The sequence below is a fragment of the Paenibacillus sp. NMA1017 genome (genome assembly GCF_058895805.1).
This window is the reverse complement of sequence record NZ_JBZXYR010000010.1, coordinates 57,672-115,342: the sequence shown is the minus strand read 5'-3', so window position 1 is coordinate 115,342 and position 57,671 is coordinate 57,672. Positions and strand designations below refer to the sequence as shown.

56 protein-coding genes (2 of these 56 cut by a window edge) are annotated in these 57,671 nt (G+C 45.6%); 16 read left to right on the top strand and 40 right to left on the bottom strand.

Features of this window, described 5'->3' with window-relative positions:
* The 3 genes from rnhA to AC5ELV_RS21025 all read right to left on the bottom strand — a co-directional run.
* Positions 1 to 175, bottom strand: partial view of a ribonuclease HI gene (gene rnhA / locus AC5ELV_RS21035; RefSeq protein WP_023986996.1) — the 5' end (the start) only. Its footprint begins 263 nt before the window's first position; the window shows 175 of its 438 coding nt (coding positions 1-175); it begins with the start codon at positions 173 to 175; the stop codon falls past the left edge of the window.
* A gap of 93 nt (positions 176 to 268) precedes the next feature.
* Positions 269 to 853, bottom strand: coding sequence for a signal peptidase I (lepB, locus tag AC5ELV_RS21030; protein WP_165178993.1), 585 nt, complete (start codon positions 851 to 853; stop codon positions 269 to 271).
* A 319-nt stretch (positions 854 to 1,172) separates the two neighbouring features.
* Complete coding sequence (locus AC5ELV_RS21025) at positions 1,173 to 1,598, bottom strand: GNAT family N-acetyltransferase (protein WP_493431723.1); 426 nt, start codon at positions 1,596 to 1,598, stop codon at positions 1,173 to 1,175.
* 521 nt (positions 1,599 to 2,119) lie between these two features.
* On the opposite strand from AC5ELV_RS21025, the gene AC5ELV_RS21020 reads away from it, so the two are divergent.
* Both AC5ELV_RS21020 and AC5ELV_RS21015 read left to right on the top strand, forming a co-directional pair.
* The gene (locus AC5ELV_RS21020) at positions 2,120 to 2,734 is read left to right on the top strand and encodes a superoxide dismutase (RefSeq protein ID WP_493431722.1); all 615 of its coding nucleotides are present in this window, start codon (positions 2,120 to 2,122) and stop codon (positions 2,732 to 2,734) included.
* Positions 2,735 to 2,868: 134 nt separating this feature from the next.
* Positions 2,869 to 3,360, top strand: coding sequence for a DinB family protein (locus AC5ELV_RS21015; protein WP_493431721.1), 492 nt, complete (start codon positions 2,869 to 2,871; stop codon positions 3,358 to 3,360).
* Between the two features lie 162 nt (positions 3,361 to 3,522).
* Here AC5ELV_RS21015 and AC5ELV_RS21010 read toward each other — a convergent pair whose 3' ends face one another.
* Together AC5ELV_RS21010 and AC5ELV_RS21005 are read right to left on the bottom strand one after the other, a co-directional pair.
* Positions 3,523 to 4,956 carry a PTS transporter subunit EIIC gene (locus AC5ELV_RS21010; RefSeq protein WP_493431720.1) on the bottom strand — a complete coding sequence of 478 codons (1,434 nt, stop codon included), beginning with the start codon at positions 4,954 to 4,956 and terminating at the stop codon, positions 3,523 to 3,525.
* 24 nt (positions 4,957 to 4,980) lie between these two features.
* Positions 4,981 to 7,173: an alpha-galactosidase gene (locus AC5ELV_RS21005; protein WP_493431719.1), complete on the bottom strand. Its 2,193-nt coding sequence runs from the start codon at positions 7,171 to 7,173 to the stop codon at positions 4,981 to 4,983.
* A gap of 174 nt (positions 7,174 to 7,347) precedes the next feature.
* Here AC5ELV_RS21005 and AC5ELV_RS21000 point away from each other — a divergent pair, with 174 nt between their 5' ends.
* The 3 genes from AC5ELV_RS21000 (at position 7,348) to AC5ELV_RS20990 (ending at position 9,855) form a co-directional block, all read left to right on the top strand.
* A complete protein-coding gene (locus tag AC5ELV_RS21000) occupies positions 7,348 to 8,169 on the top strand; it encodes an AraC family transcriptional regulator (protein ID WP_493431718.1) in 822 nt (273 codons plus the stop codon).
* 390 nt (positions 8,170 to 8,559) lie between these two features.
* Complete coding sequence (locus AC5ELV_RS20995) at positions 8,560 to 9,582, top strand: serine hydrolase domain-containing protein (protein WP_493431717.1); 1,023 nt, start codon at positions 8,560 to 8,562, stop codon at positions 9,580 to 9,582.
* Between the two features lie 24 nt (positions 9,583 to 9,606).
* Entirely contained in the window at positions 9,607 to 9,855 is a 249-nt protein-coding gene (locus tag AC5ELV_RS20990; RefSeq protein ID WP_493431716.1) for a CPCC family cysteine-rich protein, read from the top strand.
* 146 nt (positions 9,856 to 10,001) lie between these two features.
* Here AC5ELV_RS20990 and mutY read toward each other — a convergent pair whose 3' ends face one another.
* A complete protein-coding gene (gene mutY / locus AC5ELV_RS20985) occupies positions 10,002 to 11,234 on the bottom strand; it encodes an A/G-specific adenine glycosylase (protein ID WP_493431715.1) in 1,233 nt (410 codons plus the stop codon).
* Between the two features lie 4 nt (positions 11,235 to 11,238).
* A complete protein-coding gene (gene acpS / locus AC5ELV_RS20980; protein ID WP_493431714.1) occupies positions 11,239 to 11,643 on the bottom strand; it encodes a holo-ACP synthase in 405 nt (134 codons plus the stop codon).
* 184 nt (positions 11,644 to 11,827) lie between these two features.
* Between acpS and AC5ELV_RS20975 the strand changes: the two genes are divergently transcribed.
* Positions 11,828 to 12,655 carry an alpha/beta hydrolase family protein gene (locus AC5ELV_RS20975; RefSeq protein ID WP_493431713.1) on the top strand — a complete coding sequence of 276 codons (828 nt, stop codon included), beginning with the start codon at positions 11,828 to 11,830 and terminating at the stop codon, positions 12,653 to 12,655.
* A 211-nt stretch (positions 12,656 to 12,866) separates the two neighbouring features.
* Here AC5ELV_RS20975 and nadE read toward each other — a convergent pair whose 3' ends face one another.
* The 3 genes from nadE to AC5ELV_RS20960 form a co-directional block, all read right to left on the bottom strand.
* Positions 12,867 to 13,676 carry an NAD(+) synthase gene (gene nadE / locus AC5ELV_RS20970; protein ID WP_250243158.1) on the bottom strand — a complete coding sequence of 270 codons (810 nt, stop codon included), beginning with the start codon at positions 13,674 to 13,676 and terminating at the stop codon, positions 12,867 to 12,869.
* Positions 13,677 to 13,777: 101 nt separating this feature from the next.
* Positions 13,778 to 14,212 carry a BrxA/BrxB family bacilliredoxin gene (locus AC5ELV_RS20965; RefSeq protein WP_023986978.1) on the bottom strand — a complete coding sequence of 145 codons (435 nt, stop codon included), beginning with the start codon at positions 14,210 to 14,212 and terminating at the stop codon, positions 13,778 to 13,780.
* A 141-nt stretch (positions 14,213 to 14,353) separates the two neighbouring features.
* The gene (locus AC5ELV_RS20960) at positions 14,354 to 16,093 is read right to left on the bottom strand and encodes a two-component system sensor histidine kinase NtrB (RefSeq protein WP_493431712.1); all 1,740 of its coding nucleotides are present in this window, start codon (positions 16,091 to 16,093) and stop codon (positions 14,354 to 14,356) included.
* A 291-nt stretch (positions 16,094 to 16,384) separates the two neighbouring features.
* On the opposite strand from AC5ELV_RS20960, the gene AC5ELV_RS20955 reads away from it, so the two are divergent.
* Entirely contained in the window at positions 16,385 to 17,650 is a 1,266-nt protein-coding gene (locus AC5ELV_RS20955) for a BaiN/RdsA family NAD(P)/FAD-dependent oxidoreductase (RefSeq protein ID WP_493431711.1), read from the top strand.
* A 221-nt stretch (positions 17,651 to 17,871) separates the two neighbouring features.
* Here AC5ELV_RS20955 and AC5ELV_RS20950 read toward each other — a convergent pair whose 3' ends face one another.
* Positions 17,872 to 19,542 (bottom strand): ribonuclease J, encoded by a 1,671-nt coding sequence (locus tag AC5ELV_RS20950; protein ID WP_493431759.1) that lies wholly within the window; start codon positions 19,540 to 19,542, stop codon positions 17,872 to 17,874.
* 193 nt (positions 19,543 to 19,735) lie between these two features.
* Here AC5ELV_RS20950 and AC5ELV_RS20945 point away from each other — a divergent pair, with 193 nt between their 5' ends.
* Positions 19,736 to 20,368, top strand: coding sequence for a LysE family transporter (locus AC5ELV_RS20945; RefSeq protein ID WP_493431758.1), 633 nt, complete (start codon positions 19,736 to 19,738; stop codon positions 20,366 to 20,368).
* A gap of 20 nt (positions 20,369 to 20,388) precedes the next feature.
* Here the strand turns inward: AC5ELV_RS20945 and AC5ELV_RS20940 are convergent, their stop codons facing one another.
* The 4 genes from AC5ELV_RS20940 to AC5ELV_RS20925 form a co-directional block, all read right to left on the bottom strand.
* Positions 20,389 to 21,729 carry an amino acid permease gene (locus AC5ELV_RS20940; protein WP_493431710.1) on the bottom strand — a complete coding sequence of 447 codons (1,341 nt, stop codon included), beginning with the start codon at positions 21,727 to 21,729 and terminating at the stop codon, positions 20,389 to 20,391.
* A 239-nt stretch (positions 21,730 to 21,968) separates the two neighbouring features.
* Positions 21,969 to 22,268, bottom strand: a complete 300-nt coding sequence (locus AC5ELV_RS20935) for a spore coat protein (RefSeq protein ID WP_493431709.1) — start codon at positions 22,266 to 22,268, stop codon at positions 21,969 to 21,971.
* Positions 22,269 to 22,286: 18 nt separating this feature from the next.
* Positions 22,287 to 22,472: a hypothetical protein gene (locus AC5ELV_RS20930; RefSeq protein ID WP_029515813.1), complete on the bottom strand. Its 186-nt coding sequence runs from the start codon at positions 22,470 to 22,472 to the stop codon at positions 22,287 to 22,289.
* Between the two features lie 216 nt (positions 22,473 to 22,688).
* Positions 22,689 to 23,123, bottom strand: a complete 435-nt coding sequence (locus AC5ELV_RS20925) for a hypothetical protein (RefSeq protein ID WP_493431708.1) — start codon at positions 23,121 to 23,123, stop codon at positions 22,689 to 22,691.
* A 291-nt stretch (positions 23,124 to 23,414) separates the two neighbouring features.
* On the opposite strand from AC5ELV_RS20925, the gene AC5ELV_RS20920 reads away from it, so the two are divergent.
* Complete coding sequence (locus tag AC5ELV_RS20920; protein WP_013369372.1) at positions 23,415 to 23,879, top strand: MarR family winged helix-turn-helix transcriptional regulator; 465 nt, start codon at positions 23,415 to 23,417, stop codon at positions 23,877 to 23,879.
* Between the two features lie 175 nt (positions 23,880 to 24,054).
* Here AC5ELV_RS20920 and AC5ELV_RS20915 read toward each other — a convergent pair whose 3' ends face one another.
* From AC5ELV_RS20915 to AC5ELV_RS20880, 8 genes are all read right to left on the bottom strand, one after another.
* On the bottom strand, positions 24,055 to 25,611 hold the full coding sequence (locus tag AC5ELV_RS20915) for a glycoside hydrolase family 32 protein (protein ID WP_493431707.1): 1,557 nt from the start codon (positions 25,609 to 25,611) through the stop codon (positions 24,055 to 24,057).
* Between the two features lie 202 nt (positions 25,612 to 25,813).
* Complete coding sequence (locus AC5ELV_RS20910; RefSeq protein WP_493431706.1) at positions 25,814 to 27,313, bottom strand: glycoside hydrolase family 68 protein; 1,500 nt, start codon at positions 27,311 to 27,313, stop codon at positions 25,814 to 25,816.
* Between the two features lie 641 nt (positions 27,314 to 27,954).
* A complete protein-coding gene (locus AC5ELV_RS20905; RefSeq protein WP_493431705.1) occupies positions 27,955 to 29,469 on the bottom strand; it encodes an MDR family MFS transporter in 1,515 nt (504 codons plus the stop codon).
* A gap of 172 nt (positions 29,470 to 29,641) precedes the next feature.
* The gene (locus AC5ELV_RS20900) at positions 29,642 to 31,201 is read right to left on the bottom strand and encodes an ABC transporter ATP-binding protein (RefSeq protein ID WP_493431704.1); all 1,560 of its coding nucleotides are present in this window, start codon (positions 31,199 to 31,201) and stop codon (positions 29,642 to 29,644) included.
* A 60-nt stretch (positions 31,202 to 31,261) separates the two neighbouring features.
* Entirely contained in the window at positions 31,262 to 31,849 is a 588-nt protein-coding gene (locus tag AC5ELV_RS20895; protein ID WP_342427979.1) for an ECF transporter S component, read from the bottom strand.
* A gap of 156 nt (positions 31,850 to 32,005) precedes the next feature.
* A complete protein-coding gene (locus tag AC5ELV_RS20890; protein ID WP_342427978.1) occupies positions 32,006 to 32,764 on the bottom strand; it encodes an energy-coupling factor transporter transmembrane component T family protein in 759 nt (252 codons plus the stop codon).
* On the bottom strand, positions 32,748 to 33,344 hold the full coding sequence (locus AC5ELV_RS20885; protein WP_493431703.1) for a GNAT family N-acetyltransferase: 597 nt from the start codon (positions 33,342 to 33,344) through the stop codon (positions 32,748 to 32,750). The genes AC5ELV_RS20890 and AC5ELV_RS20885 overlap by 17 nt, the downstream gene beginning before the upstream one ends.
* 219 nt (positions 33,345 to 33,563) lie before the next feature.
* Positions 33,564 to 33,869: a hypothetical protein gene (locus AC5ELV_RS20880; RefSeq protein ID WP_493431702.1), complete on the bottom strand. Its 306-nt coding sequence runs from the start codon at positions 33,867 to 33,869 to the stop codon at positions 33,564 to 33,566.
* Between the two features lie 242 nt (positions 33,870 to 34,111).
* On the opposite strand from AC5ELV_RS20880, the gene AC5ELV_RS20875 reads away from it, so the two are divergent.
* Together AC5ELV_RS20875 and AC5ELV_RS20870 are read left to right on the top strand one after the other, a co-directional pair.
* Positions 34,112 to 34,591: a GAF domain-containing protein gene (locus tag AC5ELV_RS20875; RefSeq protein ID WP_103046971.1), complete on the top strand. Its 480-nt coding sequence runs from the start codon at positions 34,112 to 34,114 to the stop codon at positions 34,589 to 34,591.
* Positions 34,592 to 34,681: 90 nt separating this feature from the next.
* Positions 34,682 to 35,158, top strand: a complete 477-nt coding sequence (locus AC5ELV_RS20870; protein ID WP_307352408.1) for a hypothetical protein — start codon at positions 34,682 to 34,684, stop codon at positions 35,156 to 35,158.
* A 95-nt stretch (positions 35,159 to 35,253) separates the two neighbouring features.
* Here the strand turns inward: AC5ELV_RS20870 and AC5ELV_RS20865 are convergent, their stop codons facing one another.
* Together AC5ELV_RS20865 and AC5ELV_RS20860 are read right to left on the bottom strand one after the other, a co-directional pair.
* Positions 35,254 to 36,018, bottom strand: coding sequence for a MerR family transcriptional regulator (locus AC5ELV_RS20865; RefSeq protein WP_493431701.1), 765 nt, complete (start codon positions 36,016 to 36,018; stop codon positions 35,254 to 35,256).
* 261 nt (positions 36,019 to 36,279) lie between these two features.
* A complete protein-coding gene (locus AC5ELV_RS20860) occupies positions 36,280 to 36,651 on the bottom strand; it encodes a MerR family transcriptional regulator (protein WP_493431700.1) in 372 nt (123 codons plus the stop codon).
* 465 nt (positions 36,652 to 37,116) lie between these two features.
* Between AC5ELV_RS20860 and AC5ELV_RS20855 the strand changes: the two genes are divergently transcribed.
* Both AC5ELV_RS20855 and AC5ELV_RS20850 read left to right on the top strand, forming a co-directional pair.
* On the top strand, positions 37,117 to 37,581 hold the full coding sequence (locus AC5ELV_RS20855) for an AbrB/MazE/SpoVT family DNA-binding domain-containing protein (protein WP_493431699.1): 465 nt from the start codon (positions 37,117 to 37,119) through the stop codon (positions 37,579 to 37,581).
* A gap of 318 nt (positions 37,582 to 37,899) precedes the next feature.
* Positions 37,900 to 38,400 (top strand): hypothetical protein, encoded by a 501-nt coding sequence (locus AC5ELV_RS20850; protein ID WP_493431698.1) that lies wholly within the window; start codon positions 37,900 to 37,902, stop codon positions 38,398 to 38,400.
* A 71-nt stretch (positions 38,401 to 38,471) separates the two neighbouring features.
* Here the strand turns inward: AC5ELV_RS20850 and AC5ELV_RS20845 are convergent, their stop codons facing one another.
* From AC5ELV_RS20845 to AC5ELV_RS20810, 8 genes are all read right to left on the bottom strand, one after another.
* A complete protein-coding gene (locus AC5ELV_RS20845) occupies positions 38,472 to 39,038 on the bottom strand; it encodes an NAD(P)H-dependent oxidoreductase (RefSeq protein ID WP_493431697.1) in 567 nt (188 codons plus the stop codon).
* A gap of 384 nt (positions 39,039 to 39,422) precedes the next feature.
* Positions 39,423 to 40,841, bottom strand: coding sequence for an aldehyde dehydrogenase family protein (locus tag AC5ELV_RS20840; protein ID WP_493431696.1), 1,419 nt, complete (start codon positions 40,839 to 40,841; stop codon positions 39,423 to 39,425).
* Positions 40,842 to 40,883: 42 nt separating this feature from the next.
* Positions 40,884 to 41,312 (bottom strand): universal stress protein, encoded by a 429-nt coding sequence (locus AC5ELV_RS20835; protein ID WP_493431695.1) that lies wholly within the window; start codon positions 41,310 to 41,312, stop codon positions 40,884 to 40,886.
* Between the two features lie 27 nt (positions 41,313 to 41,339).
* On the bottom strand, positions 41,340 to 42,551 hold the full coding sequence (locus AC5ELV_RS20830) for an MFS transporter (RefSeq protein ID WP_493431694.1): 1,212 nt from the start codon (positions 42,549 to 42,551) through the stop codon (positions 41,340 to 41,342).
* 40 nt (positions 42,552 to 42,591) lie between these two features.
* Positions 42,592 to 43,047: a MerR family transcriptional regulator gene (locus AC5ELV_RS20825; RefSeq protein ID WP_493431693.1), complete on the bottom strand. Its 456-nt coding sequence runs from the start codon at positions 43,045 to 43,047 to the stop codon at positions 42,592 to 42,594.
* Between the two features lie 351 nt (positions 43,048 to 43,398).
* Positions 43,399 to 43,500: a hypothetical protein gene (locus tag AC5ELV_RS20820; protein WP_014599460.1), complete on the bottom strand. Its 102-nt coding sequence runs from the start codon at positions 43,498 to 43,500 to the stop codon at positions 43,399 to 43,401.
* A 113-nt stretch (positions 43,501 to 43,613) separates the two neighbouring features.
* Positions 43,614 to 44,198, bottom strand: a complete 585-nt coding sequence (locus tag AC5ELV_RS20815) for a TetR/AcrR family transcriptional regulator (RefSeq protein ID WP_493431757.1) — start codon at positions 44,196 to 44,198, stop codon at positions 43,614 to 43,616.
* A 193-nt stretch (positions 44,199 to 44,391) separates the two neighbouring features.
* Entirely contained in the window at positions 44,392 to 45,009 is a 618-nt protein-coding gene (locus tag AC5ELV_RS20810) for a pyridoxamine 5'-phosphate oxidase family protein (RefSeq protein WP_493431692.1), read from the bottom strand.
* A gap of 115 nt (positions 45,010 to 45,124) precedes the next feature.
* On the opposite strand from AC5ELV_RS20810, the gene pdxR reads away from it, so the two are divergent.
* The gene (gene pdxR, locus AC5ELV_RS20805; protein ID WP_493431691.1) at positions 45,125 to 46,639 is read left to right on the top strand and encodes a MocR-like pyridoxine biosynthesis transcription factor PdxR; all 1,515 of its coding nucleotides are present in this window, start codon (positions 45,125 to 45,127) and stop codon (positions 46,637 to 46,639) included.
* 15 nt (positions 46,640 to 46,654) lie between these two features.
* Here the strand turns inward: pdxR and AC5ELV_RS20800 are convergent, their stop codons facing one another.
* Complete coding sequence (locus AC5ELV_RS20800) at positions 46,655 to 47,293, bottom strand: pentapeptide repeat-containing protein (protein ID WP_493431690.1); 639 nt, start codon at positions 47,291 to 47,293, stop codon at positions 46,655 to 46,657.
* Between the two features lie 151 nt (positions 47,294 to 47,444).
* On the opposite strand from AC5ELV_RS20800, the gene AC5ELV_RS20795 reads away from it, so the two are divergent.
* Positions 47,445 to 50,744, top strand: coding sequence for a DUF5695 domain-containing protein (locus AC5ELV_RS20795; RefSeq protein WP_493431689.1), 3,300 nt, complete (start codon positions 47,445 to 47,447; stop codon positions 50,742 to 50,744).
* Positions 50,745 to 51,021: 277 nt separating this feature from the next.
* On the opposite strand, the gene AC5ELV_RS20790 is transcribed toward AC5ELV_RS20795, so the two are convergent.
* The gene (locus tag AC5ELV_RS20790) at positions 51,022 to 52,068 is read right to left on the bottom strand and encodes a hypothetical protein (protein WP_493431688.1); all 1,047 of its coding nucleotides are present in this window, start codon (positions 52,066 to 52,068) and stop codon (positions 51,022 to 51,024) included.
* Between the two features lie 173 nt (positions 52,069 to 52,241).
* Here AC5ELV_RS20790 and AC5ELV_RS20785 point away from each other — a divergent pair, with 173 nt between their 5' ends.
* Entirely contained in the window at positions 52,242 to 52,640 is a 399-nt protein-coding gene (locus AC5ELV_RS20785; RefSeq protein WP_493431687.1) for a hypothetical protein, read from the top strand.
* Positions 52,641 to 52,931: 291 nt separating this feature from the next.
* Here AC5ELV_RS20785 and AC5ELV_RS20780 read toward each other — a convergent pair whose 3' ends face one another.
* The 5 genes from AC5ELV_RS20780 to AC5ELV_RS20760 all read right to left on the bottom strand — a co-directional run.
* On the bottom strand, positions 52,932 to 53,759 hold the full coding sequence (locus AC5ELV_RS20780; protein WP_493431686.1) for a carbohydrate ABC transporter permease: 828 nt from the start codon (positions 53,757 to 53,759) through the stop codon (positions 52,932 to 52,934).
* Positions 53,756 to 54,640, bottom strand: coding sequence for a carbohydrate ABC transporter permease (locus AC5ELV_RS20775; RefSeq protein WP_023986930.1), 885 nt, complete (start codon positions 54,638 to 54,640; stop codon positions 53,756 to 53,758). Before AC5ELV_RS20775 ends, AC5ELV_RS20780 begins: the two co-directional genes overlap by 4 nt.
* Positions 54,641 to 54,678: 38 nt before the next feature.
* Complete coding sequence (locus AC5ELV_RS20770) at positions 54,679 to 55,959, bottom strand: ABC transporter substrate-binding protein (protein ID WP_493431685.1); 1,281 nt, start codon at positions 55,957 to 55,959, stop codon at positions 54,679 to 54,681.
* Between the two features lie 219 nt (positions 55,960 to 56,178).
* Positions 56,179 to 57,246, bottom strand: a complete 1,068-nt coding sequence (locus AC5ELV_RS20765) for a response regulator transcription factor (RefSeq protein WP_493431684.1) — start codon at positions 57,244 to 57,246, stop codon at positions 56,179 to 56,181.
* A protein-coding gene (locus tag AC5ELV_RS20760) for a sensor histidine kinase (protein ID WP_493431683.1) crosses the window boundary here: on the bottom strand, positions 57,243 to 57,671 show its 3' portion. It continues 1,371 nt past the right edge of the window; only the last 429 of its 1,800 coding nucleotides appear in the window; the start codon falls outside the window, past its right edge — the gene reads right to left on this strand; the stop codon is at positions 57,243 to 57,245. The genes AC5ELV_RS20765 and AC5ELV_RS20760 overlap by 4 nt, the downstream gene beginning before the upstream one ends.

The following is a 57,671-nucleotide window of genomic DNA, read 5'->3' as shown; positions in this document are numbered from 1 at the left end:
TGAGCAGCTTCAGCGCTTCAATCACGGACTTGATCTCCATACGATTGTTTGTCGTCATTTTCTCGGCACCTGACAGCTCCTTACGATGCTCCCCATACAGCAAAACAATCCCCCAGCCCCCAGGACCCGGATTTCCCGAACAAGCACCGTCGGTATATACCATCACTTCTTTCATCATCCTCTTCCTTTCCTCATCGGTAACCGCCTGCTCCGTCATGGTCCTGATCGGTTCGGACGTGTTCCGCATTAATTTCAGACTTTAGTTGCTCTATAGCCATTTCCACTCAGATATCGGCCAAAATATAAATTCTGCACGTCCCAGTAAATCTTGAGATTTAATGCTGCCAAAATAGCGGCTATCCTTGCTTGCTGCAGTATGGCGATTATCTCCCATGACAAAAAAGTGCTCCGGCTCCACTGTAAAAGGACCATAATCACCATCCTCCACGTCAGAGTTGGTGTAAGGTTCATTTAATAGTTCACCGTTCACATACAATTGATTATGTTCAACTCGGATGACATCTCCGGGAATACCTATGACTCTCTTCACTAAAAATCTTGGGCTCGACAGCTTGGAATCGGGATCTTTTAAAATCACAATGTCCCCCCTGCCCGGATCATGAAAATTATAAACCAGTTTGTTAACGAACAAATGCTGACTTTCCATTAGCGTCGGCTGCATCGAATGTCCTCTGACCGTGGACAAGTTAAATACGAACAGGTTCAGAAGCAGCAAGACGACCATGGCGATCAGCAGAGTGACTAACCAATCGCGTATGTAACCAGAGCGGCCTGCTTGTTTGGACGTTTCCGGCGAGGGAAGCGGGCCTGACGAAGGAGCCAAAGCGTCCATAATTAAACCTCCTCAACCCTGTTATATATGCTGAATCGATAAAATGTTAACGGAGCAGACGGAATGGTGCTGGACAAGCCTAAGCGTTCGCCTTTGCCCCCAAATTTCTACCACTATACTTTTTAATTCAAGAAATCTGGGGGCAACAGCGATGGGAAGCACCATCCATCTGCGTAGTGGCGCAACATGTACTTTTCAGCACAGCATATATATAAATAGAAAAGCATATCCCGTACCCGATTGCAACGGTTACTCAGATATGCTCTAAATGTAAATATTATACTTAATGTTATTCAATTCTCTTTATTTCGATTCCCGATTAATGAGGCGCCAAAATACTCAGCTTCTGAAAAGCCTGTAAAATCTGGCTTGCTCCATAGCCCATCGCTTCGTACAAAGGCATGGCCACACTGTTATGCTTGTCCCCTGCTACCCAAATGCGGCTAACCTTACGTTGCTGAAAACGCTGCTCCATGGACTCCACAAGCGCTTTGCCGATTCCCATCCGACGACGATCCGGGTGAATAGCGATACGATAGTAACAGCCATCATTCTGATCAATTGTGCCGATCAAAGCACCAACGATCTCACCCTCTTCTTCTGCAACGATGATCAAACCGGAATCCCACGAAAGCTGACGGGCAAAAGCACCCACCGTCTCTTTGTAGCATTCCTCTGACAAGGCAATTTGCATGAGTTCCGTTACTGAGTTCACATCACTTAATTGAAAGGAACGAACGTGCATAAGTAATATCTCCCTTTTCGTAAGCATAATAAAAAAATTGAGACAGCACCGTCATTTTTACATAAATCCTTAAATTTCTTATCATGGTGTTAATCACAAGGCATTATGATAAAAATGCATACGATCTGCTATATATGAAATGAAGAACAGGAAAAGGGTGTATGCCCTCAAGTTCGTCATGTCATAGACATGACAGATTATAGCAGACGACAAAAAAGCCGAAATTTCTGCTTCCTTGACCATTAAACCATACTTTTTGATGGAATACATCCCTTTTTCTCATGTAAGCGCTGTATATGAAGCGTTTACATTTTAAAGTTCACAATTTACCTCTTATTACCTATGTATTGTGTATTCCAATCGGGTTTTTGGACATGCTAGCTACCAGGCCGTATTGCCCAGTTTGCTATTTTACAAACAAAAATGTTGATAAAATAGACTGAATGCGGTTTAATATAACTATCGAGGGTATTATTACATAGGAACACTTACCCAACCATATAACCAGGAGGGATTTTACTATGGCATTTCAATTACCAGAACTTCCTTACGCAAAAGACGCATTGGAACCACACTTTGATGTACTGACAATGGAAATTCACCATGATCGTCACCATAACACATATGTAACGAACTTAAACGCAGCTCTGGAGAGCGCTCCTGAACTGCAAAGCAAAAGCCTGGAGGATCTGATCTCCAATCTGGACAGCGTTCCTGAAAGCATCCGCACTGCGGTTCGCAATAACGGTGGTGGACACCACAACCACAGCCTGTTCTGGGAAGTTATCGGTCCTAACGGCGGCGGACAACCGACAGGTGCTATTGCTGAAGCAATCAGCAACGAGCTGGGCGGCTACGACAAATTTAAAGAAGACTTCACTAAAGCAGCTACAACACGTTTTGGTAGCGGCTGGGCTTGGTTGGTTGTCGGCAAAGACGGCAAACTGGCGATCACCAGCACTCCAAACCAAGATAGCCCGCTGTTCGAAGGTCTGACTCCGGTACTTGGACTGGACGTTTGGGAGCACGCTTACTACCTGAAATATCAAAACAAACGCCCAGACTACATTGCAGCATTCTACAATGTAATCAACTGGGATGAAGTAAACAAACGTTACGCGGCTGCAAAGAAATAAGCCAGTAACAACATGTCTATCCTATAATAAAGGGCTGTCTCAAAAGTAGATTTTCTACGTATGAGACAGCCCTTTTGACATTCCATGGTAAACTGGTGGAGATGATTCTCAAATACAGCTCTGGAGGTTGATGGATGCAGACTTTTTTTCGTTACAACTGGATGATTCGGGAACAATGGTACCGCTGGTGTGAAGAGGTGTCGCAGGAGGAATTGCTAAAACAACGCGTCGGCGGAGTCGGCGGCATTCTAAAGACACTCTTTCATATCGTTGATGTAGAGTGGAGCTGGATTCAAATAATTCAAGGCAAACCTGATTTTCAGGAAGACTTCTCTCAGTATAATACGCTGGATAAAGTCCGTGAGCTGGATGCAAAGTTTCGACTCGATGTCGAGCCGTTCGTGCTCGCCTGGCATGATGGTCTGGAACGGAAAAGGTTTGAAGATCACCTCCCGGACGGCAGGATTGTAATTGATGCATGGGGCGAGGTGATGCGCCATGTCATTGCCCACCAAATCCACCATATTGGACAGTTGTCCATATGGTCTCGGGAGCTCGGCAAGCCTCCGGTTTCGGCCAATGTAATCGGCAAAGGGCTGATTGAGAGTGATGGTATACCCATGTGAACTCAGGGCCGTCCTCGGTCGTTTTTATCGACTGAGGACGGCCCTTTTACTTTTTCATCTATACTCTCTTGTCTATTCACGAATATTCTCTTTTTTAACCGTTTTCATAAAAGCTTGATTATAACTGATTAAGTTTTTTCAACCTATCAATATTCTCTTGGTTCAGACTGTTGACCTCTTGCTCTTGAAAGCACCGTAAGCCAATGTAAATAATGCTCCACATAACAGGGCAATAAGATGAGCGATAAGATAATTTATATGACCATGGTTCTCTGACGCGGCAATTGCAAAGCCTGGAAGAGCCGTGGTTCCGAATCCTATGGCTGTCAGCTTGCTTAAATATACATATGCTCCCGCAATCATTCCTCCGAGGCATCCAGCAACCAAGGGGAACTTATACTTTAAAGTGACCCCGAAGATCGCGGGTTCCGAGATTCCAAAAAGTACAGACCCGAATGCAGAGTAACCCATTTCTTTAACTTTGGTGTCTTTGCGATTCAAAAGAATATACCCCAAAACGGCGCCCCCTTGAGCCATCAAAGCTACTGATGCCAATGGGTTGATAAAATTTCTGCCTGTATCGGTTAACAGCTGCGCTTCTACCGCACCCATAACATGATGTAAGCCTGTAATAACAATGATCTGCTGAGTGCCTGCAAAAAACATAAAACCGAATATCCCAAGGTTTTGCGTCATCCAAAGCAGCGAAACGGTAACCAGACTAGCCAACTCTCGCCCAAGAGGGCCGATAATGGTAAACAATAGCAAGGAAGAAACAAAGACCGTCAGCAACGGAGCCAAAAATAGTTTAATCATGTCCGGCACCTTTTTGTTAAAAAACTGATCCAACTTGGCTACCACATATCCCATCATTAAAGCAATAATAATACCGCCCTGAAATCCAACCAACTGTACGGGAAGGCCGAAAAGACTGATCGATTCCGGGTTTTGACTCCCTTTAGCTACCTCAAAGGCATCCGCCAGGGCCGGATGAAGCATTATTGCACCCAGCACAAGCCCCAGAATAGGACGACCGCCATATCTCTTGGTTGCAGAATAAACAACAAGCAGCGGCAGGATGGTGAAAATACCCGTAGAAACGATTTGAACGAAGCGATTGATCCCTTGGAAAATTGGATACATCTCCACAATCGATTTAGGACCGAATAACCCCTTCTGACCTAACAGCCCGGTTATCCCCATTAACAATGCAGCGGCAAGAATTCCCGGCATGATCTCAATGAAGACATCTGACAGCGATTTAATGGCTTTTTGAAAAGGATTTTGCCTTTGTGCGGACTTCGTTTTGACATCACTTAATGACATATCTTCCGTTCCGGTCAGTTTGGAAAACACGGCATAGATATTATTGACCAACCCTGCTCCAAAAATGATCTGTAGTTGGTCCCCCGCTATGAAAACGCCTTTAACCAGATCAATATCTTCAATCTTTTTTAATTCCGCTTTTTCATTGTCCTCAAGTACAATTCTTAATCTTGTGGCACAATGGGCCACACCGATAATGTTGTCTTCACCACCAATATATTTTAAAATTTCTTGAGAAATTTGCTTATACTGCTTTTCTTTTGCTTCCATCTAGTAAAACCTCCTCTAGCTAAATCAGATGTCTTCTTTGACAAATCTCCAGAACATGCCTAAAAAGTCCTGCTTTACCCTGGCAAGCGTTATGCCGACATGCATTAATTCATCACCGCCGAATAGCTCACCGGTTTCTACATTTCTATAAACGTAATCTGGATTCAAACCTTTGAATTTTAACGTTTTAATCGCGGCTGCGGGTTGGGATAAAACCTTGAAATAGCTGGCCGCCATTTCTGTTTGATCTTCCGACACAAAGTTCCATGCGGCTTCATTTTCATCAAACGGATTAATTATTCTGTAAAACTTCCCAAATTGAATGAGCGATCTCATTTCTTTATATAGAGCGATCTGTTTTTTTACTATTTCTTTTTCCTCAACAGATAATGTCGTCAAATCCAGCTCATATCCAAAATTCCCGGCCATGGCGACATAACCTCTTGTCTCCAAGGGAGTTATTCTGCCCACTTGATGGTTGGGTACCGTGGAGACGTGTGCCCCCATGGTAATCGGAGGGTAGACAAGACTTGTTCCCCATTGAATTTTCAGTCGGCAAATGGCATCCGTATTGTCACTCGTCCAAGTCTGAGGCATGTAATAGAGCATACCAGCATCAAAACGGCCTCCCCCACTAGAACAGCTCTCAAATAAGACATGGGGAAACTTTGATGTAAGCTCTTCCAGAATGTTATAGAGTCCCAGGATATAACGATGCGCGGTCTCCCGTTGTCTCTCGGGTGGCAAGGCTGCCGAACCCACATCCGTCATGTGACGATTCATGTCCCATTTTACATAAGTAATCGGAACGTCCGACAAAATATCAGAAACCGACTTAATAATGTACTCACACACTTCCTTCCTCGATAAATCCAACATAAGCTGATTTCTTCCCAACGTATACGGACGATCAGGGACATGGATACACCAATCGGGATGCTTTCTGTATAAATCGCTGTCTATGGATACCATTTCAGGTTCAAACCACAAACCAAACTCCATACCCAGATTTCGAATGCGGTTTGCAAGATCCAGCAATCCATCTGGAAGTTTGCGACGATCCACCACCCAATCGCCTAATGAAGTATTATCATCATCCCGTTTTCCAAACCACCCATCATCCAATACAAACAGCTCCACTCCTACACTTTGTGCTTCCTTCGCCAACTGCTCAATTTTGTCGGCATCAAAGTTAAAGTAAGTGGCTTCCCAGTTATTAATCAGGATTGGCCGCTCCTTGTCACGAAAAGGCCCCCGACATAATCTGTTCCTGTATAAATCATGATAAATTCTCGACATGCCGCCCAAGCCATTTTCGGTGTATACCATGACCACTTCTGGCGTTTGGAACGATTCCTCCGGTTCCAGTAGCCATGTAAAATCAAAAGGATTGATCCCCATCGCGACTCTTGTATTCCGATAGGAATCTACCTGAGCCTGGGCCGTAAAGTTCCCGCTGTACACCAGATTAAAGGCGTACACTTCACCTTGTTCTTCATCTGTCCCTTCTCTTACAAGTGCCATAAAGGGTGCCTGTTGAGGGCTACTGGCTCCACGGCAGCTGTCTACCATTTGAATTCCGGGTAAAATTTTTCGCCTTGCTATATTTTTTTCATTATTATGCGCACCGTACAAGGTAATGAGTTCGTATTCATCATCACGAAAATCCACACTAGCACTTAACGCTTTAAGCAGTTTTAGCTGCTGCGGACCTTCATTATCGAAACGGACTGAACGGGTAATGACATCCCGCTTTTGATATAGGCTATAGGATAGTACAACCTTTACATCAATTAATGAGTCTTCAAGGACGATTTCCAGTGTTTCTACTTCGCCAGCATCCTCTGCATACGTAGAAGGAAGCCCTTTCAATTTTGGTTTACCTTGGTAAATCCGATGTTCTTTATAGCGAAAGTCTGTCACTGTAGAACCATTCTCCAATTGAAGCTGATACGCAGGAATCCTGAAATCACTATTTCCAAATGACGGATATTCTTGCGGGATGGTATCCAGTGAAAAGGCTCGATCCGAGCCACCGGGATTGGGTGAAAATCCTCTATCCATAAAGATGATTTTATTGCTTCCCCGATAGTTCTGAATTTTCTTCCCCCAATACAGATGGGCTAGATAACCATCTCGTATAACCTGCATGACATAACTCGTATTGCTGCCTTGTAAATGGAATAAAAGCTTCTCTTTATCGATGTATATAGCCATAGTAACCCCCTTGTAGCGCCAATAGTAATATTTTTAAAAAATATAAATTATGTTGTTTGCATATCGTTTACATTCTAATCATAATTGAATAGTTTTAATAATTATATGGAATAATGTAGACTCTATATGAAACAGTGTGATAATATGCAGAGATGAATTAAGGGGTGAAACCAAATGAGTTCGCATTTTTCCAATCATTCCTATAACAACTTGGATCTCAATCTATACACATGTGGCAAAGAGAGCTGTACCAGCAAACACTCTTATGGTCCAGCCATTCGAAGCGGATATATGGTGCATTTTATTTTAAAAGGAAAAGGGATCTTTAAAGTCAACGATAAAATCTATCATTTGGAGAAAAACGATGCTTTCTTCATTGAGCCGAAGGTTTTAATTTACTACGAAGCGGACGAGCTCGACCCATGGGAATATGCCTGGATTGGTTTTAATGGGGTGCAAGCCAAAGAATATCTAAGCCGGACCTGTATTAATAGGGACAATCCCATTTTCCGGTTAGAAGCGGAGGGCAGCCTTGCCCGCTGTATGGAGAGCATCGTCGTTTCTTCTACACTGAAATCCAACAAAGACCTGCTGCTTGCATCCAAGCTGTATGAATTTCTGTATCTGATGTTTGAACATTACCCTAATCAGGAAGTCAACCCTGAGGTAAGACAGCAGCGGTATATTAAAGAAGCGCTTCTCTTCATTCGACAAAACTATTCACACTTCATTACCGTAAGTGACATTGCCAAGTACATTTCAATTGACCGTTCGTATTTGCATCGTTTATTTAAACAGCAACTAAATAAGTCACCGCAGGAATTTTTATTGCATTTGAGGATTGAAAAATCGTGCTCCCTATTAAAAAATACTCCCCTTAAAATCGGAGATATTGCTCGATCAGTAGGGTATAAAGATGTACTCCTATTCTCCAAGATGTTCAAAACGGTCAACAAGGTGACTCCATCCGAATACCGAAAAAATCCCCAAAAATAACACGCTTTGTTCGTAACTAAGTTAGGAATTTTTCATTCAAAATAAAAAATAGCGGTAGTATGGAGCAACCTCATGTCCATACTGCCGCTATTGTCAAAAGAAAATAAAGTTCTAGACTGAAAAATAAAGTGGTAGACTGACGTTGCTTCATTAAGCTAACGGGTAGGATAGTTAAGATCTCATTCGCGCTGAACCGTATCACAAATAGTGGTAAAGCAGAGGAGTGCTCCTGAAAGGTTGATGCTTCGATGTTGAATCTCCAAATTGGGGCCAACAATGCGGCACATATGGAATTTCTAATTTTGATAGTGCGTATTATCGTAAAAAATTTTATATCATAATATGCTCTTCTTAGACATCGATGTATTTATATTTAGGAGGAGTAGAACTATGAATAAAAGAATTACAGATTTCGAAAGTCTTATTAAAACAGACTATGGTAATATTGCTGGTATTGTGGTGATGCATGGCGGAGAAAAGGTATATGAAGGCTATTTTGACGGCTACACCGCTGAAGATACCATTCATATTGCATCAGTGACAAAGAGTGTTATTTCTGCGCTGATTGGCATTGCCATAGATAAAGGCTATATTGAAAACATAGACCAGAAAGTATTGGAATTTTTCCCCGATTACACGGTCAAACGCGGTGAAAAAACGATACAGAATGTCACAATAAAAAATATGCTGACAATGACAGCACCGTATAAGTACAAGTCAGAGCCATATACAAAAGTTTATACAAGCGATGATTGGACAAAAGCTGCGCTGGACTTGTTGGGCGGTAAGAGCGGTCTTGGAGGGTTTATATATTCCACCATTGGAGTACAGATTTTGTCAGGAATTCTTACAAATGCAACAGGCCAACCTGTGCTTGATTTTGCCATAGAAAATCTGTTTGAACCACTTGGAATCAAAGCACCTCATAATGCGATTGTACATTGCAAAGAGGAGTATTTTTCTTTTCTTAAGGATAGATATGTTCGTGGTTGGGTGGTGGACCCCAAAGGCACAAACACCGCCGGTTGGGGACTTACCTTAACGCCACGGGATATGGCAAAAATCGGTCAGCTATACTTAAATGGAGGCTTTTGGAACGGCAAGCAATTTCTATCCTCAAAATGGATCAAGGACAGTACCAAAGAAAACAGTCGACGGGAAGAGTCGCCATACGGCTATTTATGGTGGATTGTTGACAACAAGGATCAGGGTTGTTATGCAGCTTTGGGTGACGGTGGAAATGCGATTTTCGTAAATACCGAGAAGAAAGTGGTAATTGCTATCGCTTCTCGTTTTATGCCACGTGCGAAGAACAGAATTGAATTGATTGAAAAGCATATTGTACCGTTATTTGAGGATAATCAGTTTGTTGTTAGACAAAAAAGTAGACATGGGGAACCATACCATAAGTAATGGCGAAAAATTGCATTCTCGGATTTGCCTGAAAAAAGTCATCAGGTGGTCGTTGTAGTTGAGAGAGGTGTCGCAACAAATAAGACAAGTTTTTGTGAAATTTGTTTTTGTGAAAATGATGTTGTTCAATATCACGACCCCGATTATGAAGGGGGAGCAAATATTGAATCGCTAAGGCAATATCAAGAAGCCTATTTACAAGGACGTGTTAATCGTAAGCCAACAATTAACGATGAGCGTAATGAGAACTGGAAACCACTTTTGAAAAAGTGACAGTTTCATTACGCTAACGGGAAACGTTAGTTCAATGGAAACAGCGACAGTCTAGGACTTTATTTTCTCGTCCTTGGTTGTCGCTGTTTCCATTTTCTAGGCTTAGTCTAATACTTTATTTTTTGCTGACAGCTATTCAATTAACATCAGTCCCCTTTTTGCTTCGCATAATACTCGGTGATCAAATCAAGGAACACCTTGGGAAACGCCAAGGTGGCCATATCGGCCTCGCTGATCCAGCGGTACCCCGCTGGCAGCACATTGCGCGTGTGCTCCGCCTGCTCAGCCAGCGCAATCAACACACCCGGCTTCGCTCCGGTGCTGTAGCTGGCCCGTTGCTCGGCAGCCAGCGGATGTCTTCCCGCCTCCCCGGCAGGGACGGCGACCTCTTCACACTGGAACACACGCAGGTTCCAGTGAATGTGGCTGAACGTGTGCTCCGCCTCACGTACAAACCGCACCGGGCGCGCAAGCACGCCCTCTGCCAGCAAATGAGCCGCCAAATGGTCCATGGCGGGCTCATCCGGCACCGGACCGTTGTAGCCCTCCGGTCCGGCAAGCTCATGCGGCAGCTCCCACATGCGGGCCAACAGGCCCTTGGCCGGGCGCTGCCGTACGAGCAGGCGGCCTGCGTTTGCTCCGCTGCCCTCGATGAGAGCGACGGAGCGCGGCTCCAGCCGCGGCGGCTTCGCCTTGGTCTTGACTGGCAGCGTCTCCTCGCGACCTGCCAACCTGCCCGAGCAATGCTCCATGACCGGGCAGGTCAGACAATGAGGCGACTTCGGGGTGCAGACCAGCGCCCCCAGTTCCATCAGCGCCTGATTAAAATCAGAGGCCCTCCCTTCGGGAATCAGCTCCCGTACCAGACTTTCCATATGCGCCCGCGTGCTGCCCTTCATAATATCCTCTTCAATGAGAAAATAACGCGACAGCACACGCATCACATTCCCGTCCACAGCAGGCTCGGGTCGATTGAAGGCGATACTCATAATCGCCCCCGTCGTATACGGGCCTACTCCTTTCAGTGCAGCAACAGCTTGTGTATCATCCGGTACCTGCCCGCCGTGAAGCTCAACTACTTGTTTTGCCGCAGTTTGCAAATTTCGGGCCCGCGAATAATACCCCAGCCCTTCCCACAGCTTAAGCACATCCTCTTCGGGCGCTTCCGCCAGCGCTTCAATCGTGGGAAAACGTGCAATAAAGCGATTAAAATACGGAATGACCGTATCCACACGCGTCTGCTGAAGCATAATTTCCGAGATCCAGATATAAAAAGGATTCCGATGGCGGCGCCACGGCAAATCCCGTTTGTTACGTGTATACCAATTTAACAGTTCAAAGCTGAAATAACGCTTTTGTTCCAATGTATTTGTAGTCATCACATCACATCTCCTTATATTCGACAATCACAAAAGCAGAGGCAATGTTAGGCTGATGTGTAATGCTCAAGTGAATGCTGTAATTCGAGTCACCTGTAGACGGCAAGCTCAGTCTATCCCACGCGGATGAAGACAAATAAACTACTGGCTTCCCCCCAGGTTCCGGTAAAATATCCATATCGCCGAACCCAATGATTTGCCCAATTCCGCAACCGAAGGCTTTCGTTATCGCTTCCTTGGCGGCAAAGCGCCCTGCTACGAACTCCGTTAGTCTACCCTTACGTTCCACAGCAAGCTCACGTTCTGCCGGGGTCAGCACCCGATTCAAAAACGCATCTGCATATTTACCTGCCAAAATATCAGCCATACGGCTTATTTCCAGCACATCATGTCCAATTCCGTAGATCATTTGGGTATTCCCCGTCCTTTTTACTTTACTGGATCTATTGTAACAGTGCGTCCACACCCTGGCGAGTCACAAAGGCGTAAAAACGGCACCAAAATATGTTAAAATAAGAAAGGCTATAGGTGAATGTTTTGAAATTCAGCTGATATGCCTCTTTAAAAAAATTCCCGTAGAAAGGAAGGATAGGATGTCAGAAACCATTATTGTTGAAGCAGGTACCGAAGCAGGAACAGACGCGGTGATCCGGGCTTCCTGGTTTCCCGCTAAAAATACAGCCAAAAGCCTGCTCATCATCGCTCATGGCTACAAAGGATTTAAGGATTGGGGCATGTTCCCCTATATAGCAGAAGCATTGAGTATGGATAACCATGTTGTGACCTTCAACTTTTCACATAATGGCATAGGTGAGGATCTGGGGAATTTTACCGAGCTGGAAAAGTTCGCACGCAACACCTATAGCCGCGAACAAGAGGATTTGGATGTATTGCTGTCCAATCTGAGAGCACGCCATGAGTTCAGAGAATTGCCGTTGTTTCTGTTAGGACATAGCCGAGGCGCGGGAAGCTGCTTTGTATATGCTCTAGATCATCCCGGCGAGATTGCTGGCGTCATTTCATGGAATGGCGTGACAGATCTTGATCTGTTTACTTTACCGCAAAAAGAAGAAATGCGCGCCAAGGGGCGCAGCTATGTGGAGAACGCCAGAACTGGCCAACAGCTTCCACTGGATGCTGTCATTCTGGAAGATCTGGAACAAAATCGCCAGCGTTTTGCCATTGTAGACAGACTTGCCAACAGTCAGCTCCCAGCTGTACTGATCCAGGGAACCGAAGATTCCAAACGTCTACGGGAAGGCTCCGCCCTGCTCACATCCGTTCGTCCCGACATCGAATGGGTACAAATTCAAGGCGGCAATCATACCTTTAATACCGTTCATCCATTCCAGGGAGGCAGTCTTCCACTGGATCAGGCGATTACCGAAACCCGCCGCTTCATTGAGTGGATCGCCAATTAATTATTGCCCCTTCAATACAAACGGCGATCCGCCGGGCGGATCGCCGCATTTATTTACTTCAGGATTTTGCAAAATTCGATTCCAGTCGCTCCAAGTGCAATATATAGACGAACTAGACCATTTCGATCTATATATTGTTTATTGAAAATCGCTTATTGGATTTTTGCAAAATCCTCACTTGAGCATTTTACAATTCCATAATAATTAATGCTTAAACTCCTGGGATGCTTGTCCGTTTATGCGCTGTACGTGTAAAGAAGCTTTCCAGCTTTTCGCGTGCCGCCGGGTCAATTTCCTTGCCTTCCAGGTAGTCGCTGTTTGCTTCGTAGGAGATCCCCAGTTCTTTTTCATCCGTCTGGCCTTCCCATAATCCTGCTGTAGGCGCTTTGTCCAAAATGGCCTGCGGAACTCCAAGGTAGCTGGCCAGCAAGCGCACCTGACGTTTGTTCAGCGTGCTAAGTGGCGTAATATCAACCGCTCCATCGCCCCATTTGGTATAAAAGCCTGTAATGGCTTCTGAAGCGTGATCTGTGCCAACGACGAGCAGATTCAGCTCATTCGCGAGTGCGTACTGAACCACCATACGTGTTCTTGCCTTTACATTCCCTCTCACTTGCGGAGTAATGGAACGCTCCAGACCGATATCCTTCAACGTATGCTCCACTTCCACGGCAACCTTGTCCACGGCTTCCTTAATGTTCGTTTCTCCGGCATATTTCAGGTCGAATGCTTTGGCAACCGCGTAGCTATGCTCGATATCTTCCTGTTGGCCGTATGGCTGGAATACACCCAGCGTTTTGTATTCTTCCCCTTGCTCCTGCGTCAACTCATCTGTAGCCCGCTTGCACAAAGCAGCTGCTACAGCACTGTCAATCCCGCCACTGATGGCGATCAATAGCCCTTTGCTTCCCGTTTTCGTTACATACGACTTGAGGAAATCCACACGCTTACGGACCTCCGCTTCTACGTTAATCGTAGGCTGTACTCCCAATTCAGCAATAATCTGTTCCTGCAAACTCATCAGATAAGCACCTCTTTTTTAGGAATTTCCTTCACAAGCCAACATGCAAAAGCCCCGGCAAGTTTCGCAGGCGAAAAATGCGGGGCATAGCTTGAGCAGTCTTACCGGCAAAAACGATCGAATGCACTGGTCAAATCAGCAGCGATCTGATCTGCCGAACGATCCTCCACCTGATGACGCTCGATGAAGTGAACCAGCTCGCCGTCTTTCAACAGCGCGATAGAAGGGGAAGACGGTGGGTAAGGTGCGAAAAATTCGCGAGCCTTTGCTGTTGCTTCCTTGTCCTGTCCGGCAAAAACCGAATACAGATGATCTGGCGTAAGATCATGCTTCAACGCTTCAGCCACCCCCGGGCGGCATTGACCTGCGGCACAACCACAAACCGAGTTCACAACCACCAGCACTGTTCCTTTAGCATTAGGCAGCTTGGCCTCCACATCTTCAGAAGTGCGCAATTCCTGAATCCCAAGATTCGTCAGTTCATCGCGCATCGGCTGAACTGAATCTCTCATATATTGATCGAAAGACATAGACATATTCTTTCACTCCTTTTCCAAAAATCATGTATACTACGTTTCTAATTTCATCCTTTGCCGTAGTAAAGGCATGGACATCTAAACTTCATTATACAATCTTTTTCACGTAATTTGCAAAAATTCGGCTATATATTTGCACGATTATTTCTGTATCGAATTCATGGCAGGAGGCTCAGAATGATCCCGGTAAGTCGGAACGGTTCTGCGCAATCGGACTTTAAACTGCGTGCCCATTCCCTCCACCGAATCTACAGCAATTGTACCATGATGACGCTCCACTATACTTTGACATAAGGCCAGCCCCAGACCTGTACCTTTCGTTTTGGTTGTGTAAAAAGGTTGGAACAGTTTTTCGAGCTGTTTTTGCGGAATTCCCGGACCTGTATCCTTTACTTCCAGTTCCACGAAATCCCCTTCCTCATGAGTAGAAATGGTCAGCACTCCCTTTTCCCCCATTGCTTCCATCGCATTACGCGATAAATTAAGCAGCAATTGCTTCATTTCCTTAGGGTTCAAATGCAGCATCGTTACATGATCCTCCAGCTTTAGCTCAATCGTCTGTCCCCTCAGATTCGCATCTGCCCACAATAAAGGTGTCAGTTCGCGAATAATATCATGCAGATGACATTGCTCCTTCTCGACAATTCGATTCTGGGCCAGTGAAAGAAAATCGTTAATAATCCCGTTCGCCCGGTCAAGTTCCTCCATCACAATGCGGTAATAATGGTTGAGGGATTCTGGGCTTTTCTCACGCATAAGCTGTAAAAAACCACGCACAACCGCCATCGGATTACGTATTTCATGAGTAATGCCCGCTGCCATCTGTCCAACTAGACTGAGCCTCTCGAAATTGCCTAGCTCACTGCGCAGCGTCTCCAGCTCTGTAATATCTTGCAAGGCGATAATAACGCCTGTCGTTTGGTTTACATGTTTATCCCGAATAGGAAGGAAACTTGAGAAAAATACTTTGGGAGTAACATTTATAAAATCAGCACCCGCCTCTCCTTCCAACGCTTTCGCAACTCGTTCGTTAACCACAGGTAAAGCGCTAAAACCATATAACGAGGTCAATGGACGGCCCACTATCTCAGGCAGCGTAATATAGGGATCGTAGTCCCGATAGAGTTCCAGCATCGTTTTGTTCATATGTATAACTCGTTCTTCGCTGTCCAGAGTAACAAGAGATAACGGCATCAAATCCATAACTTGACGCAGCTTATCCACTTCGATCAGATATTTGCTCGTAAACTCAGTCACATCACGCCGCAGCGCCAGCTTCTCAAAGGCATTGTGCATCAGACTCACGACTGTAAAACTTGCCAGCACCCCTGCACCAATATTCCAAAACGTTGTAAGTAAGTCAGGAATGTATACTGAAACATCCTGTTTGCCCCAAAGTAGCGGAAATATCGCCTTAAACAGCATATCAGCCACAACATATGCGGAGATCAGGAGCTTTTTGTCCAACAATGTTCCTCTTTGGAAAAACTTGACATGCAGCAGCATAAAAGGAAAAAGGATAAAACCCGTGCCCACATACATCGGAGACATTTCTGTCGACTGGGCTATAATCAGGACACCCATCAGTGCGGAAGCGGCGAGCACGAAGGCAGTGCGACGTCTACCGTACATGATGCCAACAGCAAGGGGAATAATACCGAGATTGGAAGGTAGACCATACGGAGACTGATATTGAAAGAGTGTACATAGCAATATGGCTGGCAAGCAACACAAATACAGTATTCCTTGATTGGGTCCAGGAAGCAGATTGCCGCCCCAAACCTTTTTCTTATCCCCATAATCCGTTAATATAGAGAAAAAACCCGCCGATATAACGGCAAGGAGAACTTGGAGCACACTTTCCTTCAACGCAATTAACAAGGACTTCTCCCCCTCATCATCTTTCCTTGACGCCGTTAGTTGAATTAAAGCACAGGCTACAATATATTACAATATATGTGTTAAAATCCCGGTGTAGAACGACAAAATCTGCTAAATATTAGATGTATATAAGAGAATCGTTTTTACGTATTTTAAATTCCTGCAATTTGAAAGATATACGCGTTTACCGTGCTCTAAGGCTATTTAAAGCGACGGTATTACGATATGATGGAAAATCGGTTACACCATTCTGAATTTTTTGAAAATTTGTCGACGAAAAGGAAGAGGTTTATGACTTACGACGTTATTGTGATCGGAGGCGGCTCAGCCGGATTAATGGCTGCTGCTGCTGCCAGCGGTGAAGGTGCCAAGGTGCTTTTACTGGAAAAGGGAAATAAACTCGGACGAAAGCTGGGGATCTCTGGTGGAGGCCGTTGCAATGTCACGAATGCCAAAGAGCTGGACGAACTCATTCGGCACATTCCCGGCAATGGCCGTTTTCTGCACAGTGCACTGGCGGCTTTCGGCAATCGGGATATCATCGCTTTTTTTGAACAGCTGGGTATAGCCTTAAAGGAAGAAGACAATGGGCGTATGTTTCCAGTGACGGACAAAGCCAAAACAGTTGTCGATGCTTTGATCAACAAGGTACGCTCTCAAGGAGTCGAGATTCGGACAAGCTGTCCTGTTCAAGAGGTTATTTACAATGAAGGTCATACGGCTGGGGTGCGGCTGCGTTCCGGTGAAATTCTACATAGCCGTAATGTCATTGTAGCCGTTGGTGGCAAATCCGTCCCACATACAGGCTCGGAAGGTGACGGCTATGCATGGGCAGAACAAGCAGGGCATACGATTACGGAGCTGTATCCAACAGAGGTTCCGTTGACCTCAGGTGAGACATTCATCCAGACGAAAGAGCTACAGGGACTATCCTTACGCGATATCAGTCTGACCGTATGGAATGCGAAGCAAAAGAAAGTTGTCGTCCATGAAGGAGATATGATTTTCACACATTTCGGTCTATCCGGCCCAACTGCTTTGCGGTGCAGTCAGTTTGTTGTCAAGGGAATGAAAAAGGATAAGGTAAACACGGTGTTATTGACTCTCGATTTGCAGCCTCACAAACATGCCGATGAAGTCTACCGTGAGACGCTGGAATTGGCATCGGTCGATGCTAAAAAAGCGATCAAAAACGTGCTTAAGCCTTATTTACCGGAACGCTTAATTCCATTGTTGCTCCAGCAAGCCGAACTGCGTGAGGACTTGACCTATGATCATATTCCCAAGCAGCAATGGCAAGAACTTGCTCATCGCATTAAGGCGTTTCCAATCCGTGTGAACGGTACGCTCTCTCTGAAGGAAGCATTTGTTACCGGGGGCGGTGTGAATTTGAAGGAAATTAATCCGAAAACAATGGAGTCCAGGCTGATGCCTGGATTGTTCTTCTGCGGTGAGATTCTCGATATTCACGGTTACACAGGTGGTTATAATATTACAGCGGCGTTTACGACAGGGCATACAGCAGGAATGCAAGCGGCTTTAAACGTGATGCTGTAGGAGTGGGAGGCACTACGCGTAGGCTTTGATCTTACGATCGCTGTCGCTTCTCCAGATTCAAATCCTCCGCTGCGCTGCAACCGCCATTACATCCGCATTCTTATAGGAAAAGTAGGAAGGAAATCGAAAAGACTTAAATCAGTCACATTTCTGATTTAAGTCTTTTTTTGAGTAATCGCGTATTGAACAAGCTCTATCTTGTTTTGACATTTGTCGCTTTTCTATACCTCAATAATGATAGGTAAAATCATGGGTCTTCTCTTGGTCTGGCTGTAAATAAATCGGCCAACATCATCTTTTAACATCTGCTTAATCAGTCCCCACTGACTCATTTCGATTTCTGTTAACTCGTTCACTGTGGACATAATCGTGTCGTGGATCTGACTCATGAGCTCTTCGGAATCCTTAACATATACAAAACCTCTTGAAATGACCTCTGGCGTTGCGAGCATTTGCTTCTCGTTTTTGCTCAACGTCATCACAATAATCAGCATTCCGTCTGAAGAAAGTTTTTTACGATCACGCAGTACAATATTGCCTACGTCACCCGTCACCAGCCCATCAACCAGACTATTGCCGGCTGGTACTTTGGGGCCTAGGGATGCCCTTCCTTCTTCGATTTGAATGGTCTCGCCATTACGGACGATGAATACATTCTCCATAGGAATGCCCACAGACTCTGCTAGCTGACGATGACGATACAGCATTCTAAATTCACCATGTATAGGAATCAAATACTGTGGTTTCATCAGGGTCATCATTAATTTTAACTCTTCCTGGCTACCATGACCGGATACGTGCATCCCCGTAGAGCTGCCTGATCCATAAATAACCTGGGCACCCAGCACATACAAGTTGTCAATGACCTGGGAAAGGTTTCGCTCATTCCCCGGTATGGCTCCCGCAGCAATGATGACCGTATCACCAGGCAAAATTTCGATTTTGGGATGCAGGGAATTGGCTAAACGTGACAATGCGGCCATCGGCTCTCCCTGGCTTCCGGTACATAAAACTGCAATTTCTTCTGCGGGAAACCGCTCTGTTTCCCCCGGCTCAATCAACAAATCCTCAGGCATATGCAAGAAGCCCAGCTCCTTGGCCACCGAAACCACATTTATCATACTGCGTCCGAGTAAAACCAGTTTGCGACCTGTTTCCACAGCCGCGTCAATGACTTGTTGGACACGGTTCACATTAGAAGCGAACGTGGAGATAAATACCTGCTGCTTAGCTCTGGCAAATGCATCTAGAATATGCCCGCCAACCAAACGTTCTGAAGGGGTAAATCCTGGCCTTTCCGCATTTGTACTTTCAGAGAGCAGCACTTTTACCCCCTTCTTTCCTATTTCAGCCATTCGATGAAGATCGGGAAAAGGTCCGCTCACGGGAGACATATCGAATTTGAAATCCCCGGTATGGACCACATTTCCTTCCGGTGTCTGAAAAAAGACACCCAGGCAATCCGGGATACTGTGGACCGTGGTGAAAAAGGATGCCTGAATCTTACCCACATCAATGGTTGAATTCGCATCTATAAGATGAAGCTCGGCATCACGCAAAAGGTTATGTTCCTTTAGCTTAATCTTAATTAATTCGATGGTGAGCTTTGTCCCGAACACGGGGATGTTGATCTGCTTCAGCAGATAGGGAATACCTCCGATGTGGTCCTCATGCCCATGAGTCACAATGAGTGCTCTGACTTTATCCTGATTTTCCAGCAGATAGGTGACATCGGGCACAATGAGGTCAATACCAGGCAAATTTTCATCAGGAAACTTAGAACCACAATCGATTACGACAATATCCTGATCGTATTGGATGAAATACATGTTTTTCCCGATTTCATTCACACCGCCTAAAGCAGCAATGAGTAATCTATTATCAGCATGCATCAATTTTATTTCCTCCTTAGGAAAATGCTATCCATATTATTCATTTTTCACGTAAACTTATGCAAAAAAAGAAATCCTTGTCTTAAAAGACGGGGGTTCTCGCTCACTTTAGGGTCTTACAAATGGGTTTGTCCGAATAAACTAAAATAGACAAATACATAACAGCCAATAAAAAATCAAGGAGGAAAACACCATTAATACATTTATCAGTTATATTTTTCTTGGTCTGTCACTTTCCGCTCCCATTGGACCGATTAATGCCGCACAGTTGGATCGAGGTATTAAGAATGGTTTTTGGCACGCCTGGTTTATTGGGCTTGGTGCAATAACCGCAGATATAATCTATATGCTGCTTGTCTATTTGGGAATGATTCACCTTCTTAATGCCCCGTTTGTTAAAGCTTTTTTATGGTTGTTTGGTTTTTTCGTACTTGTGTATACAGGTATTGAAAGCATCAAAAATGCAGGTGTGATTTCAGAATCTGAATTAAGGGGAAATGGCAATACATTAAGTAACTCATTTATGTCCGGTTTTCTAATGTCATTATTTAATCCCCTCTCCATCCTTTTTTGGCTTGGCATTTACGGATCCATACTGGCCAACGTCGCTAATACATATCCAGTACAACAACTAATGATCTATAGCGGAGCGATTGTATTAGGCGTGTTACTCTGGGATGTGACCATGGCAGCCGCTTCAAGTATTTTCCGGAGATTCCTAAAAGCCGGCTTGCTTAAAACCATCTCTTGGATGTCCGGATTATCTCTTATCGGTTTTGGCTTTTATTTTGGCGTACAAGCATTTCAATTACTTTTTTTACGCTAACGCTTAACTCTCTGACAAAGTTAACGAGATTCCTTGGCGTGCTTTCGGCGAACCCATTGTACAATGAGGTCACATATAGCAATTAACAAGACCAGCAGTAAGCTGATGTACACTCCCGGGCGGCTAAGCTTATGGAAAAAGGCTCCGACCACAGCCATAGCTATCAACAATAATCCAATCCAACGTTTAATATTGTTTGATCTGTTCGATTCCAGTAGCTTACCTGAAGACAGCAAAATAAAGCACCAATTATACAACAGCATTAAACCCGCTGCAGTAGTGATATATTCATATACTTTTCCCGGTAGCAGCAACGACATTACGATGGCTGAGATTAATCCAACGGAGATCAAACTAAGTGCATAAAGAGGATATTTGCCCTTCCACTTCCGTGAAAATAATGTGGGCGCATCTCCTTCCTGTGCAAGCGTAAGCATCATAGATGTCTCTGCATATAGAGATGCTGTCATCGTTGAGAACCCTGCAATAATAAGCACTCCATTAAATAAATGAGGCACAAAAACCAGATGATCGCTGCTGAGCGCAAGCACAAAAGGACTTTCTTTCGGATTAAAGGCACTTAATGGCACCATAGACACAGCCAGACCAATCGAAAGCACATACACTACAACCAGTATAATCAGCATTACTTTTCCTGCTTTAGGTGCATCCTCCGGTTTTTGGAGCCGATTAGACATAATTCCGAGCACTTCAATACCTCCATATGCATAAAAGGCAAAAATAAAAGATGACCATAATCCCATACCGCCGGTAGGGAAAAACTCTTTGTAACTGATGGGGAACTTTGGATTATATTTTCCTCCTCCGATCCAGCCTGCCAAAAGAGCAGTGGCCAAGACCAGAAACATAACAATAGCCGCCATCTTAATGATGGCCAGTACATTTTCAACTCGATCAAAACCCTTATTGCCAAAAAAAACAATCACAAGTCCTAAAAGCCCAAAGCCTGCCGCAAAGATCCACATCGGTACCTGAGGAAACCAAAAGCGTGAGAATATAGATAGCGCGGTTAGTTGACTCCCATTGATAAGCAATTCTGAGAACCAATACACCCATCCACTGCCGAATCCTGCCCAACTTCCAAATGCTTTTTGGGCATAGGAACGGAAAGAACCCTGTTCAGGATGATCTGCCGTCATGCGCGAAAGGGCATCAAACACCACATACGTTCCCACTGCTGCAAAAAAGTATGCAATCAGCACGGCTGGACCACCTATGGAGATCGCTAAGCCAGACCCGAGGAAATATCCTGTACCAATGGTACCTGCAACCCCTAATAAGCTAAGTTGCCACCATTTTAGTTTTTGATCTTTTTGCTTAACAGCTGAAGACTTGCCCATAAATGAAAATCACCCTATTCCTGATATTGAGACCTAGTTCTCCGATATTATGATTGCCTTCTTCACCATATTTCATGTGGACGTCAATTCATTTCGTAATTAGTGATTTCTAGGATTAGTGTGATTATTTATATAATAAAAAGCACCAGCAAACTCGTTTAAGGGTTGCTGATGCTTTTTCTATATAAAATCAGAGACTTCATTTGGGACTAAATAATTCTTTTAGCGTTAATTAATTATCAAAATTTAGACAAAGAAAGGGCCTTATCTGCATTTTGAATATCCATTTGTATTTGCTGATCCGGATCATAAGCGTTATAGTAACCATTGTTTTTCATGTAATTAAAGATTTGTTCATGAAGATTAACCGCTTTGCTCAATTGGTCACAAAGAACATTTCGAACTTCCGAGCTTGTTGACTCTGTTAACGCAAGGGCATAGCTCTTGATTCCGCTTTTAGCTGAAATTAATAAATCAGAAGCAATCACCTGATCGTTCATGGGACTCGTTCCAGTCATATTCTCAATAAAAGAATTCACGTTAATCCTCCTTTAAAATTACACAAGTAGATTTCTAAGCTGTTGAATATCTTGTGTACCACCGTTGACATCCTGCTGCAAAATGTTTTTTAAATTTGTGTCTGATACTAAGGGAATCATGGTTTGGGCTTTTGTGAGGCAAGTTGTTTTAAACGTAAGCAGCTCATGTAATTCCAATTTTTCGTGAACTCCTAATTTTTGCAAGGTCAAGACCTCCTTTCTGAAATGTTATTCCCTGCTGTCATTGCTATTTATGCAAATCCTACAGATTTCAGTTCTGGCGAAAGCTCTAACTGAGTTTTTCTTACACAAAAAAAGCTCCTTCAAAGCCACAATAACCAATGGTCTTATAGGAACTTTTTTCTAATATGAGCTGACAGTGAAGACTCAAATTCTAATCAAGACTTTTAGGACAAAAAATCAAATATGGATACTCCCGGAAAAACCATCCACTTCGTCCTCCGGTTGTTGATCAGAGCTGACGTTGTGCTCCTCCGTTATGTTGTTGTACGTTTGAGAGGAGCCATTTTTATAAGCTTCGCTCCAGTCTTCGTTGATCGTGTGTGCCGGGATAATCCAATCCTCCGGGCTATAACCTGGATTATGTACACCTATATTTCCTTGCAAACCGGGATATTCATCCGGTTTAGAGAAAAGAGTCCCTACCTCAATCATGCTTCCTTCATAGGCTTGGCAAATTTCCAATGCAGACAGCACATCCTGGTTCTCAATATGTACATTGAGACCTGTATCACCGTTCGTGCTGGCAGAGTATCCAATTTCCTTTAATGTTTCACAGGCTTGAGCAGCTTGCTGCGGATCACGAAATTGAAAACGGAAAGACCCCGTATCCATGTGTTTCATCTCCTCTGAAATAGCTTATTTTGTTAATTGGGGTTCATTAGGTTAGGTATGTTCTTTTTTAATATAACCAACCGCAACAGTATTTTTACATTCAAAACCTTTATTTTTCAAAAATTTACTTTAAAGCTTTGAAATTAAATAATTAAAAAAGCAGCTACTGTGACAAATCGCATGTTTTCGCTACGTAAATCCCTTTATGCTAGTAACAAGGGTATGGTTGCCCGGTCATCCGAGCCGAGCGGTCAAAGGATGCCCAAATCCATACATAAAGGCGGAATGAAGATGATAGATTACCGAACATTGGTGACACAGCAATCCATGCATTTGTATAGCGTGTTTGCCAAGTCATTCAAAAGTGTAAACGAACATGCGGTTGCTGGCATCAAAACGGTGGGCTTTAACCCAACGGCCTTCGCCGTGATGGAAGTTTTATATCACAAGGGCGCGCAGCCAATCCAACAAATTGGAGCAAAGCTGCTTCTGCAAAGCGGAAATGTCACTTATGTTATTGACAAGCTGGAAAGCCGCGGTTATTTGCACCGTCACCCGTGCGACCAAGATCGTCGGATTATATATGCAGAATTGACGGACGAGGGACAACGTGTCATGGACGAAATTTATCCTGATTATACACGTCAGATTGAACGTGCCTTTAGCGGAATCAGTGAAACCGAAAGAGATCAACTCATCGGCTTGCTAAAAAAATTGGGTCGCAGCGCTGATAACCTGTCACCTTATCACAAATAGAACGAATAGTAATTTTAGCAACTGATCGTTTGTGAATAAACGAACAATCTTTTAGCTGTGCTAAAAGAAAATTAGATTTATAGCAGAAAAGTCCACCCTTATATTCATGGGTGGACTTTTTATATACCTGAATAGAGCGAAATATGCCCAAGCTTACGAACAGTATAAGTACCTGCTATCGGCTAAAATGGTTGACCACTACATTGTTAAACACAGCCGGACCGCCATCGGAAAAAAGAGTAATTTTCTGATCCTCTAATTGTGGGAATATTAAGGAGGAATAAGCTACTTCTCCATCATCTACAAATACTTCAATGCTGGTTTTATCGACGAGAATGTTCAGGTGGACCCTTTTCTTATTGGCATCAAAAGGCGCCTTGCTCTCTACATATTTTCCACTCTGATCCGGCTGCCCGGTGTTGGCTCTATTTACGTAGGAGTATTGCCCATCCACCGAAACACCGACATCCACATGGCGCTTGCCATCTGCTGACTCTCGAAGCCTCAGTCCCGTATTTTTGATCGTTGACCAAGATACATCCGCCTCTAACTGATAGGTATCGCCTGCTACCGGAAGCGAGTGAACACCGTCTACTTTGATCTGTCCAAATGATTTCGTAGAAGTTTGGAATCGTTCCAAAGTTTTTACTGGCTGTGAAACCAAGCGATATCCAGCATCCGCTGTATGCTTCAACCGAATTTGACGAACAATCGAATCCATTCCATTAAATCCTTCCTTTAGGGTAGGCGTGTTATTGGCATAATCCCAATTATTCATCCAGGCCAGAGCATAACGGTGACTGTATTTATCTTTGTCTTTTCCTTCCTCGAACGTAACTGCACCATACCAGTCAAACCCATAATCCAGCCACTCAGGTTCACTGTGATCAGGGAGAAATGCTTCTCCATTAAAATCTCCCGTCCAGTAGGCATACGTGTTGGGTCCGCCTGTTGATTTGCTATTGGCACTCACGCCTAGAATCCACTGATAGGTTCCATCATCCGCACGCATCCGGTAAAGGTCAGGACATTCCACAAGCCCGATATTTTCCGTTTGAAAGCCACTCGTAAACTGCCAATCCTTTAAATTTTTAGACTTATAAAAGCCAATCTTCGTTCCCTCTGCCATGACCATCATCCATTGATTATGTTGAGTATCTCGGATGATTTTGGGATCTCTAAAGTCCTTCGTACCGGGGTTAGACATCACAGGCTTGTTGCGGTAAGAAGTAAACGTCTTTCCTTTATCCTTACTGTACCACAAAAATTGTTCCTGCTTTCCGCCATCTGCGGAGGGCTGTGTCACAATGGCAACTAGAGTGCCTTTTCCAAAACCCGCGGTATTCTTATCATCGATCACGACCGAACCGGACCAAGGATCTCCATTCGGGTTCGTATATTTGGGAATCGCCACCCCTTCATCTTTCCAATGTACCAGGTCGGTTGATGTGGCATGTCGCCATTCTGTACCGTTCTTTTTGGGATAGTCACGATTATATAAATAGTAATAATGATATTTTCCATCGAAATAAATGGGCCGTTGAGGATCATTCTTCCACTTATCTGGAACGGTAAAATGATAGGATGCCCGGTAGGTTGGCCTCTTCTGTGTTTCTAGACTTTCACTTTTAGCTGGGTGATAAAGGCTCCAGCCGATGGCTATTACTATACTCAGGCCCACGATGACCATGATGGATCGTATCCAAATGCTCTTAGAAGCTATGCTTTTCATCCTGACGATCCTCCCCACTCTCTTTGTCTAGATAGTCTGACGAGTATGCGGGAATGGTCGGTTCCCATCCTCTCATTGCACGATATGTATTGTCCGGTATGGGACGGCTCGGTGAATCAAGGTAACCCTTAATTCACCAAGTTACTCAGAGACGTATGTATCTCAGTCACAGTCCCCGATATCGTCCCACCGGAATACTTACTTATTTCTTTCCATATTCATATGGTGGTTCTTCCTTATCGTCCGTTGGATCAATTGTGATTTGCCCTTGTTCCAGAATTCTGTTCTTCACAACAGAAGTTTTGGTGCCTTTAATGTTCAGCAGGAAGCTTGGCGCAAAAGTAGATTTGTGATCCGGGAACAGTCCACGGTTGGTCATATAGCTGGTTACCACCACGTTATTTCCTTTGCCTTGCGGAATAGCAAAATGAGCATACGTCCAAGTAATATCATCACGATCCAGATTTTGGTGAAGAACGAGACCGGTTCCATTCAAGGGTTTATAAGGCCCTGTCAAAGAAGTCGACACGTAACCCAGCATGTAAATCTCGTCACTTCCAATGGCATCAACGGTAACTTTAGAACCTCTGGTGCTAGTAAACATATACCACAAACCGTTCATTTTGAAAACATTAGCACGCTCAATCTCATCCGTTACCAGATTGGATGCAATTAGCGGGTCCATAACTTTTTTCAACGTATAGTCATTATTTAATTCCACGATTCCCAGAGCACCGTTCGCCACTTCGGCCCCATTTTTTTTAGGACTTTGCAGCAGGTTTTGTAGCTCTTTGGTGAAAAATTCGTTATTTCCGCCATAATACGCAGAATTTTTAAGGGAATCCTCTCCCTGATAACCCGTCTCTGTACCGGTATTTGCTTCAAATATGATATATTTCTTCCCTTGATCTTCAATGTAGTGAGGGTCCCTGAATGTGTGATTATCTAGGCTTACTCCCACGCTTTGCTGAACATTCTGATAAATTTTTCCGTCGCCACCATCGTAAATGGATTTAAGATCCTCTACACCGTCCACTTTTAGAGTTTCGTCACCCGGTTGAGAAAGATTGACTTGGGCTGTAGCCAAGGTTTGCTTACCGTACAATTTGTTTTCCGGCTCATAAGGCTGTCTGCTGGTATAGAATAAACGCACTTCTCCATCCGACGTTAAAGTAGCAGAACCGGACCATTCCTCCGCCTGATTTTTCAGAATCGCATCATTGGCTAGGATTTTATCGTTATCCTTAAATACTCTTCCGGCATTTTTCCAGCCTTCCAGCGAGGTGTTGCCTGCTTTTTGATAGAACAGATAAATAAACGTATCCTCTGCTCTTTTAGGATCGCCTGCCAATCCAAACACAATATTGTACCCCTTGTAATTAGCTATCGTGCCATCAGCATTTTGTAACGGCCAAGTATCCCATACATCCAGATCAATCAGCTTGCCTGACCCGTCGCGGCCTTTGGCCGAAGGAATATTTTTGATGGTAGATGCATCAAAGGATGGAACTTCGAATTTTTCTTTGCCCTGCTGTTTGAAAATATTCAGCATATCATGACGCGTGATTTGAGTAAATCTGCTGTCTTCCTCAAGATCAGCACTGTCTTTTTCCTTCGCAAAAGCTTGAAAGCCGCCCCCTAATAGCAAGGTAGTTGCTACTGTTACGGTAGCTGCTTTTCTGAACAAGTTGTTAAACTTCAAGTACTCCATCTCCTTTATTCTAATTATGCTTTCTAGATTAGAAACCCAACTTTTTGGTTGGTAGGGCCATTTTATATTGTATGTCAAACGATTGATATAGACTAAAAAGCCCTTTTATTTGAGGCTAAGACAGGTTACTCTCTGAATTTAATCCTCATATTTTCCTAGCAATTTTCTGAAAAAATCATGTTTCTTTCTTCAGTATTACATTTGGATAATTTTTTTTCTTGCTTTTTTTGCATATCCAATTTTGATTGGTAGGTTGCTTCATTATCCTTCAAAATCATTCGAAAAAATCATCATAAAAAAAACTTTGCAAACGAATTCAAAAAAACGGTACTTTAGAACCCCTTCATTTCTAGATTAAAATGATAGAGCCATGCGCAATAAGACTATTTTACCATTAATTTACTTATGTAATAATTCACATACATTATTATTTACATAATAAAAAAACACCTCCAGAAATTCATGAGAGGTGTTGTCCAGTTGAACTTGTGTAGCTGTTGGAAGATACGGGTTAAAAAATAGCGGTAGCTTTGGACATCTATTTTCTGCCCGAAGCTACCAGCTATGATCACTAATCATTCTGTTGGCAAGCGCCACATGTAACAAGGAAATGCTCAGCGATTCCTATATTCCTACGCAGTTCCTCTTTGTACCGCCTTTGCTGATTTACTCTCTCCTTCTTCCGTACCCGGCGGACGGTTCCGCAGTCCAAGGACGACAAACCAGCTAATAACTGCAATAACGACCATGATAACGAACAGAGAATGCAGACTGTTTTCCAGTACAGAACGAAGTAATCCGGCAACCTTGTCACTTAGACTCTGTGAAGCATGAGGTGCAAGCAGACCGTTAATATCCTCCTGCGTTACCCCTTGCTGTGTAAGCTGTCCGTCTGCTGTCTGGGCAGCAATGCGATAATTCAGCCATGAACCGAAGGCTGCAACCCCGATCGTTTGTCCCAACGTGCGCAGGAATGTATTCAAAGCTGTAGACGCGCCACGCAACTGGAACCCGACCGAGGACTGGGCAATAATCGTAAACACAGTTATCGAGAAGCCGAATCCCAGTCCATACAACAATGTAGACAGGAACAGCAGCCAGATCGGAGCCGTTTGGCCCATCAAGGTCATGACGAAGGCTCCCAATACAATCAAGGTCAGCCCAATCAAAGAGGTTCGACGCGAGCCCAGCGTCAGCAAAATGCGTCCTCCGATCATAGAGCCAAATAGCCAGCCTATGGACATTGGAGCCAATGCGAGACCAGACGAAGCGGCATCCCCACCGTATACACCTTGAATCCATAGTGGAAGATAGCTAGTCAATCCGATCAGCAGGGTGCTGACTAACAGTGCTGCGGCACAGGAAAAAGCGATATCCCGTATCCGAAATAGCTTTAGTGGCACCATCGGTTCCTGAGCGCGTTTTTCAATAACCAAAAACAGAATCAGGAACACAATGGCTACGGCAGCCAAGGCCAGCAATTCAGGAGAAGCCCAACCGATATACTGCCCGCCCAGTGCCAATACGAGCAAGAGGGCCGTCATCCCGATGGTAAAGGTAACCGCCCCCAGTACGTCGATACGCGCGGTACGCTTGCTTACCTGCTCCCGCAAGTAACGGGCGATGAAGAACATAGCCAGCAATCCAAAGGGAACGTTAAAGCCGAAAATCCACTCCCAGCCAAAATAGGTGACCACATAACCGCCCAAGAGAGGCCCGATCAGGGAAGAAATCCCCCATACGGAGCTGATCATGCCTTGGACTTTGCCACGTTCCTCCATTTTGTAGATATCACCGATGATGGTAAAAGTAACGGGAATGACACCACCCGCTCCAATCCCTTGGATGGCCCGATAGATAATAAGCTGCTCCATACTGCCAGCCAGCATACAAAGCAAAGAACCAAGTACAAACAACGAACAGCCGATTAAAAAAATGGGTTTACGGCCAAACAAATCGCTCAGCTTGCCGAAAATAGGTGTGGTCACAGCCATCGTCAGTAAATATGCCGTAAAAATCCAACTGAGCAAATTCACGCTGCCCAGTTCACTAACAATCGTCGGTCCCGCTGGACCGATAACCGTTCCTTCAATTGCGGCCAAAAAAGTGGCCAATAGAACACCTGTCAGCACGAGCCCGCGCTTCATGGGTTTATCGTCTCCCAAGCAAATCACAAATCCTTTCCTTAAAAAACTGTGTTGTATCTGTGCGGCGAGTCTTTCCTGAATGGATTATAACCCTCACTGCATAATCGTAAACAGGCGGCCTATATAGGCCGCCTGTTTTGTACGATGTATATATATTATTGTCTACATATCGCTAATTTTTGTCAACTGTAATCGTATGATAAGTCTCACTATCTTCCATTTTATAGAGATGACCCTCTTCCATGCACAGAACATCGCTGGCAAAGCTTTCAGCCACCTGCATATCGTGGGTGATGACCAGGAAAGCCGCGCCTTCGGCAGATTGCTCTGTGCACATACGGAGCAGAATATTCGCCCCTTCGTAATCCGTTCCTGCGGTAGGCTCATCCAGAATGTATAGCTTTTTGGGCAAGATAAACTGTGCTGCAACGCTCAAGAGCCTTTTTTCGCCTCCACTTAGCAGGTACGGGGAGGCATCCAGTTTGTGCTCCAGTCTGGCGGCGGCCAGCAAGCGCTGCGCCCGTTCCACATATGCGGCGGGAACCGGCTCCCCGGTCCGTAAACCAAGCTTGGCGCGCACGCTGTACAAGCACTCCTCCCACACCGTTGCAGCTGCAAACTGGTGCTCTGGCTGCTGGAACACATAGCCGATTCCGGCAGCCAGCTGGTGAATGGGCAGCTTCGCCATATCCTGCCCCTCCCACCACATGCACCCCTTCGGTGCAGGGAGTAGGCCCATGAGCAGCTTGCCGAGCGTGGTTTTACCTGAGCCGTTCTCGCCCAGCAGCACGACTCGTTCACCGGGCGCAAGAGCTAGGCTCACGCCCTTTAGCGCTGCCCGTTGACTGCCGGGATAGGTGAAGGTCAATCCCTTCACCTCCAACAACGGCGTCCCAGCGCGGTCAGCCGCCGAGCCGGGCTTCGCGCCCGGCTCACGCGGCACGTCTCCCCTCTCTGCGGAGGAGGGGAGCAGACCCAAGGCGGCCAGCTGCGCACCATGTTCGCGCAGCAGCGTTTCGGGCGGACCCTGCAACTGCACGGTCCCGCCCTTCAAGACGATGATGCGCTGCGCTGCCCGCGCACCATCGTCTATGCGGCCGGACGCGGTAACCACCGTCCTGCCTGCCGCATGGAGCCGCCGACATAACAGGACGAAGTCGCAGACAGCCGGCGGGTCCAACTGCGCAGCTGCGTCGTCGAACACGACCAGCGGCGCTTCCAACGCCAGTACCGCAGCTATCGCAGTGCGTTGGCGCTGGCCTCCCGAGAGGCGGCGCACGAAGGAGCCGCGCTCGTGAGCTAGGCCGACGGCCTCCAGCGCAGCGGCAATGCGCTGCGCTATTTCTGCCGGAGGCACGCGCAGGTTCTCCGGCCCAAACGCAATCTCGTCTTCGACGATTCCCTGCACCAGTTGGGCATCCGGGTCCTGAAGCACGACGCCGACAGTGGTGGCGACAGTAGCCAGATCAGCGGTATCGGGGTCCATCCCGTACACAGTCAGCTCTCCCGTCCGTTCGCCCTCACCGGAACGGGAGAGCCCCCCATGAAGTAGCTGACATAGCGTAGACTTTCCACTTCCGCTGGCTCCGACAATGGCTACATGCTCGCCCACCGCAATGTCCAGCGTCAGACCATCTAAAGATGGCTCCACCTGGTCATCATACCGATAGCCAAAATTCTTCAAGGATACGGCTATTTCACTGTTCAAATTATAATCGCTATGTTCATTCATAACTGAAATATCCTCGATCCCCATTGTTGAAGATATAACCCCATGCATAGCCACTCACGGCTATGCACGTGAAGCGCGTCCTAGTTCAAACCGTTTTAACAGTCCCGTACGATTTAAGGCATCGCCCAGCACTTTCGTCAGCAAACCGCACAGGACAATGCCGCTCAGGATACGAACGACCAGTGCAATCGTCAGCACCTTCCACCCCCAATGCATATAGCCAAACATATTGGCTGCCACAATAAACCACAGCGGAACCATAGCCCCACCGACTAGCATCAGCGAAACAACGTTCCAGCGTCGATACCGCAACAAGGCAAATACCAATTCAGCCGCAATCATATAGCAGACAGCCGCCGCGATAATAGAAGCAATTCCATAGGCAGAGCCCATAAAAGACTGCACTACCGCACCAAATGCATAAGCAATAACCGCCGTACCCGGCTTACGAATAATATAATAGGCCAACAAACCGTATATCATGTACAGCCCGACAATAGCGGAAGTTGCGATAGGCCCTCCCAGACTGTTTAATGTTTTGTTAATGAGCGACAAATACACGGTCATGACGCCGTTCAACGTGGCCAGCATCGCCATGAGTACGATATCCAGCGTTGTAAACTTTGCAAACATACGAGATTCCTTCATATGTATTCTTGACTCCTCTCCCTATCTAATCTATAAGATTGCAGCTCTGATCCTTATACAAGCTGCTACTGTATAAATGTATTCATCTGCAGTCTTATTGTCAACCTAATTATATTTCATAGGTTGACAATAAGAGTAAAAATAAGAGGCTTCACTTTATAAGCTCCACCCTAAAACAGCCGTAGCAACTACAGCAGTCACAGCACATAAGTTGCCTAAACGCCCATTCTTCAGTGTACGAAGATAAGTCCGTTCCGCATAAGCACCGAAACCTTTGCCCTCCATAGCCAGCGCCGTCTGCTGAACCCGTCTTACAGCATTCACCAACACGGCAGCCGCATACCCGCTCCACCATGATAACCGATGGCTCCACCCTCGTGGTGGTTCCTGTCCACGAACACGCCGTGCTGCCATAATGGTTCGCCCTTCTTCTTCCAATAAGGGGAGAAACGTCAGTGCCACTGAAATACCGAATGCAAACCGATAAGGAACACGCAAGCGCAGATTCAATGCCTGCACAAAATCTCGGGGATCGGTCGTCGAGAGATAGATATAAGATGCCAAAAACAACACAAAAATCCGCAACGTTAACGCCCCTGCGATGTCCAGTCCCTCCGCTGTAATCACAATGGGTCCCCATGAAGCCACGGTATGTCCTTCTCGAATCGCTAGGATAGACAGTATAAAATACGGGATGCCTAACCCAATCAGGAATGACATAGCCCGAAGCTGGCGTGCTAAGGTCAAACGTGCGCCCAAGCCAGCCACAGCAATCAGTGCGGCCAAGAGAACTGCTTCCCGCAGCGTCGAATCCCAAACCATCGACAGGAGGCTAAAGCATCCCACCCATATTAGCTTACTTAACGGCCCTAGCCTGTGCAGCGGCGATGAACCGCCGTTATACTGAAACAGCATTTCGTTGTGCCTCCAGTCTGAGCCATTCTTCGTGCAGCAAAGAATACATCATCATATCCTTAAAGCCTGTAGATGTATGCTGTACCTGCCGCAACAGTCCTTCCTGTGTCCAGCCCATCGAGGACAGCAGAGCTTGCGAGCCTGTATTGCGCGGGTCCACTAGCGCTTCGATCCGATTCAACCGAATCGTGTTATACCCGAATGACAGCACCAAGCGAAGCGCCTCAGTCATGTAACCCTGTCGCCAATAAGGCTTGGCTATCTCATAACCAATCTCGGCTTTATAAGCTCCCTCCGTCTGCCAATAATTAAAACCACAGCTCCCAATCAGCTTCCCGTTCTCCTTCAGTTCTATTCCCCAGCGCAGCGCATCCTCCGTCTTCGCCAGCTCATTCAACAGCTCAATCATATCCTCTGCATCCTCACGCCCTGACATACCAGAAAGGTTCATATAACGGTGAACCTCCGGGTCAGACCAGCAGGCGAACATCGTAGCCGCATCCCCGCTTTCCATCCTTCGCAGCCGAAGACGCGGACTTTCCAGCAGTGGTATATGCCCCTTACATGCATATGCACACATGTTCAATCATCCTTCCAGCATTAAAATGACAATAAATATACGCTACATTTAAGCATACACCTTCAACAAACACAACCTTATTTAAAGCTGAGAAGCTTATATATAGAAGATGCCCTTCTGTTCCTAGGATTAGGAATTAGAAGGGCATCTTCTATTTTATAAGAGATTAAACCGTTTGAGAGCGTGTCTTCCGAATCAAAATATTGAGCATCTAAGCCTTTAAGAAGAGACACGGGTAGTGGTGCGTGTCGTTTTCTTCACAACATCCTTGTACAGTACGCCCAGCATCGACTGAATTTCCTGTAATTCATCGATCCCTGCACCGGTAATGCTGTACATATCATCATGCGGTGTCAGAAAGTTTTCCTGCGTCAGGTTTTCAAGCTCCTGCTTGACCTCACGTTCTCCTACACGGTAACCGCGCTCTTCCAACACAGGTTGAATATCTCTTATCGTGAGATCGTTCTGATGTGCATAAGAAAGCATCTGTATACGGATAAACAAGTTCTGAACATCTGCATGCATAATTGTAACTCCTCCCTGGCCTAGGCCAACCATGTTACACTGTTTTTACCCATAGAGGATAAGCTGGAAACAGATGAGGGCAACCCTTGCTGGATTAGTGATTTTCCACTTGACTGAATATATACAATCGTTATATCTTAAATTAATTAACCAATGGTAAAAGCGAATTGCATAATTACCTATTTTTGACGATATATACAACAGTTAATGTAAAAATTTAATGTTAGGAGCGTGAACTCTACATGTTTCAAACTATACCTTACGAGGGCACACGTCATGAACAATTCGAATCGGTTCTCGGACAACTCCGGGCACTTATTCATGATGAATCCAATACCATTGCCAATCTGGCGAATGCTTCAGCATTACTTGGTCATTTCCTTCCAGATATTAACTGGAGTGGTTTCTATCTTTATGATGGCACTGAGCTTGTACTTGGTCCTTTCCAGGGCTTACCTGCATGTATACGGATTCCATTGGGACGTGGCGTATGCGGTACCGCAGCAGCAGAACAACGAACGCTTGTTATAGATGATGTACATGCGTTTCCAGGACATATTGCCTGTGACGCTGCTTCCAATAGTGAAATCGTTATTCCCCTTGTCAAGAATGGGGAGCTGATTGGAGTGCTGGACATTGACAGCCCACTAAAAGGTCGCTTTGATCACGAAGATCGTGTATTCCTAGAGGAATTTACGGCTATTCTGGTAGCCAGCCTATAACCAAAAATAGCGCATATATATCGTCTTCCTTCGCCACAATATAGGAGGGTCTGAAACCCAAAACTATCCGGCGAAGGAGATTGATGATCAATGTTCAACAACATGGCTCCACAACAACAACTTCATCAATGTGAACAAATTATTCAGCAATTGGCACAACAAACACAGCAAGGAACCGCCATGTATCAGCAGTTGCTGCAACAAGAGCAACAAAATGCATCCAGCCTTGAAAACCTGGTGCAACGTGAACGTAATGCAGCTCAAATGATCCAAACCGCAATCCAGGACCACCAAAAAGCTATGCAACAATACCAACAAGTGATTCAACTGTGTAGTCAGCTGGAAAACACCATCCGCTCGAGCAGCCAAATGACTCAGCCCGGATTTGGCGATAATTATGCTTCCCGTAGTATGCAACCATCCACCTTTAGTGCAGGAAGCCACATGAATCACAGCTTTCCGCAACATATGGGGACGACCGGACAGCATTTTGCAGGCAGTGGTAACATGCAGCAGTTCGGAAACAGCAGTCAGCAAGGCATGAGAACAGTACCAAGCAGCATGTAAGCTGTTTTACACAAAAAAGGGTGAACAGCAGGCCGTCAAATCGGCTTGTTGTTCACCTCTTTTTCATATCACTTAAGCCCTTTCATCAGCTGGTGCTAGTTTAATTCCCGTTCGGCCAGCACCTTCATTCCGTCTCGCAAATACTCAGCCAGCCCGGGGCGGTAGCCTTCATACATTTTATTGAAATCCTCATGCTCGACATACAAGTCTCCCAGCCCGCTATAAATTTCTGCGGTAGGAGTATAGAATCGGCTTACCCATTGAAGATGACGACGGATTAGCGCCTGTACTTCTTCACTGTTATGCTTCAATCCTTTATTCATGGCTTCAGCCAGCCGCCGATGAATCTGGTCAGCCTCTGCCTGCGAATCCAAATAATCCTCTTTGCTCCAGTTCTTCGTCGCCGTCTTGCTCTCCTGAATTGTTTCCTGAGCCTCTTGACCATAACGGTCTGTCAAATCACGTTCATACATTTCCTGCTTTTCCGAGTTAAACCCTTGGTACATTTGCTCTGGTTTCATTGCTTGTTCCCCTTTCAAATGAGCCACCGTTTCGTCGATGGTTTGTAGGAGAGTATGCAAGCGGAAGACTTTGGACTCGACCTTGGCTCGATGCTCTTGCAAAACCTCGGCCTTTTGTTCCTTGGTTTGCTCCAGCACATTTCCAATTTCAGATAAAGGCAAATCCAGTTCCCTATATACCATGATTTGCTGAAGCCTCAACAGTTGTTCCTGTTCGTAATAGCGATATCCATTATTCCCAATATGATGCGGTTTCAGCAATCCTATTTCATCATAATAATGCAAGGTTCGTACGCTGATTCCCGACAGATTAGATACTTCCTTCACCGTATAAGCCATTCCGCTTCACCTCCCTTGCTTGACAGTCTACAGTCTCACGTGGCGTGAGAGTCAACGCCCCCACTTTCCCACCTTGGTACTACACTTTTACCCTATAAGCGCATTGTGAACCGCTCATTTGCCAACCATTTTTCATACTTGCGACCTACAATCGGCATCTTTAGATAACTATGTAAAAAAGCCCTCCAGCGTATTTTCAAATATGCCGGGGGCTCCATATATTCGATTTGACTTAACCACTATTTACAGATCAAACGATACCTAGGAGAGGCTTTTCCCCATAACCACATGATCGTAAAAAGCTATCTTTTGAATAATTTTCTCCAAATTGTGCTGTGTTTGTGCCACATGTTCTTCCACTTTCTTTTTGTGGGCTACAAGGAAATCTCTTCTCTCTTGGATTGTGGCTTCTCCTTTTACATTTAGCTCAAGGTACGCCTTAATTTCTTCAATAGTCATCCCTGTATCTTTCATAGCCATAAGGAACCTAATCCAATCGATTTGTTTTTCGGTATATACCCTTCTTCCACCTTCATCTCGACCGACATCAGGTAATATGCCTTCTTTTTCATAATAACGAAGGGTGGATGCGGGCAATCCGCTCTTGATTTGAACTTCTTTAATGGAGTACATGGTTATTCCCCTCCTCGTTCTTTTATTTTCTCTTCAAGTCAGCTTTAACGATAAGTATAAGTTTTCATAGTAAAGAGTGCAAAATTAAGATTCCTATTGCCTTTGCACCGCCTTATACTGCGTCCAATCGTACACACCAAACGCTACCTCATACAGCATGGGAATCGATTGCCACCACAGCTTGCTTATTCTTCTTCCAAAACTGAAATATTTTCATATGTAATTCACAGCTCCTTATCCCGTATTACTAAAAATTTCATTGCCGATTAGAATATTCTTTATGAATATATATCGCAAATTTTTTATAATTTCCTCAACTCGTTTCTCCCAATAACTAAACATATTTTGGTAATTACTTGTATACTTTTCAACAGTTTACTAAATATATGCGATTGCTTCTCTAAGCCTATTCTTTTTTATCATAACTATTTAGTATTATAAGGATATAAAAAAGGAGGTTATCATTTGAAAAGTACAGGTATGACACGTCCCCTAGATGCGTTAGGCCGTATCGTTATTCCCAAAGAAATGCGAATTTCCATGGATTATAATGTGGGTGATCCTGTTGAGATTTTTGCAGATGAGGAAACCGGTATTCTCGCCTTTCGAAAATATACTGGGGTGACGTGTAAAATGTGTGGTTCAACAGAACAATTAACTTATTTTAGAGACAGCTTTATTTGCGGGGAATGTATTGAAAGCTTAAAGAAGGGGATAAATTTCAGCCCTATCCTAAGACCAGCCAAATCAGCTTTATCCAACTCACAACGATCTATTAAAGAGCCCAAACGTCTGCGGCGATCGACACAACAGATGATCGAAAGTCTAAAAGAATTAATGCAAAAACACCCCAATGCAGCACAGCACGAATATGCCAAAATACTTGAGGTTTCCCAAGCCCGTATATCCCAGCTCAAAAAAATGCTCTAACTACAGCTTGATACCCTACATAGATATACACCAGAGATTTCATCATGTGCAGCTACTTTTGAACCGTGATACGCAGCATCATAGCTAACCGACAAAACGCATGAACGTCCATGCGAAAATTCCAAACCAGGTATAAAGACCCACTGAATGACTTACAAGCGAAAAACGCCTATAAGCAGAAGGCTGTGCTACATTTAATAATGGTTCCTGAATTAAAAAATGACCTTCTTTAATTAGAGAAGGTCATTTCATTATATCTTCTCCTCATAAAAAAATAGTATTCGTTTTATAGAAAGAGAAAGGATGTGTGAATCTGATATGAACAAACCTGCTCAAATTATTTCTATTCTTATACTTTCCGTAAGTGTAAGTGTGTTAGCTGGTTGTGGAAAGCAGGAAACAACAGATACATCTATCAATGCTGTACCAACCACAGAAACGGTAGTAAAAGAAGGAACAGATCAATCTGCCGGCCTGCAAAGTTTAGATGAGATCAAATGGAGTGATGTTAAAGACCCTCTAATTGAGCATGCCATGATAACAAAACTCAAAGTAGCCGTAGCTGCCTTCGTGTCAAAAGATTTGGATCAATTCCATGCTGCGCTCGGTCCAGACGTTGGAACAGGTCACGATTACCTCTTTGATCATCCGGTGAAGTTTACTGGTATTGCCGAAGCTGTAAAAGAAAATAACCGGATATTGATACCTGTTGTAGGGGAACGGCTGACTAATGAAGAAGGATATCCACCCGATATACGATATACCTTCTATTTAGAAAAAGATAAAGATGGTGCATGGCAAATTGTTTCAATTGATTAATTAAATTCTCTAGATGCATTATCTCGATTTCATCCGTGATGCTATGTCTTCTTCCCCTCTACCTATTTTCATTACGCTTTACTGGCCATATCTGCAATTTGACGAAGCCACGCCTTGCGTGTGTCCTCATCGGATTGTGGTACTGATTCGAAGAATAGATGATACATGACGTCAAGTCCGCAATATTCAAATATGCCTTTGTCGGATGTCAAGCGAAGGGCTTGATCCATGCCAATGCTGGCATACTCCTCATGGGATTTTCCTTGCGTATTGAGGATAATCGCTTTCTTCCCCTTGAGTAGTCCCATCTGCACTCCATTTACATATTTATAAGCAAATCCGTAAGAGAATACTCGGTCTATATACCCTTTCATAATGGCTGGCATCCCTGTCCACCAAATCGGATAAATAAAGGTGATCACTTCTGCCCATTGCAAATACTCCTGCTCCCGTACAACATCTTCTCCAATGCCTCCAATGACCTCACTGCTGCTAACCACAGGATGAAAGTGGATTGCATACAGATCACGAACAACCACATCATGTCCTTTTTGCTTTAGCCCCTCGACTGCTGTGGTCAAAATTGCATGATTAAAGCTTCCCTCAGATGGATGTGCGTAAATAATAAGATGTTTCATGGTTTCCCCTCCGTTAATAAATAATATTAGTGATTGATCAATTACTTAACTTCATACTACCCTAACCAACTGAATATTCATAAACCAATAATCTCAATAAAGATACCCACGATGAACTTGAGTTAAGTCCTACTCATGGATGTCACCTCCTTTGCTTGTTAATCAATTAGTGATTGATCAATCACTAATTGATTGGCCTCAGTATAGTATATTCCTTTTTACTTTGCAAGTGGTTTGGTTCAGCTTGATTAAAAAGACTGTAAAAGATTTGATCAATTAGCGCTGTTATTATCGCGCACAAGGTGATGAAAAAAGCCCATCTCATGAGCAGACATACGCAAAACGTATGATCTATGTTCATCAAATAGGCTTTTATATAACTACTTACCGCTTAATAACGATCAGCTTTGTTTCCAGCATTTCTTCCATGGCATACTTTATACCTTCACGTCCGGTACCGCTTTGCTTCACACCACCATACGGCATATGGTCGACACGGAAGCTTGGAATGTCATTGATCACCACGCCGCCAACCTCAAGCTTGTCCGCTGCATCCAGCGCGGTCGTGATATTACGTGTGTAAATTCCCGCCTGCAGGCCATAAATCGAATTATTCACATGGTTTACGGCTTCATCTATAGAGCCGACAGAATGAATCAGCACAAGCGGAGCAAACACTTCACGACAGGACACCTTGGAAGTCGGGTCCACATTAAGCAAAACGGTCGGCTCCAAAATACCTCCCTTGGCTTGACCCCCCAGTGCGATCCTCGCACCTGCTTGAACCGCTTCTTCCAGCCACTCGCGGACACGTCGGACATCCTTGGCTGAAATAAGCGCGGATACGTCCGTGTCCGGCTCTAGCGGATCTCCAATTTTTAAACGTTGAGTTGCTTCTATAAATCGGGTTACAAAGGTATCATATAGTTCATCAACAACGTAAATACGCTGAACTGAGATACATACCTGCCCCTGATTGGCAAAGGCTCCACTCACACAACGGTCGATGATCGCGTCCACATCCGTATCACGGTCGATAATAACGGCCGCGTTGGAACCCAGTTCCAGCGTGACCCGCTTCAAGCCAGCCTTGGAGCGAATTTCTGTACCGACCGCCGGGCTACCGGTAAAAGTGATATAGCTGACGCGCGGATCAGTGACAAGTACGTCGCCAATGGTTTTACCATCGCCGCTAATCACGTTAAGAGCGCCCGCAGGCAATCCAGCCTGCTCCAGCAGCTCTGCGATCAGGTAAGCCGACAACGGCGTCTGCTCCGCAGGCTTCAATACGACCGTATTGCCTGCTGCCAGCGCGGGACCCACTTTATGAGCGACCAGGTTCATCGGGAAGTTAAATGGTGTGATAGCTCCTACTACCCCTACAGGTTCTTTGAGCGTGTAGGCCATACGACCCTCGCCGCCCGGTGCGGCATCCAGCGGAATGGTTTCACCTTGAATCCGTTTGGCTTCTTCAGCTGCGAACTTGTAGGTTTGCACCGTCCGGTCAACCTCCGCCAGCGCAGCCTTCCATGGTTTGGATGCTTCACGTGCAATGATGCGCGCTGCATCCTCACGCCGCTCTTCCAGCAGGTCAGCCAGTTTCTCCAAAATGGCTGACCGCTGGTGCGCTGGCATGGCCCGCATCTCCGAGCGTGCATCAGAGGCCGCCTGAATAGCAGCCTTGGCATCTTCTGGCGTGGCCTCTGCCACCTCAGCAATGATTTCACCGGAATACGGTGATTTCAACGTCGTGTACGATGAAGCTGCTTTCCATTCTCCACCGATAAATAAATGCTGCTGCATGCTTTTTCCTCCTTCTTTTGACATCAACGTTCCTTTTACCATCTATTTTACCGTCAGCACCGGACAAGGTGCATGCTGAATCACATGATGGCTCACGCTGCCCAGTATCATTTCAGAAACAAGTCCTTTGCCCCGCGTTCCCATAATGATCAAATCCGTCTTTTCCTGCTTTGCACTTTCGCAAATGACACTCGCCGGATCACCGTGACCCGCCAGCATACGGTATGAAATACCCTCGTCCTTCAAATAGTCGGATGCAGGTTCCAAAATATGACGACCTTCCTCTTCGATTCGCTCATCCACATCAACCCCAACCGGGGGCTCATTCATGGATAAAGCCGGGTTTACATGCAATACAGTCAGATGCGGATTCCCCTGAAGCTGCTTAGACAACGTTTTGGCTGTCTCCAACGCCTTCATAGCGTGTTCCGAACCATCAATCGCGACTAGAATATGTTTGTATTCGCTCATACTCTTTTCCTCCTCAGAAATTCGATCTTAGTGTGCATCCACCTGAATATCCTGAATATGTCGACGACGTACGACCAGCACAGCTACACCAATCAGTACCATCAATGCTCCAAAATAAAACGGGGTTTCTGCTGAGTACCACTCTGACAGCTTCCCTGCAAGCCACGGCGAAATTGCCCCGCCCAAAAACCGCATGAAGCTGTAGGCCGCAGATGCTGTCGAACGCTCCACTGGAGCAGCCTGCATAACTGCAGTGGTAATCAATGTATTGTTAATCCCCAGAAAAATACCAGCTACAATGACGGCGACAATGACAGTCGTTGGTGAACCAGCTACCGTCCCAATCGCCATAACACCTAAATCAATAGCAAACAGCGTCAGCATGATACTAATGGAAGATACCACGCTCAAGCGTGCTTGAATCTTCGGTGCTACAAACACCGAGGTAAAGGCCAGCATAATTCCCCAGCCAAAGAACACATAACCTAAACCATGCTCGTCCAGATGCATTACATATGGAGAATACGCCATCAACGTAAAAAATCCAAAGTTATATAACAACGCTACAATGCCGAGTGTGAGCAAGGCAGGATAACTGAGCGCTTTGAACGGATCGGCAATGGAACCGCGCTTTTTGGGCTTTGGAATCGAAGGCAACATAAATGTAATGAACAAAAATCCCACTACCATCAGTCCGGCTACACCGAAAAACGGACCACGCCAAGAAATGGAACCTAACTCACCACCCAGCAGCGGACCCACTGAAATTCCGAGGCCCAATGCCGCTTCATACAAAATAATTGCTTTAGCTGTTCCAGACGTGGACAGACCTACAATCGCAGACAAAGCTGTTGCGATAAACAAAGCGTTTCCCAGACCCCAGCCTGCCCGGTAGCCCACAATTCCGCCAACGGTATTGGCCGTGCCGCCCAGTCCGGCAAACACAACAATAAATAGAATCCCTGTTAGTAGTGTCCATTTGACACCCAATCGACTAGATACAACGCCTGTAATCAGCATCGCAACACCTGTTACCAGATTATAGCTGGTGAACAGCAATGATACTTGGCTTTTCGTAGCATGCAGCTGATCGGCAATGGCCGGAAGAATCGGATCGACCAATCCCAGACCCATAAATGAAATAACACAAGCAAAGGCGACCGCCCATACCGCTTTCGGTTGAGACAGTAAGCCTGAGCGTTCCTTTAACTCTTCAGGTAATGCATGTTGTGAACTCATATTATGATGTTACCTCCACATCTGAATGTAAATGTTCTTGTTATGACGGGTCGTGATCAAGTTCCTCATCCAGAAGAACCTTGCGTTCACGCACCCTAACCCGTAACTCCTCCAACTCAGTCTGGAGCATACGGATGCTGTTGATTTTTCCCTCCATTAATTCCAACTGTTCGTTCAATGTACTTTCCATATCCTCCAACATGGCCTGTCGCTCATTCGGTTGCAAATGCTCCGTTCGCTCGCGATATTCCTCCCGCTGACCCTTGAGCATTTCCGCTGCGGACATGTAACGCTGAAGCTCTTGCAAGGAGAACCCAAGTACTTCCTTGGCACTGACTATTTTTTTTAGTAAATCCACATCCTCCTGCGTATACAGGCGCATATTCCCTTCACTACGCTGCGGAGAGGGCAATAAGCCGATTTCCTCATAATAACGAATGGTTCGCTTCGTCAGACCACTTTGCTTGGCGACCTCATCAATTTTATACGTAACCATGACACCCACCTTATGAAAAAGATTATATATAAATACTACGCCTCTATAACGTTAACGTCAACGTAAACTTTTATATGAAAAAGGAACCGCCTCTATTGGAGACGGTTCCTGTTTTGACTAGCACGGTCATAGACCCGAAGCATCGGCGCTCAAGCCCATGAATATAGCTTTAGATGAAAATGGTACGTGTGATGATAACCAGCAAAATGAAGAGTACCAGAATAACACCAGTGGAAGTAAACATGTTGTAGCCGCCACCACCGCAACCTCTTTCTACTTCACCCATCTTAAGTTCCTCCTCCCTCTGTCGATTACAACAAATCGCCCGAAATCAGATTCATAAGCTACGAATTAGATAACGAATGCTTTGGAGATAATAACGAGCAGAATGAAAAGTACCAGAATCGCTCCTGTGGATGTAAAAGCTCCATAACCAGCGCCTACTCCAGACATGCTGATTCCTCCCTTCATGGTTTACAAGAGCATCTTATGCTTATGCCATCATTCATGATAGGGACAAATGCCGCGCCTGCCGCCCAAATCTAGGTTGGGGTTGTATAGTCCTGTTATTCTTCGGACCCGAGCATGCCGTGATACAGGAGATTTCGTGCCTGCTTGGCAAGCACAGACGGACTTTCACGTCCAGGTAGCAATTTCGTTAACGTCAGCCGTTCAATCAAGCCGATCACGCATTCTGCTATCAGTTCAGGGTCCAGTTCCTCACGGCACGAGCCCCATCGTTGCGCCGCCAGCAGATGCTTTTTGATATGCTCGGCCATTTCTGCCTTAATGCGCACCGAGTCTGCCGCCTGGTAAAATCCGACACGGGTGATCGCCGGATTATTAGACAACACGCGAAAAATAGCTTCCAGAAACACTTGTCCCCGCCTCAAAATTTCAGCCTCGCTTAGGTCCGGGCCTATCTTCATGCTTTGTACCGTATCATTCACCAAAGTACGGAAGCTCTCCACAAGCTCCTCGTACATCTGTTCCTTGCTTTCAAAATGAATATAAAAATCCGGTTGCGTCAATCCTGCACGTGCCGCGATCGAACTTACCTTTGTCTGATAAAAACCCGTCTGAGCGAACTCTTCAGCCCCTGCTTCCAGTAACAACCGTCGACTCTCCCGACTTCTGACTCCTGCTCTCATCACGGTCTTGCCCCCTTACGCCACAAATCTATCGTATTATAAAGTTCCTTTGCAGTAAGAACAACGGGCTTGAGGATGATATATACCTGTCCTTCAAAAGTCCTAATACAGAAGGACTGAACGTTTTGGAAAATCAAGAGCATCTCCCTACAAGGTATAATTAACCAATTAGACGGTGAGCGAGCAGGAATTATTAAGCCGAGTGATGAGGACAATATTTGCGCATCATCTCAATCGTTGTCAGATCGTCATCCAGCCCCCGTTGTTGCAAGCCGTCGATAATTTGCTGACGTTCCTGATCTTTGACATTTTGACCGAATTTAAACTTGGCAGTCCATTCCTCCGGTACAATTTTGATCAGAGCGACCCCTTTCAAACGTGAAGCATACCGAGAATCGTTTGCATCAATCGTGTCATACCCGCCTTCCGGTTGCAGCTTACCCATAAAAATGGAAAACGCAGATGCTTTTTCTTCCAAATCCACTACATGCTCCGCATGACCACGCACGGTAATACTTTTAAAAAATGAAGTCGCCGGACATGCCATATGTTCATCCGTAAAATAAGATGGAATGAGCGCATATTCTTTGGCGGCTGAAAAAGTAACCCGATTATCCTCTTTCATCTGTTCCATCTTTTCTCCAGCACGGCTGCCATGAATATAAAAAACGCCATTTCCATAAGCGAAATTCAAGGGAACCACACGCGGAAAACCATCCTCGCTGTTCATGCCTAAAAATCCGAAACTGACCTCGCTTAGAAACTGCTCTATTTCCTCTAGTTCTGCCACTGCAAATTCTTTCCTTCTCATAGGGAACTCTCCTTCCATCTATTGACCAATGATACATTTCAGATTATGTTAAAAATGGATTCATAAAAAGATCCAATATGAACGAAAATGAGTGGTCCAATCGAAGGAGAAGAATATGGATATTACGATTGCTTATCAGCGTGCGCTTCAAAAATATCATTTAAAATATTTGGCATTGTATCATGCTCTTCGTGAGGGAATCCTCAATGGTTCCCTTGCCAGTGGTACGCGTCTGCCTTCCACTCGTGATCTGGCTGTGATATATGGAATTTCGCGAGGGAGTGTTAAAGAAGCATACGATATGCTGCTGGCAGAAGGATATGTAGACTCGGCAGTAGGCAGAGGAACCTTTGTTATGCAACAGACAGCGGTGCTACCAAACCCATCACAAATCGGCCAGCAGAATCAGAATCCGCCTGTTGCAAAACAAAAAGCCCCTGCTCTGTCAGCATGGGGACAACGAATCATGCAGATCGAAAGGGAACGAAACTTAAAGTCGTCTCCTGCTTCTGCTACAGATAGAGACCGTGCGCAACAGCCTTTGATTTCTTTTCAGGCAGGAGAAGTTTTATTGGAGGGCAATTCACAGATCACATGGAAAAGCGCACTGACTGCCGCTGGAAAAGATCTGCAAAAGCCCTCGGCTGACGAGACGACTGCACCAGTGAGCGGTGATGAATGGCTGCGTGAAGCGATTTGCCATCATGTTGGCAGAACACGCGGAATTACGGCTACCCCGGATCAAGTCGTAATATGCAGTGGTTCCATGGAAGTGATCACGTTATTAAGTCAATTGCTTATTCATGAACAAGATAAAATTGTACTGGAGAATCCCTGTTATTCCGGCATCTACCGTGCAGTTACTGCCTCAGGCGGACAGATACTCGCTGCCGAAATGGATCAACACGGAATTGTCCCACAGGATTGGGATTCCAAATTGCTGATTGTTACGCCAGGACGACAGTTTCCAACGGGTGCTGTGTTGCCATTAGCACGCCGTCAACATATTTTGCAATGGGCAGTATCCAAAGGTGCGTGGATCATTGAGGACGATTATGACAGTGAATTCCGCTGGGCAGGACGACCCATTGAACCGTTAAAAGCACTGGATCGCGCAGAATGTGTCATCTATGTCGGCTCCTTTTCCAAAAGCATGTTCAGCAGCCTTCGACTCGGGTTTGCAATCCTGCCCGTTGAATTAGCCCAAGCGCTGACAGCTGCCAAACGACTATACGATCCCCTGCCGCCTGCCCGCTTGGAACAGCGCGCACTGGCACGTTTTATGATGCGTGGCGACTACGTTCGCCATGTGCGTCGGATGACTCGAATATACAGATCACGCTACGACGTGTTCCAGCGGGAAATACAGCAGTTGAATGGACTGTTTCACTGGCATCAGAACGATTGCGGACTACATGCCTACGCCATCTGGAAGCATGAGTCTGCCCAGTATCATCATTTGATGCAGACAGCACGGTTTTACGGAGTCACATGGCGTGATGCCGCCGATTACCAACTGACACCGGGACCTCCTTCAGCCTGCTTTAACTTTGCTCACTTAACGGAGCAGCAGATTATCGAAGGTGTTAAGCGTCTGCGCCAGGCTTGGGACCATATTAAGAATCAGTGAGAAGTGAGAGTTCCCTTATTTAATCACTAGCCCCAACAGTCCTACAAATGATGAAGCCTGATGGGGTGAGATGATGCAGCCATTCAAGTCTTCTATATCCACTTGTAACCCATCAAATTCACAATCGCTCAAATCAATCCCTTTGAGCTTGGACCCGGATAGCATCGCTTGATCCAGATTGCAACGGTTAAAAAAGGTTTTTTGTAGTGTTAAATGATACAGATCGGCACTTATCAAAGAACAATCCTCAAAACCAACTTGCTTAAAATTAGCAAAACGAAACATCGAATAATCCCCTAAGCAATCCGAAAAGCGAACGTTTTGGAGCCTGCTTCTGGAGAAATCTGTTCCAAGCAATTTGCAGTTTCTGAACTCTACCCGATGGATAAAGGAACCTGAAAAATGAACATTCGATAGATCGCATTTATCAAAAATGATGTCTGTCCATTCACTTTCCGGCAATGACGATTCCATGATCGTTACATTTTTAAAAGTCATCTTCTCTAATGAAACCTTAACCGCTTCCACATTATCCAAGATCATATCCTCTACAGACCCCATACGATATTCGCCTTTGGATCGTAAGGAATACATTTCTTCATTTAATACAGGCAAGTCGACAGGAATCTTTGGCAACTCCATTTTAATTTTCATAATACCTCTACCTCCACGATTGAGAGCCCTCTAGGACATCTATATGAATCTATTTTCTATCAATTCTCATACATAGGGTAGCAAAAGTATTTCTCACACATATATTAACGTAGTGAGCACGCTCACGAACCTTTGTTAGGAGGTTGATAGCATGGCAGTACAACTATCTAATCAAGTGTTCTCCATCTCTGTCGGAGATTACGGCGATCTCTCTTCCTTACGGCTGGTAGGGGACACTTTTAATACCAATTATGTCATGAACAGCTCCAACGCACCTAAACAGAATACGTCGGATCATCAGTGGCTGGGTGAACTCATGTTCACCTATCGTCTCGGCAACGGAGCGTGGACTCGGGCATGGACAAGTAATTCTGCTGATGCGCGCCAGATCACCTCTTCTGGAAACAGTGTCCAGGTAGCCTATCAGAATTCATCAAACAATCAGGGAATACGTAATTTCATTTTACATGAAACTTATTCGTTGGTTAACGATTATTTGCATTGGCAAATGAAAGTAACGAACAGTACTAATCAAACGCTGGAGATCGGAGATTGGGGACTGCCGCTTCCGTTTAACGAGTACTGGTCCGGTGGCAATAATGAACAAATTTATGAAACCAGAGTACTCTCACACTCCTTTGTAGGCCATAATAGCTCCTTTATTACCGCCGGACGACCTAGCGGCATCGGACCGTATATACTACTAGTCCCCGATGCGTCAACGGGTGCTGGTCTCGAATATCAGGACCATTGGAGAACTGAGGAGCATCCCGGCAGCACATGGGCTATGGAGCAAGGTGGCTGGTCCGAAGGACTGAATGTGTTCTATATCCATTCCAATGTCATCAAGAGCACCAACCGTGGCTATCTTGGAAGCACCAGTCTGTCGCTGGCTCCTGGTGAAAGCAAAACGTATGCCTTTAAATTTTACAAGGTAGCGGACGAGCAGGCCGTAAAGGACAGGCTGTACAGTGAGGGACATGTGGATGTGACCGTGGTTCCGGGTATGATTTTCCCGACCAATCTCAAGGCTAAATTCGATCTGCATACCAGCAAATCCATTACCTCTGTCACGGCGCAGTATCCGTCGGAAACGACCATCAGCTATCTGGAAACTGCTCCTACAAACCATAAAATATATGAACTTACACTGGAACGACTGGGACATAACAATATTACTGTAAACTATGGTAACGGCGAAAAAACCGTTCTCCAGTTCTATGCCATCGAGCCAGTCGAAGCTGCACTTCAGCGTCACTCTACCTTCATGGTCAACAGCACCCAATGGAACGTGCCGGGCGACCTGAGGGACAAGGTCTTCGATGACTGGATGATGCAGTACAAGGCCAAACGCAACAGCTTTGCTGGTTACTGGGGCTGGGGTGATGATTGGGGACTAACTCACGGCCAGTTTCTGGCGGAGAAAAACGTTCAGAAGCCCGTGGCATCTGAGATCAAGGCAGTCGATGATTATTTGGAGGTAGCCATCTGGACGAATTTGATGGAAGGCCATCATACCGATTATCTGGTTCCTGATTTCCTGATGCCGCAGCCTAACACGACACCAACGTACCGTGGCTATGCCTATCCGCACATTTATAATACGTTTTTTAGCATGTATAAACTTGCCAAGCTGTACCCCAACCTGATCAGCTATCGTAATAGCAAAAACACATATTTGCTACGTGCTTATCGTATTTTTAAAGCGTTGTATGAAGGCCCTGTTGCTTATAACTGGAACACGGGACTCATGGGTGAGCTAACTACACCTGATATGATTAAAGCGCTTCAGGAAGAAGGCATGACCACCGAGGCTAACGACCTGATTGCCAAAATGGCTACCAAGTACAACAATTTCAAAAACACCACCTATCCTTATGGCTCTGAGTATAACTATGACAATACAGGTGAAGAAGCCGTATATACACTCGCCAAAATGAACAGCAACACCACAATGATGAGCAAAATCAATGCCAAAACGCGTGCTGCACGCGGTCATATGCCTGTCTGGTACTATTACGCCGATCCGGTCACCATCACCGGAGAGAATTGGTGGAACTTCCAGTACACCACTTCACTGGCAGGCTATGCGATGGATGACTGGACACGTCAGCATTCGTCCAAGCCCGAAGTGGATCAGCGTCTATCCTATGCCGCCAAGCTGGCAAACATCGGGGCGATTAACTCGGGACAGATCAGCTCTGATCCTGCCAATATCGGGGCGGTATCGTGGACATATCAGGCGGGAAAAGGCAATTATGGCGCACTTGGTCTGGATGGCGGCCCCCTCTTTAACGGATGGCGCGGCATGTCCGGGGAAGCCGATCTGGGGCTGTTTGGAGCCATTAAAATCCTAAGCTCGGATGTGGCTGTAGATCCAATATTCGGCTTGTTCGGCTATGGCTGTGACGTTACAGAAAGCGGTAACAGCTACGCGATTACTCCAAAGGACGGTGTATTCCAACGACTGCATCTGATCACCCAAAAGCTGAGCGTGGAGCTGAATCGGGACCAATATAGCTTGGCCAACGTATCCAAGTCCAAGAACAACATCCGCCTGACACTGAAAAATATGACCCCAGGCACGACTCATACCACCGTTATGAGCTTGACCGGACTCGCGGCAGGTACGTATGACGTGCTCGTAGACGGCACAAAAACCGGATCAGTCACGGCTGCTAACAGCTCTGCGACCACGGTCAGACTGAATATCGGTACGGCAGCCAACTATGATATCCGTATCCAGTCGAGTACAGACAACCCGTCTCCCGTCGGAGACATTGTAGCCCGTTATGAATTTGACGAAACGGCCGGATCTACCGCAGCCGATTCGTCAGGTTATGGACAACAGGCCAGTGTAAGTGGAGGCGCGTGGGGAGCCGGACGGAAAGGCAATGCCCTGCACTTTAACGGTTCTGACGCCTATGCTAGCCTGCCCGGTGGTATCGTTAGCAGCATACATGACTTTACGATTGCCGCGTGGGTACGGGTGAACACGCATAACGGCTGGGCACGCCTGTTTGATTTTGGTGCAGGCACGGATCGGTATATGTTTTTGACACCTAAGGCCGAGGGAACTGGTATGCGCTTTGCTATCACCGTCTCGGGGAACGGAGAGGAACAACAGTTGAACGCGCCGGAGCTGGCAACAGGGGTTTGGAAACATGTCACCGTGACTTTGTCAGGCAATACTGGAATGTTGTATGTGGACGGTGTAGAGGCGACGCGTAACACGAACATGACGCTGAAGCCTTCCAGCCTTGGACTGACAGACCGGAACTATATTGGGAAATCCCAGTTTGATGATCCCTATCTGAACGGTGCAGTGGATGAACTGATCATTTACAACAGAGCCCTGACCGCTCAAGAAATCCGGGGCTTGGCCACGGCAAGCAGCACCATTAGAGCCCATGATGTGGGAGCCTGTTCATATGCTGAAGGAGCAGATTAGAATACATTTACGCATTCATTCATACCGTTAACGTTTTAGATTGTGAATGATTTGTATCGTGAATGATTTGCGTCGTGAATCATTTTCGTCGTAAATGATTAGTATCGTGAATAATTCTTGCTATATCAGCTCCACCCCCGGATTTCTTAAGTTAAGTCTGTAATCAGGTGAGAAATCCGGGGAGATGATGCTTCCGAAGCAATCAGTCCTTCGGAAAGCTTTTAAAGCGACCGCTTTATCGAGACGATCAGCGGCAGCTTTTCCATCTGGAGGGCGTTTAGCTCCGTCTAATGCGTGTCGTTCTTGGTCTTAAGCGAACCAGTTCCTCACTAGTGAGTTGCCTAGTATAGGAGCGAGGGGAAGATCCTGTATCTACCCTCAGTACCCTGCCTGCCCCGTTGGGGCGGGCTACCCGTGTGTTAAATACCTGCATGGCCCACTGCACCGGAAAGGCTATGGATAAGCGACCATCTGCCGTGCCTGCATAGTTGACCGCAGCTGCATAATTATCTGACTGTCTGAGCCATACAGAGCCAGAATCCCCAGGTAGTGATACGGGAGTCGTACCTCTAATAACCGTCTGATCTTCGAAGGTCAGTAAGCCCAACTCTCCGCCATAATTGATTTGCAGGTCCGTATAGACGGACTCTACCGTGCCATTGACCCGCCCGGTCGTACGCCCTACCTTCTTCAACCTATCCCCTATGCGATAAGCGGTCACATGACCCGGGATCGCTCCTACTGTAGCGTAACGCGGATTGAGCAGGTTGTTACGGGTCGGAAGCGAAAGCGCCCCATCAATCAGGTTCGTTCCGGTGGGATTCAAGCGTACGTAACGATATAGCCGTCCTATACGATCCTGAGCAACCGTCCCCCCATCGGCTCCGCCTGGCTGAATTGTAGCCTCCCGATTGTCTGTATTGGAGGGATTGAGGACATGGTTGTTGCTAAAAAGATAACGTGTAGCCGGCGCTCCAGTTGGGGCAACGATGAGTCCGGTTGTACCGGAGCCTTCAATCGTCCCGACACTGTAGCCGGCGATGACCGGGCGTATGCGCACTCTGTAGTCCGTAGCATTGGCTCTGATCTTTCCAGTCTTTACAATTCGGACTGGAACGTTCGTTTTCTTTCCTAATGCGGTGGCTGACAGGAGTCCAGTAGAGGCCGACGCTAAACGGTCCGTGTACACAATAACAGCAGCTCCCTTTTTGGGATGGGCAGGGTCCCTGTATCCTACGCCAATGCCGTGGACACCGGGCATTTTTAAGACTCGCTTGGCCATCCGCTTTTTCACTTGAAGCGCGGCCGAGAAGGTAGCCAACATAATCATCTCCTTTTACATTCAGATGAAATATTGTATGGCTAAGGCCGCTTCGCGTTCCATTTGATCTTACGAACGCTGTATTGAAAGGCATATGAAAACATACCATAAAATGGTATACTCATTTCCGAAATTGACATCTTATCATTTAATTCTGATGTTCAAGGAGGTACTTTATGTTTTCAATCATGTTGACATACAGCATACAAGCAATTGCAATTTTACTAATTATCATTGAATCGTTGAGAAAAAACAGAAAAAAAATAGGCTGGGGATCACTTTCACTGCTGTTATCTCTTCTTGGCATGGCTGTTTCTTTTGAATTTGGCGATTACATATGGGGAGACCAGTTGCTTTCCTTTTTAGGATTGCCCGCCTGGTCCAATCCTGTCGATAATACTGGGTTTCACTACACCATTTATCTATCCAGTATTTTTTTTATTCCCAGTTTAATCATTGGATATAAAAATCCTAAAGAGTTTGGAGCTACAATCGGAAAACGGATTTCTAGTATATATCTATTTTTGATCATCATTTCGCTTTTATTTTTTATAATAAGTAATTTCTCGAAGTGACTAATTCATTTACCTCCATATTCTTTCCGGCACTGACTGCAATCACCCTCATAACGTTGCCAAAATTAGAAGCTAAGGTGAGTAAAAGCACAATGTTAAAAGTGAGAATTTCCATAATAACAACAGTTCTGCTGATCGGAGTCGTGTTGTATATCATTGACCCTCAGTGGTGGATCATTGTAGCCTTTGCAATTTTGTTTGTAACCCTTCCTATCTTTTTATTGAAACGTTGGCGCGAAAAAAGCTGAATCAGAGAAAAAGCCTTCCTTGTTGATAGGAAGGCTTTCCACCTTATCCCTTAACCGCTCCCTCCGCGATTCCTTCCATGATGAATTTCTGAAAGAAGGCATAGATCAGGATAACCGGGATGGAAGTCAGCACGAGTGCGGCCAGAATAAGCGACCAATCCTTGTTGTACTCTCCGAACAGCATATTGGTCGAGAGAATCAGGGTGTAATGGTTCACATCCGTCAGCATCAACAATGGAAGCAAAAAGTCGTTCCAAATCCACAGAAAATCCAAAATCGCGATGGTAACTGTGATCGGCAGCAGCAAAGGAAATATAATGCGAAAGAACGTTTGGAACTCATTACAGCCGTCCATTTGCGCGGATTCTTCCAGCTCACGCGGGATGGATTTGACGAATCCATGATACAAAAAGATCGCCATATTCACACCCAAGCCGATATAGATCAGGGCCAGGCCGTACGTACTGCCTTGAACGGACAAATCTTTTGCCATTCGCGTAAGCGGTATCATAATAGAGTGAAACGGTACCAGCATCGATGCGACAAACAGGAAGAAAATCGCACTGCTCAGTTTCCCCTGTGTACGAGACAGCTTGTAGCCTGCCAGTGCCGAACAGATCACAATGCCACCAATGCCAATAAAAGAAATAATCGTGGAATTAAGGGCGCTGTTCAACAAATGAGTCTGATGAAAAGCCTGACTGTAATTTTCAAAGTGAAGCTTCGTCGGCAGCGCCGTAAAGGATGCAAACATCTCGCCCTGTGTTTTAAACGAATTAATTACCGCCATGTAGATGGGGAAGAAGGACACAACTGCGCCCACGCACAGAAGCAACGTAATCAGCAAGGAATTGGCTTTCTTCAGCCTCATGCCTCCACCTCCCTCTTCTTCATGACACGCAGCTGAATCAGGGTGAAAATGAGAACGATCGCGAACAAAATTACAGATTTGGCACTCGCATAACCATAACGGAAGTTGTTGGAGAAAGCCTCCTCGTAAATATTCATCGTAATCACCTGTGTACTGCGCCCCGGCCCTCCTCCAGTCAGTCCGTATACAACCTCATACACTTTGAAGGCGCCATTCAGCGTCAGAAAGAAACAGATCGTAATCGCATGAGTAATCATCGGCATCGTTACGCTTCGCAATGTCTGAAATGCGTTCGCCCCGTCAATAATAGCAGCCTCCTTCAAGCTTTGTGGCACACCTTGAAGCGCAGCCAGATAGATGATCATCATATAACCGACGCCATTCCAGAGCGACACGATAATAATAGAGAAGAAAGATACTTTCGGGTCGCCCAGCCACGATTGGCCTAAAAAGGCGATAGCCGTCTTTTCGGCGATCTGTGGCAGCACGGAGGAAAAAACGAATGTCCACATAAATGCGCTAATAATGGTACTGATCATATTGGGCATAAAAAATATCGTCCGGAAAAATCCTTTGGTACGTGTACGCGACTCAATCAACACGGCCAGTGCCAGCGCCAGTACATTTTGCAGCACAATCATGACCAATACGTATTTAAGGGTAAACCAAAGGGAATTGAGAAAATCGGGGTCTTCCTTCAACGATTCCACAAAGTTCCCCAAGCCGATAAAGCTGTAATTGGGATTCAATCCGTTCCAGTCTGTAAAGCTGTAGTACATGCCGCTGATCGTTGGAATGAGCAGGAAGATGGCATAAAAGATCAGCGCCGGGGCTGTAAACGCCAGTAGCATGACGTATTTTTTATAGATTTTAAAAGGCATGGAGTCTCTCCCTCCCGGTGTAATTCTATAGGTTACCGTTACTTGTTCACTTTGTTATACGATTTCCATGCCTTATCCAGCGCCTTAATGACATCATCCTGCGTGAGCTGGCCTGCATAATAGGATTGTAGCGATTTGCCTGCCTCGTCCTTGACCGCTTGCGGGATAGATGGGTCTTGGTACGACTTGCCTGCTTTTACGTATTCGGTAGCGTCATTAACCCAAGGATAGCTTTTAAACGTATGCACTTTGGAGATCGGGTTAAATTTCAATGCTTCATAGAACGCGCTAGAATCCTTGTCATCCAGCACATAGTTAACAAAATCGAGCGCAACCTCCTTATTCTTGCTTGTAGAGGATACAGCCAGCGAAGTCGAAGTGGACAAATTGATCAATGTCGCATTGGGATCGTCATTGATCGGCAACGGTGCTACCCCAAAATCCATCTTCGGATCAGATTTTAAAATCGTTTCCGCAAACCACGGTCCCTGAATCCACATCGCCGCTTTACCCGAGGCAAACGCAGCCGATCCATCATCCCCGCCGATTTCCAGCGCCTTGTCCGTACCGTTGCTATTCACTAGATCAATAATATCGAACATGCTCTTCATTTCGGAAAAGGAGCCTTTATCCTGATTCATCCTGTCAATAAAATCCTTATTCTGTGTGTTCATCATCGCACCCGCTGTCAGCGGCACGAACAGCTGTGGAATCCAGGATTCTTTGTAGGACAACAGGAACGGTTTCACATTATTCGCTTTCAGCTTCTCGACCACAGCCTTCATTTCGGTCAACGTTCCCGGCGGCTGCAAATCCAAATCCTTAAATATCTTTTTATTGTACAAATAGCCCCATGAGATCGTCTCCAAAGGAACCGCTACGACCTTTCCGTCTTTCGTTGTCACCGAAGGCTTCACACTATCCATCAATTTGTTAACAAAAGGCTGGCCGGACAAATCCTCCAAATAGCCCGCTTTATAAAACGGAGGAATTTCATTCACCGCGTGCAATGCAAATACGTCTGGCGCATCGTTGGATGCAAGTCTTGTCTTCAAAATTTGTGCGGCGTTGTCAGCAGGTGGCATCTCCAGTTGAACCGTAACGTCGATATTTTTATCTTTCTTCTCTTTCGCTACGAATGCATTAATGTATTTATCGTAGTGCTCCTTCAAACGGGGCTGAGCAATAAACATTTTGAGATTCACCGTTTTGCCGTCTCCACCGGAACCACTGCTGTCACTGCCTGAAGAGTTCGCTCCACACCCGGCCAATAACGTGCCAACCAGCATCGTGCTCAATACACCTTTCCACAACTTCATGAAAAATGACCTCCCCTATTATGAAAATAACTGTTACCCATCGGCAAATCAGTTGTTATTCAAAGCAGTTATGCCGCCGGTCTTCAACCTCTATTCAGCTCTGTGCGAACTTCCTAAAGGCCAAATTCCTTTGTACTGCTCGTTTTGTATACGCTTTCATTATAGAATGGGAAGGCACTTCTGCCATTGGACACCCTTAGCTTATTGGATTGGACTTTTTTAAACTTCCTTTCTCATTTCACCGGGTGCCATGCCAAAATGCTTTTTAAATACCCGATAGAAATAAGACACATCCTCATATCCTGCCATCTCCGCAACTGCTTTAATTGAAATCTGTTTATTGGCCAGCCATTCCCGCGCCTTTTCCATTCTTCGCGCTACAATGTAGTCCGTTACATTTTGACCATACTCCTGCTTAAATACTTTGCTCATATACTCTTTGCTCACAAAAAAGTTTTTCGCCAACTGCTCCAGTGTAATCGGCTCAGCAAAGTGACTGTCGATATATCGCCGTACCTCTTCTAAATTCAGCTTGTTTTTGTATTTCCGCTGCCGAATGAGCTGATCCAGTTCCTGAACATAACACGACGATACGAATTCCAGCGCATGTTCTACAGAGGATACGGCATCCTGCGACAGTGAAAATCCTGCCTTTGCTTTAGAAGTATCCAGCCCGTTATCCGCTGCGAGTTCTTTTAGCAGGGAAAGAAGCTCCTGCACCAGCCTGCCCAGCATTTGTGGACTTGGTGCTCCGTAACTCTCCAGCTCCTGCATAACCTGCCTGCAGGTTAAGTTCACCCCGTCACGGTTCAGCTCATTAAAATAAAGACGCAGCAGTTGCTTATACCGGGTCAGCTTGTGAAAAAACTCATAATCCAGCTTTGTCGCTTCTTGCTGCTGTTCAGCAGCCTTGACCTCCAGATCGCTTTTGCATTTGAGCAGCACTGCATTCAGCTCGGCAGGATTGACTGGCTTTAACAAATAATCGACGGCCTTGTAACGGATGGCATGTTTGGCATACGCAAAATCATCATATCCGCTCACGACAATGATTTTCACATCAGGACAATGGTTATTTAGTGCTTGCAGCAGCTCCACTCCGTCCGCACCCGGCATGCGCATATCCGTAATCACAATATGGGGAGCTAACTCCCCAACTAGCCTGAACGCCTCGTCTCCGTCCTCAGCCTCACCCACTACCAACATTCCGAGTTTTTCCCATGTGCCAAATGTCTTCAGAATATCGCGATTCCACGGCTCATCGTCCACAATTAATACTCTGATCATACTTTTCCCTCCTCTGCTGAGATGAATGGAATGCGGATGGTAACACGTGTACCAACACCCTGCTCACTATCTATCGTCACTCCGTAGTGCACTCCAAAATTCATCCGTATGCGTGAAGACACATTGCTCAATCCGATATGACTACCCTGCGCCCAGATCGGTTCCTCCGACGCGTTTTCCAGCTTTGACCGTACTTCTTCCAGCTTGTCCGGGGTCATGCCGTTTCCATTATCGCAAACCGTAATACACACATCTTCTTTCATAATCTCCACTCGAATTCCCATTCGCCATGCCCCTGCCTTACGGTCAAGACCGTGCTGAAACGCGTTTTCCAACAATGGCTGAAGCGATAGCTTAGGCAGACGAATATCCATCGCCTGTTCTTCTGTCTCCACCTGAAACACTAATCTTTGCGGAAATCGACG

Bases quoted from the DNA above. Each gene is read 5' to 3' on its own strand.
- AC5ELV_RS20775 (WP_023986930.1), bottom strand. From the start codon at position 54,640: ATGCCTTTTAAAATCTATAAAAAATACGTCATGCTACTGGCGTTTACA.
- acpS (WP_493431714.1), bottom strand. From the start codon at position 11,643: ATGATCTACGGAATTGGACATGATGTGCTGGAAATAAGCCGTATGGCT.
- AC5ELV_RS20940 (WP_493431710.1), bottom strand. From the start codon at position 21,729: ATGGGCAAGTCTTCAGCTGTTAAGCAAAAAGATCAAAAACTAAAATGG.
- AC5ELV_RS20870 (WP_307352408.1), top strand. From the start codon at position 34,682: ATGTTCAACAACATGGCTCCACAACAACAACTTCATCAATGTGAACAA.
- AC5ELV_RS20790 (WP_493431688.1), bottom strand. From the start codon at position 52,068: ATGTTGGCTACCTTCTCGGCCGCGCTTCAAGTGAAAAAGCGGATGGCC.
- AC5ELV_RS20780 (WP_493431686.1), bottom strand. From the start codon at position 53,759: ATGAGGCTGAAGAAAGCCAATTCCTTGCTGATTACGTTGCTTCTGTGC.
- AC5ELV_RS20875 (WP_103046971.1), top strand. From the start codon at position 34,112: ATGTTTCAAACTATACCTTACGAGGGCACACGTCATGAACAATTCGAA.
- AC5ELV_RS20955 (WP_493431711.1), top strand. From the start codon at position 16,385: ATGACTTACGACGTTATTGTGATCGGAGGCGGCTCAGCCGGATTAATG.
- pdxR (WP_493431691.1), top strand. From the start codon at position 45,125: ATGGATATTACGATTGCTTATCAGCGTGCGCTTCAAAAATATCATTTA.
- AC5ELV_RS20965 (WP_023986978.1), bottom strand. From the start codon at position 14,212: ATGTCTATGTCTTTCGATCAATATATGAGAGATTCAGTTCAGCCGATG.
- AC5ELV_RS20905 (WP_493431705.1), bottom strand. From the start codon at position 29,469: ATGAAGCGCGGGCTCGTGCTGACAGGTGTTCTATTGGCCACTTTTTTG.
- AC5ELV_RS20900 (WP_493431704.1), bottom strand. From the start codon at position 31,201: ATGAATGAACATAGCGATTATAATTTGAACAGTGAAATAGCCGTATCC.
- AC5ELV_RS20865 (WP_493431701.1), bottom strand. From the start codon at position 36,018: ATGGCTTATACGGTGAAGGAAGTATCTAATCTGTCGGGAATCAGCGTA.
- AC5ELV_RS20995 (WP_493431717.1), top strand. From the start codon at position 8,560: ATGAATAAAAGAATTACAGATTTCGAAAGTCTTATTAAAACAGACTAT.
- AC5ELV_RS20850 (WP_493431698.1), top strand. From the start codon at position 37,900: ATGAACAAACCTGCTCAAATTATTTCTATTCTTATACTTTCCGTAAGT.
- AC5ELV_RS20770 (WP_493431685.1), bottom strand. From the start codon at position 55,959: ATGAAGTTGTGGAAAGGTGTATTGAGCACGATGCTGGTTGGCACGTTA.
- mutY (WP_493431715.1), bottom strand. From the start codon at position 11,234: ATGACTACAAATACATTGGAACAAAAGCGTTATTTCAGCTTTGAACTG.
- AC5ELV_RS21010 (WP_493431720.1), bottom strand. From the start codon at position 4,956: ATGGAAGCAAAAGAAAAGCAGTATAAGCAAATTTCTCAAGAAATTTTA.
- AC5ELV_RS20815 (WP_493431757.1), bottom strand. From the start codon at position 44,198: ATGAGAGCAGGAGTCAGAAGTCGGGAGAGTCGACGGTTGTTACTGGAA.
- AC5ELV_RS20895 (WP_342427979.1), bottom strand. From the start codon at position 31,849: ATGAAGGAATCTCGTATGTTTGCAAAGTTTACAACGCTGGATATCGTA.
- AC5ELV_RS20860 (WP_493431700.1), bottom strand. From the start codon at position 36,651: ATGTACTCCATTAAAGAAGTTCAAATCAAGAGCGGATTGCCCGCATCC.
- AC5ELV_RS21005 (WP_493431719.1), bottom strand. From the start codon at position 7,173: ATGGCTATATACATCGATAAAGAGAAGCTTTTATTCCATTTACAAGGC.
- AC5ELV_RS20830 (WP_493431694.1), bottom strand. From the start codon at position 42,551: ATGAGTTCACAACATGCATTACCTGAAGAGTTAAAGGAACGCTCAGGC.
- AC5ELV_RS20835 (WP_493431695.1), bottom strand. From the start codon at position 41,312: ATGAGCGAATACAAACATATTCTAGTCGCGATTGATGGTTCGGAACAC.
- AC5ELV_RS20765 (WP_493431684.1), bottom strand. From the start codon at position 57,246: ATGATCAGAGTATTAATTGTGGACGATGAGCCGTGGAATCGCGATATT.
- AC5ELV_RS20785 (WP_493431687.1), top strand. From the start codon at position 52,242: ATGTTTTCAATCATGTTGACATACAGCATACAAGCAATTGCAATTTTA.
- AC5ELV_RS20880 (WP_493431702.1), bottom strand. From the start codon at position 33,869: ATGCATGCAGATGTTCAGAACTTGTTTATCCGTATACAGATGCTTTCT.
- AC5ELV_RS21025 (WP_493431723.1), bottom strand. From the start codon at position 1,598: ATGCACGTTCGTTCCTTTCAATTAAGTGATGTGAACTCAGTAACGGAA.
- AC5ELV_RS20800 (WP_493431690.1), bottom strand. From the start codon at position 47,293: ATGAAAATTAAAATGGAGTTGCCAAAGATTCCTGTCGACTTGCCTGTA.
- AC5ELV_RS20840 (WP_493431696.1), bottom strand. From the start codon at position 40,841: ATGCAGCAGCATTTATTTATCGGTGGAGAATGGAAAGCAGCTTCATCG.
- AC5ELV_RS20975 (WP_493431713.1), top strand. From the start codon at position 11,828: ATGTCAGAAACCATTATTGTTGAAGCAGGTACCGAAGCAGGAACAGAC.
- AC5ELV_RS20810 (WP_493431692.1), bottom strand. From the start codon at position 45,009: ATGAGAAGGAAAGAATTTGCAGTGGCAGAACTAGAGGAAATAGAGCAG.
- AC5ELV_RS20795 (WP_493431689.1), top strand. From the start codon at position 47,445: ATGGCAGTACAACTATCTAATCAAGTGTTCTCCATCTCTGTCGGAGAT.
- AC5ELV_RS20885 (WP_493431703.1), bottom strand. From the start codon at position 33,344: ATGTGTGCATATGCATGTAAGGGGCATATACCACTGCTGGAAAGTCCG.
- AC5ELV_RS20825 (WP_493431693.1), bottom strand. From the start codon at position 43,047: ATGGTTACGTATAAAATTGATGAGGTCGCCAAGCAAAGTGGTCTGACG.
- AC5ELV_RS20845 (WP_493431697.1), bottom strand. From the start codon at position 39,038: ATGAAACATCTTATTATTTACGCACATCCATCTGAGGGAAGCTTTAAT.
- AC5ELV_RS20920 (WP_013369372.1), top strand. From the start codon at position 23,415: ATGATAGATTACCGAACATTGGTGACACAGCAATCCATGCATTTGTAT.
- AC5ELV_RS20925 (WP_493431708.1), bottom strand. From the start codon at position 23,123: ATGGATACGGGGTCTTTCCGTTTTCAATTTCGTGATCCGCAGCAAGCT.
- nadE (WP_250243158.1), bottom strand. From the start codon at position 13,676: ATGAGTTTGCAGGAACAGATTATTGCTGAATTGGGAGTACAGCCTACG.
- AC5ELV_RS20890 (WP_342427978.1), bottom strand. From the start codon at position 32,764: ATGCTGTTTCAGTATAACGGCGGTTCATCGCCGCTGCACAGGCTAGGG.
- AC5ELV_RS20950 (WP_493431759.1), bottom strand. From the start codon at position 19,542: ATGCATGCTGATAATAGATTACTCATTGCTGCTTTAGGCGGTGTGAAT.
- AC5ELV_RS21000 (WP_493431718.1), top strand. From the start codon at position 7,348: ATGAGTTCGCATTTTTCCAATCATTCCTATAACAACTTGGATCTCAAT.
- AC5ELV_RS21020 (WP_493431722.1), top strand. From the start codon at position 2,120: ATGGCATTTCAATTACCAGAACTTCCTTACGCAAAAGACGCATTGGAA.
- AC5ELV_RS20820 (WP_014599460.1), bottom strand. From the start codon at position 43,500: ATGTCTGGAGTAGGCGCTGGTTATGGAGCTTTTACATCCACAGGAGCG.
- AC5ELV_RS21015 (WP_493431721.1), top strand. From the start codon at position 2,869: ATGCAGACTTTTTTTCGTTACAACTGGATGATTCGGGAACAATGGTAC.
- lepB (WP_165178993.1), bottom strand. From the start codon at position 853: ATGGACGCTTTGGCTCCTTCGTCAGGCCCGCTTCCCTCGCCGGAAACG.
- AC5ELV_RS20915 (WP_493431707.1), bottom strand. From the start codon at position 25,611: ATGAAAAGCATAGCTTCTAAGAGCATTTGGATACGATCCATCATGGTC.